Source organism: Streptomyces africanus (assembly GCF_002150735.1).
Lineage (GTDB): Bacteria > Actinomycetota > Actinomycetes > Streptomycetales > Streptomycetaceae > Streptomyces > Streptomyces africanus.
This window is the reverse complement of the sequence record NZ_MUKA01000247.1, coordinates 1-41,488: the sequence shown is the minus strand read 5'-3', so window position 1 is coordinate 41,488 and position 41,488 is coordinate 1. Positions and strand designations below refer to the sequence as shown.

Annotated in this window: 41 protein-coding genes and 1 riboswitch; of the genes, 22 read left to right on the top strand and 19 right to left on the bottom strand. The window is 70.6% G+C overall.

What is annotated here, in order from left to right:
- Window positions 1-659: 659 nt before the first annotated feature.
- Window positions 660-1,268 carry a TetR/AcrR family transcriptional regulator gene (locus CCL05_RS28730; protein WP_086563511.1) on the top strand — a complete coding sequence of 203 codons (609 nt, stop codon included), beginning with the start codon at window positions 660-662 and terminating at the stop codon, window positions 1,266-1,268.
- A gap of 7 nt (window positions 1,269-1,275) precedes the next feature.
- Here CCL05_RS28730 and CCL05_RS28725 read toward each other — a convergent pair whose 3' ends face one another.
- The 4 genes from CCL05_RS28725 to CCL05_RS28710 form a co-directional block, all read right to left on the bottom strand.
- On the bottom strand, window positions 1,276-1,599 hold the full coding sequence (locus CCL05_RS28725; RefSeq protein WP_086563510.1) for a DMT family transporter: 324 nt from the start codon (window positions 1,597-1,599) through the stop codon (window positions 1,276-1,278).
- Between the two features lie 97 nt (window positions 1,600-1,696).
- A complete protein-coding gene (rsgA, locus tag CCL05_RS28720; protein WP_086563509.1) occupies window positions 1,697-2,707 on the bottom strand; it encodes a ribosome small subunit-dependent GTPase A in 1,011 nt (336 codons plus the stop codon).
- Window positions 2,708-2,724: 17 nt separating this feature from the next.
- A complete protein-coding gene (aroA, locus tag CCL05_RS28715) occupies window positions 2,725-4,041 on the bottom strand; it encodes a 3-phosphoshikimate 1-carboxyvinyltransferase (RefSeq protein WP_086563507.1) in 1,317 nt (438 codons plus the stop codon).
- A 110-nt stretch (window positions 4,042-4,151) separates the two neighbouring features.
- Window positions 4,152-4,874 (bottom strand): M50 family metallopeptidase, encoded by a 723-nt coding sequence (locus CCL05_RS28710; protein ID WP_086563506.1) that lies wholly within the window; start codon window positions 4,872-4,874, stop codon window positions 4,152-4,154.
- Window positions 4,875-4,977: 103 nt separating this feature from the next.
- On the opposite strand from CCL05_RS28710, the gene CCL05_RS28705 reads away from it, so the two are divergent.
- From CCL05_RS28705 to CCL05_RS28660, 10 genes are all read left to right on the top strand, one after another.
- Window positions 4,978-5,793 carry an SOS response-associated peptidase gene (locus tag CCL05_RS28705; protein WP_086563504.1) on the top strand — a complete coding sequence of 272 codons (816 nt, stop codon included), beginning with the start codon at window positions 4,978-4,980 and terminating at the stop codon, window positions 5,791-5,793.
- 10 nt (window positions 5,794-5,803) lie between these two features.
- Complete coding sequence (locus CCL05_RS28700; RefSeq protein ID WP_208641641.1) at window positions 5,804-6,460, top strand: alpha/beta hydrolase family protein; 657 nt, start codon at window positions 5,804-5,806, stop codon at window positions 6,458-6,460.
- Window positions 6,461-6,716: 256 nt separating this feature from the next.
- A complete protein-coding gene (sigR, locus tag CCL05_RS28695; RefSeq protein ID WP_086563501.1) occupies window positions 6,717-7,403 on the top strand; it encodes an RNA polymerase sigma factor SigR in 687 nt (228 codons plus the stop codon).
- Complete coding sequence (rsrA, locus tag CCL05_RS28690) at window positions 7,400-7,711, top strand: mycothiol system anti-sigma-R factor (RefSeq protein WP_033314427.1); 312 nt, start codon at window positions 7,400-7,402, stop codon at window positions 7,709-7,711. The genes sigR and rsrA overlap by 4 nt, the downstream gene beginning before the upstream one ends.
- Before the next feature lie 153 nt (window positions 7,712-7,864).
- A complete protein-coding gene (locus tag CCL05_RS28685; protein WP_086563499.1) occupies window positions 7,865-9,196 on the top strand; it encodes an HD-GYP domain-containing protein in 1,332 nt (443 codons plus the stop codon).
- Complete coding sequence (locus CCL05_RS28680; RefSeq protein WP_208641640.1) at window positions 9,193-10,440, top strand: HD-GYP domain-containing protein; 1,248 nt, start codon at window positions 9,193-9,195, stop codon at window positions 10,438-10,440. The genes CCL05_RS28685 and CCL05_RS28680 overlap by 4 nt, the downstream gene beginning before the upstream one ends.
- Before the next feature lie 117 nt (window positions 10,441-10,557).
- Window positions 10,558-11,538, top strand: a complete 981-nt coding sequence (locus CCL05_RS28675; RefSeq protein ID WP_086563513.1) for a tetratricopeptide repeat protein — start codon at window positions 10,558-10,560, stop codon at window positions 11,536-11,538.
- A gap of 156 nt (window positions 11,539-11,694) precedes the next feature.
- The gene (def, locus tag CCL05_RS28670; protein ID WP_086563496.1) at window positions 11,695-12,345 is read left to right on the top strand and encodes a peptide deformylase; all 651 of its coding nucleotides are present in this window, start codon (window positions 11,695-11,697) and stop codon (window positions 12,343-12,345) included.
- Window positions 12,346-12,640: 295 nt separating this feature from the next.
- Complete coding sequence (cyc1, locus tag CCL05_RS28665; protein ID WP_086563495.1) at window positions 12,641-13,726, top strand: epi-isozizaene synthase; 1,086 nt, start codon at window positions 12,641-12,643, stop codon at window positions 13,724-13,726.
- Window positions 13,723-15,093 carry a bifunctional albaflavenone monooxygenase/terpene synthase gene (locus tag CCL05_RS28660; protein ID WP_086563493.1) on the top strand — a complete coding sequence of 457 codons (1,371 nt, stop codon included), beginning with the start codon at window positions 13,723-13,725 and terminating at the stop codon, window positions 15,091-15,093. Before cyc1 ends, CCL05_RS28660 begins: the two co-directional genes overlap by 4 nt.
- Window positions 15,094-15,106: 13 nt before the next feature.
- Here CCL05_RS28660 and CCL05_RS28655 read toward each other — a convergent pair whose 3' ends face one another.
- From CCL05_RS28655 to CCL05_RS28620, 7 genes are all read right to left on the bottom strand, one after another.
- Window positions 15,107-16,069, bottom strand: a complete 963-nt coding sequence (locus CCL05_RS28655) for a GlxA family transcriptional regulator (RefSeq protein WP_086563492.1) — start codon at window positions 16,067-16,069, stop codon at window positions 15,107-15,109.
- 248 nt (window positions 16,070-16,317) lie between these two features.
- Window positions 16,318-17,325, bottom strand: a complete 1,008-nt coding sequence (locus tag CCL05_RS28645) for a ribonucleotide-diphosphate reductase subunit beta (protein WP_086563489.1) — start codon at window positions 17,323-17,325, stop codon at window positions 16,318-16,320.
- On the bottom strand, window positions 17,325-19,682 hold the full coding sequence (locus CCL05_RS28640) for a ribonucleoside-diphosphate reductase subunit alpha (protein WP_086563488.1): 2,358 nt from the start codon (window positions 19,680-19,682) through the stop codon (window positions 17,325-17,327). Before CCL05_RS28640 ends, CCL05_RS28645 begins: the two co-directional genes overlap by 1 nt.
- 123 nt (window positions 19,683-19,805) lie before the next feature.
- A riboswitch (cobalamin riboswitch) is annotated at window positions 19,806-19,930 on the bottom strand.
- A gap of 52 nt (window positions 19,931-19,982) precedes the next feature.
- Complete coding sequence (locus tag CCL05_RS28635) at window positions 19,983-20,489, bottom strand: GNAT family N-acetyltransferase (protein ID WP_086563486.1); 507 nt, start codon at window positions 20,487-20,489, stop codon at window positions 19,983-19,985.
- Between the two features lie 72 nt (window positions 20,490-20,561).
- Window positions 20,562-22,190, bottom strand: a complete 1,629-nt coding sequence (gene mctP, locus CCL05_RS28630; RefSeq protein WP_086563484.1) for a monocarboxylate uptake permease MctP — start codon at window positions 22,188-22,190, stop codon at window positions 20,562-20,564.
- Complete coding sequence (locus CCL05_RS28625; protein ID WP_208641639.1) at window positions 22,187-22,453, bottom strand: DUF3311 domain-containing protein; 267 nt, start codon at window positions 22,451-22,453, stop codon at window positions 22,187-22,189. Before CCL05_RS28625 ends, mctP begins: the two co-directional genes overlap by 4 nt.
- 144 nt (window positions 22,454-22,597) lie before the next feature.
- Window positions 22,598-23,362 (bottom strand): GntR family transcriptional regulator, encoded by a 765-nt coding sequence (locus CCL05_RS28620; protein ID WP_086563481.1) that lies wholly within the window; start codon window positions 23,360-23,362, stop codon window positions 22,598-22,600.
- A 310-nt stretch (window positions 23,363-23,672) separates the two neighbouring features.
- Between CCL05_RS28620 and CCL05_RS28615 the strand changes: the two genes are divergently transcribed.
- The 6 genes from CCL05_RS28615 to CCL05_RS28590 all read left to right on the top strand — a co-directional run bounded on the left by CCL05_RS28615 (window position 23,673) and on the right by CCL05_RS28590 (window position 29,197).
- Window positions 23,673-24,956, top strand: coding sequence for an extracellular solute-binding protein (locus tag CCL05_RS28615; RefSeq protein ID WP_086563479.1), 1,284 nt, complete (start codon window positions 23,673-23,675; stop codon window positions 24,954-24,956).
- Between the two features lie 73 nt (window positions 24,957-25,029).
- Window positions 25,030-26,016: a carbohydrate ABC transporter permease gene (locus tag CCL05_RS28610; RefSeq protein ID WP_086563477.1), complete on the top strand. Its 987-nt coding sequence runs from the start codon at window positions 25,030-25,032 to the stop codon at window positions 26,014-26,016.
- A complete protein-coding gene (locus CCL05_RS28605) occupies window positions 26,013-26,852 on the top strand; it encodes a carbohydrate ABC transporter permease (protein WP_086563476.1) in 840 nt (279 codons plus the stop codon). The genes CCL05_RS28610 and CCL05_RS28605 overlap by 4 nt, the downstream gene beginning before the upstream one ends.
- Window positions 26,853-26,861: 9 nt before the next feature.
- Entirely contained in the window at window positions 26,862-28,397 is a 1,536-nt protein-coding gene (locus CCL05_RS28600) for a glycoside hydrolase family 3 protein (RefSeq protein WP_086563474.1), read from the top strand.
- A gap of 30 nt (window positions 28,398-28,427) precedes the next feature.
- Entirely contained in the window at window positions 28,428-28,676 is a 249-nt protein-coding gene (locus tag CCL05_RS28595) for a helix-turn-helix transcriptional regulator (protein WP_010047561.1), read from the top strand.
- Window positions 28,673-29,197 (top strand): hypothetical protein, encoded by a 525-nt coding sequence (locus tag CCL05_RS28590; protein WP_086563473.1) that lies wholly within the window; start codon window positions 28,673-28,675, stop codon window positions 29,195-29,197. The genes CCL05_RS28595 and CCL05_RS28590 overlap by 4 nt, the downstream gene beginning before the upstream one ends.
- A gap of 9 nt (window positions 29,198-29,206) precedes the next feature.
- Here the strand turns inward: CCL05_RS28590 and nagB are convergent, their stop codons facing one another.
- Window positions 29,207-29,992 carry a glucosamine-6-phosphate deaminase gene (gene nagB, locus CCL05_RS28585; protein WP_086563471.1) on the bottom strand — a complete coding sequence of 262 codons (786 nt, stop codon included), beginning with the start codon at window positions 29,990-29,992 and terminating at the stop codon, window positions 29,207-29,209.
- Between the two features lie 249 nt (window positions 29,993-30,241).
- On the opposite strand from nagB, the gene CCL05_RS28580 reads away from it, so the two are divergent.
- Complete coding sequence (locus CCL05_RS28580) at window positions 30,242-31,315, top strand: SIS domain-containing protein (protein WP_086563470.1); 1,074 nt, start codon at window positions 30,242-30,244, stop codon at window positions 31,313-31,315.
- A gap of 40 nt (window positions 31,316-31,355) precedes the next feature.
- Here CCL05_RS28580 and CCL05_RS28575 read toward each other — a convergent pair whose 3' ends face one another.
- Window positions 31,356-32,108 carry an SDR family oxidoreductase gene (locus CCL05_RS28575; RefSeq protein ID WP_086563469.1) on the bottom strand — a complete coding sequence of 251 codons (753 nt, stop codon included), beginning with the start codon at window positions 32,106-32,108 and terminating at the stop codon, window positions 31,356-31,358.
- A gap of 97 nt (window positions 32,109-32,205) precedes the next feature.
- Here CCL05_RS28575 and CCL05_RS28570 point away from each other — a divergent pair, with 97 nt between their 5' ends.
- Both CCL05_RS28570 and CCL05_RS28565 read left to right on the top strand, forming a co-directional pair.
- Window positions 32,206-32,922: a TetR/AcrR family transcriptional regulator gene (locus CCL05_RS28570; RefSeq protein WP_086563512.1), complete on the top strand. Its 717-nt coding sequence runs from the start codon at window positions 32,206-32,208 to the stop codon at window positions 32,920-32,922.
- A gap of 384 nt (window positions 32,923-33,306) precedes the next feature.
- Window positions 33,307-34,773 carry a sensor histidine kinase gene (locus CCL05_RS28565; RefSeq protein WP_086563468.1) on the top strand — a complete coding sequence of 489 codons (1,467 nt, stop codon included), beginning with the start codon at window positions 33,307-33,309 and terminating at the stop codon, window positions 34,771-34,773.
- A gap of 204 nt (window positions 34,774-34,977) precedes the next feature.
- Here the strand turns inward: CCL05_RS28565 and CCL05_RS28560 are convergent, their stop codons facing one another.
- Window positions 34,978-35,235, bottom strand: coding sequence for a WhiB family transcriptional regulator (locus CCL05_RS28560; protein ID WP_003992873.1), 258 nt, complete (start codon window positions 35,233-35,235; stop codon window positions 34,978-34,980).
- A 322-nt stretch (window positions 35,236-35,557) separates the two neighbouring features.
- Complete coding sequence (locus tag CCL05_RS28555) at window positions 35,558-36,526, bottom strand: diacylglycerol/lipid kinase family protein (protein ID WP_086563467.1); 969 nt, start codon at window positions 36,524-36,526, stop codon at window positions 35,558-35,560.
- 116 nt (window positions 36,527-36,642) lie between these two features.
- Between CCL05_RS28555 and CCL05_RS28550 the strand changes: the two genes are divergently transcribed.
- Window positions 36,643-37,092 (top strand): hypothetical protein, encoded by a 450-nt coding sequence (locus CCL05_RS28550; protein ID WP_086563466.1) that lies wholly within the window; start codon window positions 36,643-36,645, stop codon window positions 37,090-37,092.
- A gap of 3 nt (window positions 37,093-37,095) precedes the next feature.
- Here CCL05_RS28550 and CCL05_RS28545 read toward each other — a convergent pair whose 3' ends face one another.
- The 3 genes from CCL05_RS28545 to CCL05_RS28535 all read right to left on the bottom strand — a co-directional run bounded on the left by CCL05_RS28545 (window position 37,096) and on the right by CCL05_RS28535 (window position 39,192).
- On the bottom strand, window positions 37,096-38,241 hold the full coding sequence (locus CCL05_RS28545; protein ID WP_167409629.1) for an RNA polymerase sigma factor SigF: 1,146 nt from the start codon (window positions 38,239-38,241) through the stop codon (window positions 37,096-37,098).
- Window positions 38,242-38,258: 17 nt separating this feature from the next.
- The gene (locus CCL05_RS28540; RefSeq protein ID WP_003992877.1) at window positions 38,259-38,672 is read right to left on the bottom strand and encodes an ATP-binding protein; all 414 of its coding nucleotides are present in this window, start codon (window positions 38,670-38,672) and stop codon (window positions 38,259-38,261) included.
- A gap of 259 nt (window positions 38,673-38,931) precedes the next feature.
- A complete protein-coding gene (locus CCL05_RS28535) occupies window positions 38,932-39,192 on the bottom strand; it encodes a UBP-type zinc finger domain-containing protein (RefSeq protein ID WP_086563463.1) in 261 nt (86 codons plus the stop codon).
- Between the two features lie 62 nt (window positions 39,193-39,254).
- Between CCL05_RS28535 and CCL05_RS28530 the strand changes: the two genes are divergently transcribed.
- Window positions 39,255-40,853: a Na+/H+ antiporter gene (locus tag CCL05_RS28530; protein WP_086563462.1), complete on the top strand. Its 1,599-nt coding sequence runs from the start codon at window positions 39,255-39,257 to the stop codon at window positions 40,851-40,853.
- A 16-nt stretch (window positions 40,854-40,869) separates the two neighbouring features.
- Here the strand turns inward: CCL05_RS28530 and CCL05_RS28525 are convergent.
- On the bottom strand, window positions 40,870-41,488 hold a 619-nt coding region (locus CCL05_RS28525; protein ID WP_107400525.1), incomplete at its 5' end, for a 1-aminocyclopropane-1-carboxylate deaminase/D-cysteine desulfhydrase.

Genomic DNA, 41,488 nt, shown 5'->3' with positions numbered 1-41,488 from the left:
GGGGCGGGTCGGCAGCCGGCGTTGCGAGTGCCTCCGGCAACTGCTGAGGCCGGGGCCTCGCTGAGGGGGCGGCGTGTGACCGCCGCTCGCAGTGACTGCCTGCGGCGTCGGTGCTGGGGCCGGGGCGTTGCGCAGCCCGGCGGAGCGGGGTGCCGCCGCGCCCACCCGTGCCGCCCCAAGCGGCACGACTGCCCGCAGCGGCGGCAGGTTGCCCGCAGCGGTGGCCGGTTGCCCGCGGCGGTGGCCGGTGGTCCCGGCGCGACGGGTGTCGCTGCGCCCGCCGTGTCGGCCTGAGCGGTGGTGGGCCCGAGGGGTACGGCTGCCCGCGGCGGCGGCGGGTTGCCCGCGGCGGTGGCCGGTGGTCTCGGCGCGGCGGGTGTCGCTGCGCCCGCCGCGTCGGCCCGAGCGGCGCGGCCGCCCGCAGCGGCAGCAGGTTGCCCCCAGCGGTGGCCGGTGGCCCCGGCGCGACGCGGTGCCGCTGCGCCCGCCCGTGCCGCCCCAAGCGGCATGCGCCGGTGGCGGTGCGGTTGTCCGCAGCTGGGCCGATCGCGCCCGCGCAGGTCGGCTCAAAGGCGACCCCGCGTGCTCTCGTGAACCCTTGACAGGGGTGTGGTGCGCGTCAAATCTGGGCGCAGAGCCGCTCGCCCCAAGGGGAGGCGATGATGCCTGCAGCGCGGGAATCTCTACTGGACGCCGCTTACACGGCGCTGGCGCGCCGGCCGTGGTCCGCCGTGCGGATGGTGGACGTGGCCGCGGCGGCAGGAGTGTCCCGGCAGACGCTGTACAACGAGTTCGGCAGCAAGGACGGGCTCGCCCGGGCGCTCGTGAGGCGAGAGGCCGACGGGTATCTCGCCGGGGTCGACCGCGCGCTCACCGGGCAGAGCGACCCGCGCGAGCGGCTCACCGCCACCGCCGAGTGGACCACCTCGGCGGCCCGGGAGAACGCCCTCGTCCATGCCATGCTCACCGGCTGCTGGAGCGAACGGCTGCCGTCCCCGGCCCTGTCGGCCGTGCGCTCCACCTCCGCCGTACCGGCCCAGCGCCGCGCCGACGGCCCGCTGCCCTCGCCCGGCGAGTTCGTCACCCTCGTCCGCGACCGTGCCGTCATCGCCCTGGCAGGACCCGGCACCCCCAAGTCCGACACCGCCGACCTTGCCCGCTCCTGCGAACTCGCCGTCCGGCTCGCCCTGTCCTGCGTCGCCGCGCCTCCCGGCGAGGGCGGCGTCGCCGAACTGGTCCGCAGCGCCCTTCACCGGCAGGCGGGCTGACGGGACGTCAGTGCGACGAACCCGACAACTGGAGCCCGATCACACCGATGATGACGAGGCTGATCGACACGATCTTCAGCGTCGACACCAGGTCGCCCAGGAACACCATGCCGTAGATCGCCGTGCCCGCCGCGCCGATGCCGGTCCACACGGCGTAGGCCGGACCCACGTCGAGTTTCTTCAGCGACAGGGTCAGCAGACCGAAGCTGCCGAGGGCGAAGATGCAGAACGCGACCGTCGGCCAGAGCCGGGTGAAACCGTGCGACAGCTTCAGGCACACGGCGAAGCCGGTCTCGAGCACCCCCGCCACTATGACCAGCAGCCACGCCATGAGTCGTTCCTCCCGTATCCCACGTTCAGCGACCGCTGAGTCAGCTTGGTGCGATTATGCACTTACCGTCCGCACGCCATGACAAACAACGCGGAGGTCAGTCGCCTTCCTTGCGCTCCCGCGTGGCCAGCAGCCGCCGCAGCGAGTACAGCCGCGCCGGATCCGCGTGCCCCTCGGCCACCCACGCGTCCAGCGCACAGTCGGGCTCGTCGTGGCTGCACGCGCGCGGGCACCCCTCGGTGCCCGGCTCCAGGTCGGGGAAGGCATGGATGACCCGGGACGGGTCGACGTGGTGCAGGCCGAAGGACCGCAGGCCCGGTGTGTCGATCACCCAGCCGTCGCTGCCCGCCAGGGGCAGTGCCAGTGCCGAGGTGGTGGTGTGCCGGCCACGGCCCGTCACCGCGTTCACATGCCCGGTCGTACGGCGCTGCTCCTGGGGCACCAGCGAGTTGACCAGCGTCGTCTTGCCGACGCCGGAGTGGCCGACGAACGCGGTGATCTTGCCGTCGAGCTGCTCCCGTACGCGGGCGATGGCGGTGCCGTTCTGGAGTTCCTCGCGGCTGGTGACGACGTAGGGGATGTCGAGGTGGCCGTACAGCTCCAGCAGTGTGTCGGGCGGGGCGAGGTCCGACTTGGTCAGGACCAGCAGCGGGTCCAGGCCGCCGGCGTAGGCCGCGACCAGGCAGCGGTCGATCAGCCGCGGGCGGGGCTCCGGGTCGGCCAGGGCGGTGACGACGGCCAGCTGGTCGGCGTTGGCGACGATCACGCGCTCGTAGGGGTCGTCGTCGTCCGCCGTGCGGCGCAGCACGGATGTGCGCTCCTCGATGCGGACGATCCTCGCGAGCGAGTCCTTCTTGCCGGACAGGTCGCCGACGATCGCCACGCGGTCGCCGACCACCGCCGCCTTGCGGCCCAGCTCCCGGGCCTTCATCGCCATGACCACACGGTCCTCGACGAGGCAGGTCAGCCGGCCCCGGTCGACGGTGAGGACGAGGCCCTCGGCGGCGTCCTCGTGCTTGGGCCGGATGTTCGTCCGGGGCCGGGTGTTCCGGCGGCCGGGACGGGTGCGGATGTCGTCCTCGTCGGTGTGCTTGCCGTAGCGGCGCATGACTTGATCCCCGCGTCCTACGCCCCGAGCATCCCGGTCCACAGGTCGGGGAAGTCGGGCAGGGTCTTGGCCGTCGTCGCCACGTTCTCGATCTGCACGCCCTCCACGGCGAGACCGATGATCGAGCCGGCCGTGGCCATGCGGTGGTCGTCGTAGGTGTGGAAGATCCCGCCGTGCAGCCGGCGCGGGCGGATGTGCAGGCCGTCGGCGGTCTCCGTGACGTCACCGCCGAGTTCGTTGATCTCCTTGGTCAGCGCGGCCAGGCGGTCCGTCTCGTGCAGCCGCAGGTGCGCCACGCCGCGCAGGGTCGACGGGGAGTCCGCGAGGGCCGCGACCGCCGCGACGCCCGGCGTCAGCTCGCCGACCTCGCTCAGGTCGACGTCGATGCCGTGGACCGAGCCGGAGCCGGTGAACACGAGCCCGAACTCGGTCAGTTCGCAGGAGCCGCCCATCTCGGTGAAGATCTCGCGCAGCCGGTCACCGGGCTGGGTGGTGCGGGCCGGCCAGTCCGGGATGACGACCTTGCCGCCGGTCACCAGCGCCGCCGCCAGGAACGGCTGGGCGTTGGACAGGTCCGGCTCGATGACCAGGTCCCGGCCGAGCAGGGCACCCGGCGTGACCCGCCAGACGTTCGGCTCGCCGCCCGACTCGGGTGTGTCCACCTGGGCGCCGACCGCGCGCAGCATGTCGACGGTCATGCGGATGTGCGGCATGGAGGGCAGCGTGGCACCGGTGTGGCGGACCTCGACGCCCTGGTTGAAGCGCGGGCCGGACAGCAGCAGGGCGCTCACGAACTGCGACGAGGAGGACGCGTCGATCTCCACCGGGCCGCCGTCCAGGGCGCCGCTGCCGTGCACGGTCAACGGCAGCGCGCCACGGCCGTCGTCGTCGATCCGGGCGCCGAGCAGCCGCAGCGCGTCGATGACGCCGTTCAGGGGACGCTCGTACGAGCGGGGATCGCCGTCGAAGCGGACGGGGCCGTCGGCGAGCGCGGCGACCGGGGGCAGGAACCGCATCACCGTGCCGGCGTTGCCGACGTCGACGGTGGCCGGGCCGCGCAGGCTCGTGGGGAGCACCCGCCAGGCCTCACCGGTGCCGTCCGGGCCCACGCCCTCCTCGATCTCGATGCCCATGGCGCGCAGCGCGCCGGCCATCAGCAGGGTGTCGCGGGAGCGCAGGGGGCGGCGCAGCCAGCCCGGTTCGGACGCGAGGGAGGCGAGGACCAGGGCGCGGTTGGTGACCGACTTGGACCCGGGCACGTGGACCGTCGCGTCGACGGCTCCGCTCGCGTGCGGGGCGGGCCAAAGGGCGGTGTCTGCGGTGTTCGGGGCCATGGCTTCACTTTATAAGGAGCGGTGGTCCGGGTGCGGCGCCGCGGGGGCCGGTCGGGCCCACGCGGTTCAGCCGCACATCGGCACAGCGCCGCGTCCCTCGGGCCGGCCGGTCACAGCTCCAGCAGCCAGCGCCCCCCGCCGATCAGCGAGCACAGCGACACCGCGTGGAAGAGAAACAGCCACAGCGCCGCCGGCACATGCGTCAGCCGCGACAGCTGGTCCGCGTCCGAGTCCCCCGCCCCGCCGCGCGACCGCTTGGCCTGGAGCTCGAACGCCGGACGGACCCCGCCGACCAGCAGGAACCACACCACCACGTACGCGAACGCCGCCTGGACCTGAGGGCCGGCCAGCCACGACACCAGGACGAACAGGCCGCCGGTGACGATCACGGTGAGGGCGCCGTACGCGTTGCGGATCATCACGAGCATGGCCAGCAGCAGGGCCGTGGCCAGCCACAGCAGCAGCGTGATGCGGCCGGAACCCAGCAGGGCCGCGCCGCCGAGGCCCAGCAGGGGCGGGGCGGTGTAGCCGGAGGCCGCGGTGAGGATCATGCCGATGCCGTACGGCTTGCCGCGGCTGACGGTCAGGCCGCTGGTGTCCGAGTGCAGCCGTATGCCGGTGAGGGTGCGGCCGCTGAGCAGCGCCACGAGCCCGTGGCCGCCTTCGTGGGCGATGGTGATGGCGTTGCGGGAGATGCGCCACAGGCCGTGCGGGACCACCACGGCGAGCGCGGCCACCAGGGCAGCGATTACGACCCACAGGTCGGGGTCGGGCTGGGTACCGGAGACCTCGTCCCAGAGGGAGGCGAGCGAGGCGGTTGCGGTGCTGTCCATGTGCGGCGTTGGCTCCCTGTGGGCGGACTCGGAAGGGGTGGCGCGAAGCGCCTCGTTGAGGGGTGGTGGTCGGGAGACGGGTGGGCCTGGCAGTGTGGCACGTATGTGCGGACGGTATGCGGCCAGTCGTAGGCCAGAGGATCTCGCAGGAATCTTTGAGATCGAGAAGTGGGAGCCCGAGGAGACTCTGGAGCCCGACTACAACGTGGCGCCCACCAAAGAGGTCTACGCCGTCCTCGACCGCCCTGTGAAAGACGCCGACGACCCGCGCCCGGTTCGGCAGCTGCGCACGCTGAAGTGGGGGCTCGTCCCCTCCTGGTCGAAGACCCCCGAGGGTGGCGCCCGGATGATCAACGCCCGCGCGGAGACCGTCCACGAGAAGCCGTCCTACCGCCGCGCCTTCACCTCCCGGCGCTGCATCCTGCCCGCCGACGGCTACTACGAGTGGGTCACCGGCACGCAGGAGCGCGAGCTGGAGGTCGAGGGCAAGAAGAAGCGGCCCCGCAAGCAGCCCTACTTCGTGACCCCGGCGGACGGGTCGGTCTTCGCGATGGCCGGCCTGTACGAGTTCTGGCGGGACAGGACGCTGCCGGACGACCACCCGCAGGCCTGGTGGGTCACGTGCTCCGTCATCACCACCGAGGCCGAGACGAGCCCGCTGGCGGTGTCCCCGGCGGACGGTCCGCGGGCCCTGGCCGAGATCCACCCCCGGATGCCGCTGATGCTGACGCCCGACCGCTGGGACGCCTGGCTGGACCCGTCCCGCACGGACGCCGGCGAACTGCGCGAGCTGCTCGCCCCGCCGCCCGCCGGACTGATGCGCGCCTACCCCGTCACCACCGCCGTCAGCAACGTCCGCAACAACGGCCCGGAGCTGCTGAAGGAGCTGGAAGGGCCCGAAGAGGGCACACTCTTCTGACGTGACCAACGTGACGAAAGGGTCCGACGCGACCACAGAGACCGTCGAGACCGTAGAGACCGAAGCCGGCCCGGCCAGTATCACCTGGCACACGGCGAAGAAGGCCCGGCTCGTCCTCGCCGTCAGCCACGGCGCCGGCGGCGGCATCGAGGCTCGCGACCTGAGGGCCCTGGCCGCCGTCCTGCCCGCCCACGGCGTCACCGTGGCCCGGGTGGAGCAGCCCTGGCGCGTGGCCGGGAAGAAGCTCGCGCCCGCGCCCAGGACCCTGGACCTCGGCTGGCGGGGCATCTGGCCCGCCCTCGCCGAGTCCGGACTGCCGGTGGTGTCCGGGGGCCGCAGCGCCGGGGCCCGGGTCGCCTGCCGCACCGCCGCGGAAGTCGGCGCCCACGCGGTGCTCGCCCTCAGCTTCCCCCTCCACCCGCCCGGCAAGCCCGAGAAGTCCCGCGCCGCCGAACTGCTGGGATCCGGGGTGCCCACCCTGGTCGTCCAGGGCGGGAACGACCCCTTCGGCAGGCCCGGGGAGTTCCCCGAGGGGCCGTACGAGCTCGTCGAGGTGCCGTACGGCGATCACGGCTTCGCCGTGCCCAAGCGCGCGGAGATCACGCAGGAGGAGGCAGTGGCGGTCATCACGGACGCGGTCGTGGAGTGGACCGGGTCACTGGGGTGAAGCCCCGGGAATGCAGGGGCGGCGAGCACTGTTGTGCGGGACATACGTGCTGGAGACCAGCACCGACGCCGTAGGAGAGGGAGTCCGCCGCATGGGTTCGATCTACTGCCCGAGCCGCACCGGCCGCGCCGACCTGGACTGGACGGTGCTGCACGCGGCCAAGACCGCGCCTATTCGGGCGGCGGGCGGACCGGATCGTCGTCTATCCTCCGATTCTGGTGAGACCGGTCTCGGTCTCGCGAGAACACTGGAGGAGGTGGGTCCGGTCACAGGGACCGACGCAGGGACCGAACACGGCCACGCGGAGCAGCCCGAGGGCCAGGGCGGCACGGGCGCGGAGACGGCCGCGGAGCGCAACGCGCGCTTCGAGCGGGACGCGCTCGAGTTCCTCGACCAGATGTACTCGGCCGCGCTGCGCATGACGCGCAATCCGGCCGACGCCGAGGACCTGGTGCAGGAGACGTACGCGAAGGCGTACGCGTCCTTCCACCAGTTCCGCGAGGGCACCAATCTCAAGGCGTGGCTGTACAGGATCCTCACGAACACCTTCATCAACTCGTACCGCAAGAAGCAGCGGGAACCGCAGCGCTCGGCGGCCGAGGAGATCGAGGACTGGCAGCTCGCCCGCGCCGAGTCGCACATGTCGACGGGTCTGCGCTCCGCGGAGTCGCAGGCGCTCGACCACCTGCCCGACTCGGACGTGAAGCAAGCGCTCCAGGCGATCCCCGAGGAGTTCCGCATCGCCGTCTATCTGGCGGACGTCGAGGGCTTTGCCTACAAGGAGATCGCCGACATCATGGGGACACCCATCGGTACGGTGATGTCCCGGCTGCACCGGGGCCGCCGTCAGCTGCGCGGCATGCTGGAGGACTACGCCCGTGACCGCGGGATGGTCCCGGCCGGCGCCGGAGAGTCGAACGAAGCGAAAGGCTCGGGGTCATGAGCTGCGGAGAGCCGCACGAGACGGATTGCAGCGAAATCCTCGATCATCTCTACGAGTTCCTCGACCGTGAGATGCCGGACTCGGACTGCGTGAAGTTCGAGCACCACTTCGAGGAGTGCTCGCCCTGCCTCGAGAAGTACGGGCTCGAGCAGGCCGTGAAGAAGCTGGTCAAGCGCTGCTGCGGGCATGACGACGTGCCGGGCGATCTGCGCGACAAGGTCATGGGGCGGATCGAGCTGATCCGCTCCGGCCAGGCCGTCCCCGAGCAGGACGTCACGGCCTCGCCGGCCACGCCGCAGGAATCCTGACACTTCCGCGCTTTTCAACTACCCCGCCTTCGAGGGGGGTAGTCATCCTCGAACGCATCACTCGAACGTGCGAATCCGCGGGTTATCGGCCCGCGGAGCCCCCCACCGCCGTCCTAGGCTCCGGGCCTGATGGACATGGCCGGGGGAGGGCTCATGGAAGCGGTACCGGTGCGGGCACGTGCGTATGTCGCCTGTGTCGTCCTCGCCGCCCTTCTCTGTCTGCTGCCGCCGCCGGGCGTCCGTACGCCCTGGGGGGCCGTGCTGCTGCTCGCCGTGCTGTACGCGGGCTGTGAGCGCGTCGCCCGGTCCCGGTTCGTCGGGATCTCCCATCCGGCCGGGACCTTCTATCCCGTGCTGCTCGCCGGTGCCTTCCTGCTGCCCGCGACCGCCGCCGCCCTGGTGGCGGTGCCCGGTGCGCTGCTCTCGCACGTGGAACAGCGGCCCGTGGCGCTGCGGCGGGTGTGGCGGGCCGCCCAGCACGTCCTCGGCGTGTGGGCCGCGGCCCGGGTGCACTGGGCGCTCGGCGGGCGGGACGCGGTCGTCGCGGGCGACGTGCCCTACGCGCTCGGGCCGGCCGGGGCGGCCGTGCTGGCGTTCTGCCTGGTGCTCGCGCTGCTGGACGGCGGGATCCTGGCCGTGGCCGAGCGGGTGCCCGTGCGGCGGGCCTGGCGGGGGCTGGTGGCGCGCTCCCTCGCGCCCATCGCCGTGCACGGGCTGGCCGGGCTGATGATGGCCGTGCTGTGGCGCAGCCCGTACGGTCCCGTGGCCGCGCTGCTCGTGCTGCTGCCGATGTGTGTCTCCTGGTGGGCCTTCGCGCAGTACCACCGGGAACGGGCCGCCCACCAGGCGACCATCCGGGCGCTGGTCCAGGCCGTCGACATCAAGGACGGGTACACGCGCGGGCACAGCGAGCGCGTCGGACAGGCCTCCATGATGATCGCACGCGAGCTGGGCATGGACGACGAGCGCGTCGAGGTGCTCCGGTTCGCCGGGATCCTGCACGACGTCGGCAAGCTCGGCGTCCCCACCCGGCTGCTCAGGAAGGACGGGCCGCTGACGCCCGAGGAGCGGCGGGTGATCGAGCTGCACCCCGAGTACGGGCACGAGATGGTGCGCGGCATCGGCTTCCTCGGGGAGGCCCGCGCCGCCGTACTGCACCACCACGAACGGCTGGACGGCACCGGGTACCCCTATGGTCTGGTGGGCGGTCAGATCCCGGAATCCGCACGGGTCGTGGCCGTCGCGGACGCCTTCGACGCCATGACCTCCACCCGCAGTTACAGCAGGGCCCGGCCCGTCGAGGTCGCCCTGGCGGAGCTGAAGCGGTGCTCCGGCAGCCAGTTCGACCCGGTGATGGTCGCGGCCCTCGTGGAGGCCGTCGGCCGGGCGGGATGGCGCCCCGCCGTGACCGCCGACGACGTCCGCCCGCCCCGGACTCCGCCGCCCGGCGCACCCGTCTCCAGCCCGCCGGGGGCACACCGGTGAGCGCGTACCGCCCGCCGCCGCTCTTCACCCTCGTCCACGCCTGTGCCGCCCTCCTCGCCACCGGCTCCCTCGCCGTCACCCTGTACGGCGGGCTGGAGGAACGCCGGGTCGCCCTCGCCTTCGGCGTCCTCGTCACCGTCGGGGAGCTCGCCCGGCGCAACGGGGCGCAGGTCAGGGAGCCGGCGCCGCTCGGAGCCGCCGCGGCCCTGTCGTACGCGCTGCTCGGCGAGGCCGGTGGGCGGGCCACGCACCACGGCCTGGCCCAGGTCGTCGCCGTCGTGCTGGCCGGCTCGCTGCTCGGCAGCGTCCCGCACGTGGCACGCGGGCAGGGGCCCACGCTCGACCATCTGGCGCGCCGGGTGCTCACCGTCGGGTTCGTCGCCGTCTGCTTCCAGCCCCCGTACAACCGGGGCATGTTCGACGACTGGGGCGGTCCCGCCTACGCGCTGCTGCTGCTCGCGCTGCTGTCCCTGACCGCGCTGTGCGACGCGGTGCTCGCCGCCGCGCTGGCCCATTCCCGCACCGGCTGGCCCTTCGGGCCGGTGCTGCGGGACGAGCTGCGGGCCGTGTGCGGCATCGGCTCCGCCGTCATCGCGACCGGGGCGGTGATGGCCCTGGCGGTCGCCGTCGTGGGGCTGTGGGCGCTGCCCGTCTTCTCCGTGCCGCTGCTGCTCGCCCAGATGTCGTTCCGCCGGTACGCCGCCGTCCGGGCGACCTACCGGCAGACCATCGCCTCCCTCGCCCGGGCCACCGAGGTCGCCGGGTACACCCCGGCCGGGCACGCCCGCCGCGTCGCCGCGCTCAGTCAGGCGGTGGGGCGTGACCTGGGTCTCACCGAGCCCGAGCTGGCCGTGCTGGAGTACGCCGCCCTCATGCACGACATCGGCCAGCTGAGCCTCGTCGACCCGGTGCCGGCGGGCGCCACCGCCGGCCTGCCCGCCGCGGAACAGCGGCGGATCGCACTGCTCGGCGGGGCCGTCGTACGGCAGACGGGTGTCGACGAGGCGGTCGCCGTGGTCGTGGAACGGCAGGCCGACCCCGCTGCTGAGCAGCCGCTCGCCGCGCGGATCGTCCGGGCCGTGAACGCGTACGAGGAGAAGTCCCGGGAAGGTGGCCTGGGCGGACCGCTGACGGCGCTGGAGGAACTCCGGCTCGCCACCGCCGGGGAGTACGCCCCGGAGGTGGTGGAATCGCTGGCCCGGGTACTGGCAAGGAGCAGTCTGACCTTGCCCGTGACGGGGTAACCCATGGGTAATGAGCGCCCCGGAGGCCGTACGTGGTTGGATGCGAAGAAGAAGGTGTCCGGGGGCTCGAAACACAGCTACGGCCAGCCCACCGCACGGAACTGGCAGGCGGGAATCGTGAGGATCTTCGGCAAGGGACGGCACCGGCCCTCCGCCTCCTGGCGGCAGGCCACAGACCGGGCGTTCACTCTCATCGGCGATGGCCGGTACGAGGACGCGGGCGCACTGTTGACACGTGCCGCCGATCTGGAGCCCTGGCTGTCCGAGTCCTGGTTCAACCTCGCCCTGCTGCACAAGTTCCGGCACGACTGGGAGCAGGCGCGGGCGGCGGGCCTCAGGGCCGTGGCGCTGCTCGACCGGGACACCGGCGCGCCCGACTGGTGGAACGTCGGCATCGCCGCGACCGCCCTGCAGGACTGGCCGCTGGCCCGGCGCGCCTGGCAGGCCTACGGGCTGCGGGTGCCGGGAGCGGCCAACGACCCCGGTGAGCCCGTCGGCATGGACCTCGGCAGCGCGGCCGTACGGCTGTCCCCGGAGGGGGAGGCCGAGGTCGTGTGGGGGCGGCGGCTGGATCCCGCGCGGATCGAGGTGCTGTCCATTCCGCTGCCGTCGTCGGGGCGGCGCTGGGGTGAGGTCGTCCTGCACGACGGTGTGCCGCACGGGGAGCGGACCACGGCCGCGGGACACACGTACCCGGTGTTCGACGAGATCGAGCTGTGGGCGCCGTCGCCGGTGCCGACGTGGGTGGTGCTGCTGGAGGCGGCGACCGAGGCGGACCGGGACGCGCTGGAGCAGCTTGCGGCGGACGCGGGGTTCGCCGCGGAGGACTGGTCCTCTTCGGTGCGGTTGCTGTGCCGGATGTGTTCCGAGTCACGGATGCCGTCCGACGAGGGCGACGGGGAGCATCTCGACCCGCATGATCACAGTGAGCCGGGGCATCCCGGGCCGCTGGGGCATCGGACGGACGGGCAGCTGTGGGTTCCCGAGCGGGAGTGCGGGCTGGCCGCGCCGGCTTCGCTGGTCCGGGGGTTGCTGGACGGGTGGGTCGCTGACAGTCCGGATTCTCGGGATTGGCGGGATTTGGAAGAGGTGTGCTAGGTCCTTTGCCGGGTGCGGCGCCGTCGTGGTTTCTCGCGCCCACGCGGCGGAGCCGGACATCGATACAGCCCCGCGCCCCTGAAGCGGCGTCCGACACCCGCGTAACCTGTATCAGCATCTCAGCCCGGTTTGGTTCAGGAAGGCGTACGTAACGTCATGGCTCAGCAGGACACCGATCAGCAGCGCGCGGGCGTGCTCCCCGTCGATGACGAGGGGTACGTGATCGACACGGAGGACTGCGAGGAGCGCGAGGCGGCCTGGCGGGAGCGGGGTACCTCACGGCCGATCACGGTGGTCGGGAACCCGGTGCTGCACAAGGAGTGCAAGGACGTCACCGACTTCGGCGACGAGCTCCAGCAACTGGTGGCGGACATGTTCGCCTCGCAGCGCACCGCCGAGGGTGTGGGCCTGGCCGCCAACCAGATCGGCGTCGACCTGAAGGTCTTCGTCTACGACTGCCCGGACGACGAGGGAGTCCGGCACACCGGCGTCGTCTGCAACCCCAAGCTCGTCGAACTGCCCGCCGAGAAGCGCCGGCTGGACGACAGCAACGAGGGCTGCCTGTCGGTGCCGACCGCGTACGCGCCGCTCGCCCGGCCCGACTACGCCGAGGTGACCGGGCAGGACGAGAAGGGCAACCCGATCCGGGTGCGCGGCACCGGATACTTCGCTCGGTGTTTGCAGCACGAGACCGACCACCTCTACGGCTACCTGTACATCGACCGCCTCTCGAAGCGCGAACGCAAGGACGCGCTGCGGCAGATGGCCGAGAACGAGCCCCGCTACCCGGTCGTGGCGAACGACTGAGACCTCACGGACACCAGGCGCACGGCGCCTGTTCGGGATTCCCGCCCTGAACAGGCGCCGTTCGTCTGTGCCGTTCGCCTGTCCGTCGCACGTTCGATCGCTTCTGCTCTCCTGGTGATCCGGCGCCGGCCACACAACGGGAGGTTCCCGGCACTGTGGGGTAGTGAATGAAGCAAATGCGTTCCCAGAACGGTCAGTTGTAGGGCTGCATGGAGGGAGCGGGTTATGCAACGGCGCACGCCCGGCACGGAAGGAGGGGCGCCCGCGCCATCTGGCGGCTGAGAGGGGTTAGTTCGTGCATGCTTTGTCACACGGCACCACATCGACACCGACCACCATCGCAGTTCCACCGTCGCTCTCCCTTCCGGTGATCGAGGCGGCGTTTCCCCGGCAACTCCACCCGTATTGGCCGAAGTGCCAGGAGAAGACCCGGGCCTGGCTGCTCGAAAAGCGGCTCATGCCTGCGGACAAGGTGGAGGAATATGCCGACGGCCTGTGCTACACGGACCTCATGGCCGGGTACTACATCGGCGCCTCGGACGAGGTGATGCAGGCGATCGCGGACTACAGCGCCTGGTTCTTCGTCTGGGACGACCGCCATGACCGCGACATCGTGCACGGCCGCGCGATCGCCTGGCAGCGGCTGCGGGACCGGCTGCACGCGGCCCTCGACTCCCCCGGGGAACACCTGCACCACGAGGACCCACTGGTCGCCGGGTTCGCGGACAGTGTGCTGCGGCTGTACGCCTTCCTGCCGACGACCTGGAACCTCCGGTTCGCCCGGCACTTCCACGCGGTGATCGACGCGTACGACCGGGAGTTCCACAATCGCACGCACGGCATCGTGCCCACGGTCGAGGAGTATCTCCGGCTGCGCCGGCTCACCTTCGCCCACTGGATATGGACGGACCTGCTGGAGCCGACCGCGGGATACGAACTCCCCGACGCCGTACGGAAACACCCGGCCTATCGGCGGGCCGCGTTGCTGAGTCAGGAGTTCGCCGCCTGGTACAACGACCTCTGCTCGCTTCCGAAGGAAATAGCGGGCGACGAGGTGCACAATCTCGGAATAAGCCTCATCACCCATGAGGGGCTGACCCTGGAACAGGCGGTCGTGGAAGTCAGACGCCGCATCGAGATATGCATCAGGGAATTCCTCGACGTCGAACAGGAAGCATTACGGTTCGCCGACTCCCTCGCCGACGGCACCGTGCGGGGAAAGGAACTCGGCGCCGCCGTGCGGGCCTGTCTGGGAAATATGCGGAACTGGTTCAGCTCCGTCTACTGGTTCCACCACGAGTCCGGCCGGTACAGGGTCGACAGCTGGGACGACCGGTCCACGCCCCCGTACGTCAACAACGAAGCGGCAGGTGAGAAATGACCGTCGAGTCTGTGAAGCCTGAAGCCCCTCTGGCTGCGGAGCTGCGGGAACCGCCCCGGGCGGGCGGCGGTGTCCCCGTCCTGGGGCACGGCTGGAAGCTGGTGCGCGACCCGCTGGCGTTCATGTCCCGGCTGCGCGACCACGGCGACGTGGTCCGGCTGAAGCTCGGGCCGAAGACGGTGTACGCCGTCACCACCCCGGAGCTCACCGGCGCGCTGGCGCTGAGCAACGACTTCATCATCGCCGGGCCGCTGTGGGAGTCCCTGGAGGGGCTGCTCGGCAAGGAGGGCGTGGCCACGGCGAACGGCCCCCGCCACCGCCGTCAGCGGCGCACCATCCAGCCCGCCTTCCGGCTCGACGCCATCCCCGCCTACGGGCCGATCATGGAGGAGGAGGCACACGCGCTCACCGAGCGCTGGAAGCCCGGCGAGACCATCGACTGCACCTCCGAGTCCTTCCGCGTGGCCGTGCGCATCGCGGCCCGCTGCCTGCTGCGCGGCGACTATATGGACGAGCGGGCGGAGCGGCTGTGCGTCGCGCTCGCCACCGTCTTCCGCGGGATGTACCGGCGGATGGTGGTGCCGCTCGGACCGCTCTACAAGCTGCCGCTCCCGGCCAACCGCGAATTCAACCGGGCCTTGGCCGATTTGCATCTCCTGGTGGACGAGATCGTCGCCGAGCGCCGCGCATCCGGTCAAAAGCCGGACGATTTGCTGACGGCATTGCTGGAGGCGACGGATGAGAATGGCGATCCCATCGGGGAACAGGAGATCCACGATCAGGTCGTCGCGATCCTCACTCCCGGCAGCGAAACCGTCGCCTCCACGATCATGTGGCTGTTGCATATGCTCGCGGAACACCCTGAACACGCCGACCGGGTGCGCGACGAAGTAGAAGCCGTCACCGGTGGGAGGCCGGTGGCATTCGAGGACGTCCGAGAGCTCAGGCACACCAACAATGTCGTGGTCGAGTCCATGCGTTTGCGCCCCGCGGTGTGGATTCTGACGCGCCGGGCAGTGCGGGACACGGAACTCGGCGGATACCGGATTCCGGCCGGTGCGGACATCGTCTACAGCCCGTACGCGATCCAGCGCGACGCGAAGTCGTACGCGCGGCACCTGGAGTTCGACCCCGACCGCTGGCTGCCGGACCGCGTCAAGGACATCCCGAAGCACGCCATGAGCCCGTTCAGCACGGGCAACCGCAAGTGCCCGAGCGACCACTTCTCGATGGCCCAGCTGACCCTGATCACGGCGGCGCTGGCCGGCACGTACCGCTTCGAGCAGGTGGCCGGCTCGAACGACGGCACGCGCGTCGGCATCACGCTGCGGCCGCACGAGCTGCTGCTGCGGCCGGTGCCGAGGTGAGCGTGGGGGAGGATCAGGCTGCCTCGGGGCCCCGGAAGGTCCGCCGGTAGGCGTTCGGCGTCGTGCCCACGGCCCGGACGAAGTGGTGGCGCAGCGTGGCCGCGTTGCCGAACCCCGTTCGACCGGCGATCGCGTCCATGGTCTCGTCCGTCGCCTCCAGCAGCCGCTGGGCCAGCAGGACGCGCTGGCGCAGGATCCAGCGGTAGGGAGTCGTCCCCGTCTCCTGCTGGAAGCGACGGGCGAAGGTGCGCGGGGACATGTGGGCGCGGGCGGCCAGCTGCTCGACGGTGACCTCCTCGTCGAGGTGCCGCTCCATCCACGCCAGCAGCTCGCCGATCGTGTCGGCCTCGGGGTGCGGCAGCGGGCGCTCGATGTACTGGGCCTGGCCGCCGTCGCGGTGCGGCGGCACCACCATCCGCCGGGCGATCTTGTTGGCGACCTCGGAGCCCTGCTCCTTGCGCACCAGGTGGAGGCAGGCGTCGATCCCGGCGGCCGTGCCGGCGGAGGTGATCACCGGGTCCTCGTCGACGTAGAGCACGTCCGGCTCCACGACGGCCCTTGGGTACTGCCGGGCCAGGGCGTCCGCGTGCTTCCAGTGCACGGCGCAGCGGCGGTCGTCCAGCAGCCCGGCAGCGGCCAGCACGAAGGCGCCGGAGCAGACGCTGAGCACCCGGGCACCGCGGGCGACCCCACGCCGCAGGGCGTCCAGGAGCTCCGGCGGGAACTCACGGGACGCGTAGCTGTGCCCGGCCGGCACCGCGATCAGATCGGCCGTCTCCAGCCGCTCCAAGCCGTGCTCCACCTGGAGTGAGACGCCCGAGTTCATGCGCAGGGCCGGGCCCTCGGCCGAGGCCACCGCGAAGTCGTAGACCGGCAGGCCGTCGTCGCTGCGGTCCGTGCCGAAGACCTCGCACACCACACCGAGTTCGAAGGGGTTCACGCCGTCGAGGAGGACGACCGCCACGTTCTGGAGCATGTCTCCAGTGTGCCTCGTCAGTGGCAGTAATTCGAGGGTCTCCGGCAGTACTGCCACTGACGGTAAGGAGTCATCGGCGCGACAGTGGTGTCCATGGACACGAACCAGACGCAGACACTCATCGCAATGATCTTCGTACTCGGGACGCTGGTCCTCCTGGTCCTCCCGTCAGTGATCGGTATCGTCCGCGACCGGCGCGTCGACCGTCAGATCAGGGAGGCCCAGGAGGCCCGCGAGGACGAGCGGGCTCAGAAGTCCTCGTCCAGGTCGACGGTGCCCTCCACCGCCACCTGGTACGCGGAGGGCCGCCGCTCGAAGAAGTTGGTCAGCTCCTGAACCCCCTGGAGCTCCATGAAGGAGAAGGGGTTCTCGGAGCCGTACACCGGAGTGAAGCCCAGGCGGGTGAGCCGCTGGTCGGCGACGCACTCCAGGTACTGCCGCATCGACTGGGTGTTCATGCCCGGGAGGCCGTCACCGCACAGGTCGCGCGCGAACTGCAGCTCGGCCTCGACGGCCTCGCGGAGCATGTCCGTCACCTCCTGCTGGAGCCGGTCGTCGAACAGCTCCGGCTCCTCCTTGCGGACGGTGTCGACCACGTCGAAGGCGAACGACATGTGCATCGTCTCGTCGCGGAACACCCAGTTGGTGCCGGTGGCCAGGCCGTGCAGCAGGCCACGGCTGCGGAACCAGTAGACGTAGGCGAAGGCACCGTAGAAGAACAGGCCCTCGATGCACGCGGCGAAGCAGATCAGGTTCAGCAGGAAGCGGCGGCGGTCGGCCTGCGTCTGAAGCCGGTCGAGCTGGTCGACCGAGTCCATCCACTTGAAGCAGAACGCCGCCTTCTCGCGGATGGAGGGGATGTTCTCGACGGCCGCGAAGGCCGCCGCCCGGTCGTCGTGGTCGGGGAGGTAGGTGTCCAGGAGCGTCAGATAGAACTGGACGTGCACGGCCTCCTCGAAGAGCTGCCGGCTCAGGTAGAGCCGCGCCTCGGGGGAGTTGATGTGCTTGTACAGCGTCAGCACCAGGTTGTTCGCGACGATCGAGTCGCCCGTGGCGAAGAAGGCGACCAGTCGGCCGATCAGGTGCTGCTCCGCCGGTGACAGCTTGGCGAGGTCGGCTACGTCCGAGTGGAGGTCGACCTCCTCCACGGTCCAGGTGTTCTTGATGGCGTCCCGGTAGCGCTCGTAGAAGTCCGGGTAGCGCATGGGGCGCAGGGTGAGCTCGAAGCCGGGGTCGAGAAGGTTCTGGGTGGTCATTATTGGCAGGCCTCGCAGGACTCGGGGTTTTCCAGGGAGCAGGCGACCGCTTCGGGGTCCGGGGTGGCCTGCACGGGGACGGTGGCCTGGGCCGCGCGGGCGATGCGGGTCGCCGGGCGCGAACGCAGGTAGTAGGTGGTCTTCAGCCCGGACTTCCAGGCGTAGGCGTACATCGAGGAGAGCTTGCCGATGGTCGGCGTCTCCATGAAGAGGTTCAGGGACTGGGACTGGTCCAGGAACGGGGTCCTGGCCGCCGCCATGTCGATCAGGCCGCGCTGCGGGATCTCCCACGCCGTGCGGTAGAGGGCGCGTACGTCCTCGGGGATCCAGGCGAAGTCCTGTACCGAGCCATTGGCCTCGCGCAGCGCCTCCCGGCTGCGGGCGTCCCACACGCCGAGCCGCTTCAGCTCCTGCACCAGGTAGGAGTTGACCTGGAGGAACTCACCGGACAGCGTCTCGCGCTTGAACAGGTTGGACACCTGCGGCTCGACGCACTCGTACACGCCCGCGATGGAGGCGATCGTGGCCGTCGGCGCGATGGCGAGGAGCAGCGAGTTGCGCATGCCCGTCGCGGCGACGCGCTCGCGCAGGGCCGCCCAGCGCTCCGGCCAGGTCAGCTCCACGTCGTAGTGGTCGGGGTGCAGCACGCCCCTCGCCGTACGGGTCTTCTCCCAGGCCGGCAGCGGGCCGTTGCGCTCGGCGAGATCGGCCGAGGCCTCGTAGGCGGCGAGCATGATCCGCTCGGCGATGCGGGTGGAGAGCCGCCTGGCCTCCGGCGAGTCGAAGGGCAGGCGCAGCTTGAAGAAGACGTCCTGCAGGCCCATGACCCCGAGGCCCACCGGACGCCACCTGGCGTTGGAACGGCCCGCCTGCTCGGTCGGGTAGAAGTTGATGTCCACGACCCGGTCGAGGAACGTGACGGCCGTACGGACGGTCTCGTCCAGCCGCTCCCAGTCGATGTCCCCGCCGGACCGGTCGACGAGCGCGCCGAGGTTGACCGACCCCAGGTTGCAGACCGCCGTCTCGCCGTCGCTGGTGACCTCCAGGATCTCCGTGCAGAGGTTGGAGGAGTGGACGACGTGGCCCGGCTCGGCCGTCTGGTTGGCGGTGCGGTTGGCAGCGTCCTTGAAGGTCATCCAGCCGTTGCCGGTCTGCGCGAGGGTGCGCATCATGCGGCCGTACAGCTCGCGCGCGGGCAGGGTCTTCTTCGCCAGGCCCTTCGCCTCGGCCGCCCGGTACGCGGCGTCGAACTCCTCGCCCCACAGGTCGACCAGCTCGGGCACGTCCGAGGGGGAGAACAGCGACCACGGCGCGTCGGCGTTCACGCGCCGCATGAACTCGTCGGGCACCCAGTGCGCGAGGTTCAGGTTGTGCGTACGGCGGGCGTCCTCGCCGGTGTTGTCGCGCAGCTCCAGGAACTCCTCGATGTCGGAGTGCCAGGTCTCCAGGTAGACCGCGGCGGCACCCTTGCGGCGGCCGCCCTGGTTCACCGCGGCGACCGAGGCGTCGAGGGTCTTCAGGAACGGGACGATGCCGTTGGAGTGGCCGTTGGTGCCGCGGATCAGCGAACCGCGCGCACGGATGCGGGAGTACGCGATGCCGATGCCGCCGGCGTGCTTCGACAGCCGGGCCACCTGGTGGTAGCGGTCGTAGATGGAGTCCAGCTCGTCCTTGGGGGAGTCGAGGAGGTAGCAGGACGACATCTGGGGGTGCCGCGTGCCGGAGTTGAAGAGGGTGGGGGAGGAGGGGAGGTAGTCGAGCCGGCTCATCAGCCGGTAGAGAGCCGCCACTTCGTCCAGGGCGCGGGTGGTGTCGTCCTCGGCGAGGCCGCTCGCCACGCGCAGCATGAAGTGCTGGGGCGTCTCGATCACCTTGCGGGTGATCGGGTGCCGGAGCAGGTAGCGGCTGTGCAGCGTGCGCAGGCCGAAGTAGCCGAAGCGGTCGTCGGCGGCCGTGTCGATCAGGGCGTCGAGACGGGCGGCGTGCAGGCGCACGAACTCGGCGGTCCGGTCGGCGATGAGGCCCTCCCGGTGCCCGACCGCCACCGACTCGGTGAAGCAGGTGACGCCCTGCGAGGCGGCCTCGGCGCGGATCCCGATCGTCAGCAGGCGCGCGGCCAGCCGGGAGTAGGCGGGATCCTCGGAGATCAGGCCGGCGGCCGCCTCCGTCGCCAGTTCGCGCAACTCCGACTCGTCGGCCCGCGCGGACCGGCCGCGCAGCGCGGCGGCGGCGACCCGGCCGGGGTCGGCGTCGGGCAGGTCGGCGGTCAGCTCGGTCAGGGTCCGCAGCAGCGCGGCACCGGGACCGTCGTGCTCTTTTTCCGCGGCTGAGACCGGATCGGCTGGCGCGATGGTCACGTGGGGCTCTCCCTCGCTCGGCACGGGGCCTCACACAGGGCAGGGGGCAGCACGCGAGCGCAGGCGGCGTCGCGTCCACCGGCCCACTCCGCGAGGCCCGGACGTCAGGGCGCACCGGCCGGGCGGCCGGGCGCGCTGTCGGCAGGTCCTCGGACTTAAGCCTGTGCGCGAAAACGCACAAGTACACCGTTGCGGGACAGTTCCGGATTCGCACCGGATTCCCCTGCGGCGACAGCGAGCATGAGCATACATCTTGTGCCGAGTGGCGGAAGCACCCCTAGATGTAGTGTCGCGACGGTTTCACAGCGTCAACTCGTAGGTGAGGAGAGTGATGTCGGGAAGCTCCGGAATCGGGTTCCAGTCGCGCTCCGGGACACGGACGAAGCCGAGGCGTTCGTAGATGCGGTGGGCGGAGTGCATGGTGCGCTGCGTCGACAGGACGACGCGGACGCAGCCGTCCGTCGCACGGGCGCGGTCGACGCAGGCGCGGACGAGGGCCTCTCCGGCGCCGCGGCCGCGGGCCTCATGGGCGACGGCGAGCATCCGTATCTCGGCCTCCCCGGGCCGGGCGAGGTCGGCCATGGGGCCGCCGACGGGGACGAACGTGACGCCGCCGAGGAGGTGTTCGCCCCGGGTGGCCACCAGGACGTCCGCGGCGGCGGCCCGCTTGGCCACGTCCCTGAGTTCGCCGAGGTACCAGTCGCTCTCGCCGAAGTCGAGGAGGCCGTCCTTCAGGTAGGCCTGGGCGGTGATCTCGCCGAGGGCGTCGTATTCGGTGGGCTCCACCCGCCGGATGAGGATGTCCATGGTCCGAGTGTGGCGGACGGGTATGACAACGGGCCGCCGGTTTCTCACCGACGGCCCGCTGTCACCTGCGGCTCAGTGCGAGGTGCCCGCCGTCGCCGGCGGCAGCTCCACCTGGACGCCCGGGTCGCCCGCGTCCGCCGTGTAGTCCTCCGGCTTGGTCTCGTCGATGCCGTCGGGGGCCTTCAGGGCCTTCAGGACGAAGGTCAGGACGACGGTGACGACGACGTTCAGGACGAACGCCGTGAGGCCGATGTAGCCGATCTCGCCGATGCCCGGGATCTCCTTCGAGGAGCCGCCGAAGTGCTTCTGGGTCGGAGAGGCGACACCGTACGCGGCGACCGTGCCGTAGACCATGCCGACCGCCCAGCCCGCGAGCAGCGCCCAGCGGTGGAACCAGCGGGTGAACAGGCCGCCGACCAGGGCCGGGAAGGTCTGCAGGATCCAGATGCCGCCCAGGAGCTGGAAGTTGATGGCGACCGTCTTGTCCATCGTGAGGACGAAGGCCAGCGCGCCCACCTTCACCAGCAGCGAGACCAGCTTGGAGACCTTGGTCTCCTGCGCGGGCGTCGCGTCGGGCTTGATGAAGTCCTTGTAGATGTTGCGGGTGAAGAGGTTCGCGGCCGCGATGGACATGATGGCCGCCGGGACCAGGGCGCCGATGCCGATCGCCGCGAAGGCCACGCCCGCGAACCAGTCCGGGAACATGGTCTCGAACAGCTGCGGGATCGCCAGCTGCCCGTTCTGCACCTTGATCCCGGCCGCGATCGCCATGAAGCCGAGCAGCGCGAGCAGGCCCAGCATCAGCGAGTACAGCGGCAGGATCGTGGTGTTGCGGCGGATCACGTCACGGCTCTTCGAGGACAGGGTCGCCGTGATCGAGTGCGGGTACATGAAGAGCGCCAGCGCGGAGCCCAGCGCCAGCGTGGCGTACGTCCACTGCCCCGCCTCCGGCGGCGCGAGCGCCCCGCGCGGAGCGCCCGTCGCCGGGTTGGTCTGGCTGAACGCGTCGCCCGCCTTGGCGAAGATGTCGTCGAAGCCGCCCAGCTTGATCGGGATGTAGATGATCGCCACCGCGATGACGATGTAGATCAGGGTGTCCTTCACGAACGCGATCAGCGCAGGCGCCCGCAGACCCGACGAGTACGTGTACGCCGCCAGCACGCCGAAGGCGATCAGCAGGGGCAGGTCCTTGATGAACCAGTTGGTGTTCTCGCCGCCTCCGATGCCCATGACGTCCAGCACGGCCTGGATGCCGACCAGTTGGAGCGCGATGTACGGCATCGTGGCCAGGATGCCGGTCACGGCCACGGCCAGCGACAGGCCCTTGGAGCCGAACCGGCCGCGCACGAAGTCGGACGTCGTCACGTACCCGTGCTTGTGCGAGACCGACCACAGGCGGGGCAGGAACGTGAAGATGAGCGGGTAGACGAGGATCGTGTAGGGCACCGCGAAGAAGCCGGCCGCGCCCGCCGCGTAGATCGCCGCCGGTACGGCCACGAAGGTGTACGCCGTGTACAGGTCGCCGCCGAGCAGGAACCAGGTGATCCAGGTGCCGAACGAGCGGCCGCCCAGGCCCCATTCGTCCAGGCTGTGCTCGTTCTCGGCCTTGCGCCAGCGCGCGGCCAGGAAGCCCATGACCGTGACGGCCAGGAAGAAGAAGATGAAGACGGCGAGTGCGACGCCGTTCACGCCGTCGTTCACTGTGACGCACCGCCCTTCGCGGCAGAGCGGGCGCGCTGGTCACGCTGCCACAGCTTGTAGGCGATCATCGTCAGCGCGGTGGAGATCAGCACCCACGCCATCTGGTACCAGTAGAAGAACGGGATGCCGATGAAGGCCGGGTCGGTCTTGGCGTACGAGCCGACCCAGAGCATGGCCACGAAGGGCGCTATGAGGCAGAGGCCGATGACGACGCGCATCGGCGTCACCATCGCCCCTCTGCTGGCTTCTGGGGCTTGCGACATCAGGCGGCTCCATCCCCTCAGTGATCACCTGTGTAATGCGCAGGCAATCTAGGTCAGGGTGCGGCGGGAACGGAACCCCTCGTCCGCAATGCGGTACCCAAAAGAAACCGAGCTCAGCAGCCCTCGCACCGTCCCGCGCGGGAACTACTCCTGGGGCCGCTTCAGACGCGCCACGAACTTGTACCGGTCCCCCCGGTACACCGACCGCACCCACTCCACCGGCTGCCCGTCCCGGTCCAGCGAGTGACGGGAGAGCATCAGCATCGGCAGGCCGACGTCCGTGCCGAGCAGGCCGGCCTCGCGCGGGGTGGCCAGCGAGGTCTCGATGGTCTCCTCGGCCTCGGCGAGGTGGACGTCGTAGACCTCGGCGAGCGCGGTGTAGAGCGAGGTGTACTTCACCAGGGACCGGCGCAGGGCCGGGAAGCGCTTCGCGCTCAGGTGGGTCGTCTCGATGGCCATGGGCTCGCCGTTGGCCATGCGCAGCCGCTCGATGCGCAGGACCCGTCCGCCGGTCGTGATGTCGAGCAGCCCGGCGAGGCGGTCGTCGGCGGTGATGTAGCCGATGTCCAGGAGCTGCGAGGTGGGTTCGAGGCCCTGGGCGCGCATGTCCTCGGTGTACGAGGTCAGTTGCAGCGCCTGCGAGACCTTCGGCTTGGCGACGAACGTGCCCTTGCCCTGGATGCGCTCCAGCCGGCCCTCGACGACCAGCTCCTGGAGCGCCTGGCGCACGGTCGTGCGCGAGGTGTCGAACTCGGCCGCCAGGGTGCGCTCGGGCGGGACCGGCGTGCCGGGCGCCTGGGTCTCGGTCATGTCGAGCAGGTGCTTCTTCAGGCGGTAGTACTTGGGCACGCGTGCGGTGCGGACGGGCGCCCCGCTGTCGTTCTCCGCACTGCTGATGTCGGTGCTCATGCTCCGCCTTCCCGGCTCCTGGGCCGACACGATCTCACTTGTATACCGTCGGCGCCGCTTTTGGTCTAGTCCACGACTCCAAGTGGTCTACCTGGAGTATGCCGCGCCCGGCGGGGTTTTCGCCGGGTTCTTACTTAAAGGTTCCTGCATATGTAGGTCGCATAACGGCTGGTCAGAGCTTATTCCGGACCCTTGACAGCCCTGCTGGTCTGGTCCAAGCTCCCCGTACTGGTCTACACCATTGGTCCAGGGTCCTGGCCCCACGAACGCGGGGAGCAGGGGGGTCGGTGGCATCCCTGAGGAGGGTGGCGTGAAGCGCAAGCTGATATCCGCGATCGGTATCGCGGGCATGGTGGTCTCCATCGCGGCGTGCGGGGGCGAGGGCGGCAGCGGGGGTTCGGACAAGGGCGCGGACGCCAAGGAGCTGACCGTCTGGCTCACCGTCGACGCGCAGAACAACTGGCCGCAGCTGGTGAAGGCCGCCGACGCGGCGGTGCAGAAGAAGCACCCCGGCCTGAAGATCAACCACGAGTACTACGGCTGGCCCGACAAGAACGCCAAGCTCGACGCCGTCCTCGCCACCGACAAGGCCCCCGATGTGGTCGAGATGGGCAACACCGAGATGCTCGGCTACATGGTCAAGGGCGCCTTCGCCCCCCTCGACGCGGGCGAGTTCGACAGCTCGGACGCCTGGCTGGACGGCCTCAAGGCCTCGGTGACCTACGAGGGCAAGACCTACGGCGTCCCGTACTACGCCGGCGGCCGCGTCGCCAACTGGCGTAAGGACGTGGCGGCTTCGGTCGGTGTGAAGACGCCCCCGAAGACGTACAAGGAGCTGGCCGCCGCCCTGGACAAGATCCAGAAGAAGCAGGGCAACAAGTTCAGCGCCTGGTACCAGCCGACCCGCGACTGGTACGCGGCCATGTCCTTCGTCTACGACGCCGGCGGCGCCATCGCCACCGAGTCCGGCGGCCAGTGGAAGGCCTCCCTGTCCTCGCCCGAGTCCCTCAAGGGCCTCAAGGAGTTCAAGAACGTCGTCGACTCCTACATGCACGGCGACAAGACCAAGGACGAGTCGGACCGCTACATCGTCTACGGCCAGGGCAAGTCCGCCATGATCTTCGCCGCCGCCTGGGAGGGCGCGACCGCCGAGGACCCGAAGAACGACAAGACCGGCAAGCTCAAGGGCAACCTCGAGAACTTCGTGATGCCCGGCCCGTCCGGCAAGAACATGCCCGTCTTCCTGGGCGGCTCCGACCTCGCCGTGCCGGTGAAGTCCGACGCGCAGGCCCTGGCCGCCGAGTGGATCAACGCGTTCACCGGTTCCTCCGGCCAGCAGGGCCTGATGGCCAAGGGCAATCTGCCCAACAACAAGACCGACCTCGCGACGCTGAAGAAGGACCCGAAGACGGCGGTCCCGGCGACCGCGGCCGAGTCCAACTGGTTCGTCCCGATGGCCCCCGGCTGGGGCCAGGTCGAGAAGGCGCAGATCCTCCAGACCATGCTCCAGAGCATCGGCACCGGCAAGAAGTCGGTCGAGGCCGCCGCCAAGGAGGCGGACGCCGCGATCGACAAGGTCATCAACACCAAGTGACCTGTGAGCGGGGCTCCTGGTCGGGGAGCCCCGCCGTCGTCAAGACCTGAGGGACCCCGCCGAGGAGCGCGCGATGAGTGCCGCAGACACCACCACCCCTGCCAAGGTGCCGCCATCGCGGCAGGCACCGCCACCTCCCCCCGCCGAACTGCCACGGGCGAACCGGCCGTCGGGCGGCACCGCGGTCCCCTGGCTGCTGCTCGCGCCCTGCCTGCTGATCCTCACCCTGGTCATGGGCTATCCGCTGGCCCGCCTGGTCACCCTGTCCTTCCAGAAGTTCGGGCAGTCCCAGCTGTGGGGCTTCCAGCCGGCCGAGTCGGTCGGGTTCGACAACTTCGCGAAGGTGCTGGGCGACGGCGAGTTCTGGACCGTCGTGCTCCGCACGATCGTCTTCGCCGCCGGGGCCGTCGTCTTCACGATGGTGATCGGCATGGCGATCGCCCTGCTGCTCCAGCGGGTCTCCGGCTGGCTGAAGGTGCTCATCAACATCGTGCTGGTGGCCAGCTGGGGCATGCCCGTGATCGTGGCGACCACGGTCTTCAAGTGGCTTTTCGACTCCGACTACGGCGTCTTCAACGCGTTGCTGAGCAAGCTGCCCGGCGTCGAGATGATCGGCCACAACTGGTTCGCGAGCGGACCCGAGGGCCTGGCCGTGATCATGCTGCTGGTGGTGTGGGGAGCCGTGCCGTTCGTCGTCATCACGCTCAGCGCGGGTCTCACCCAGGTCCCGAAGGAACTGGAGGAGGCGGCCCGGCTGGACGGAGCCGGCGCCCGGGGCGTCTTCCGTTATGTCACCCTGCCCGTCCTCAAGCCGATCATCGTGATGCTCACGACCCTGTCGGTCATCTGGGACATGGGCGTCTTCCCCCAGGTGTTCGTCATGCGGGGCGGCCACCCCGAGCCGGAGTTCCAGGTCCTCAACACCTACTCCTACGACCGGGCGTTCGTGGTCAACGACTACGCCCAGGGCTCGGCCATCGCACTGGTCACCGTCCTGCTGCTGCTCGGCGTGGTCGCCGTCTACATGCGGCAGATGCTGAAGATCGGAGAGGTCGAATGAGCAGCACCCTGACCGGCCGCCGGGCGCCGAAGCTCTGGTGGAACGTCCTCGGCCTCCTGGTCTTCGTCACCGCGGGCTTCCCGCTCTACTGGATGCTCAACACGGCGTTCAAGCCCGCCAAGGACGCCATCGACCCGGACCCCAGCCTGCTGCCGACCGGCATCACCTTCGCCAACTTCGGCCGGGCGCTGGACATCGCCGACTTCTGGGGCCCGGTGGGCCGCAGCATGGTGGTGTCGCTGGCGGTGGTCGTCATCGGCATGGTCGTCGGGCTGCTGGCCGCGCTCGCCATCTCGCGCTTCGCGTTCCGCGGCCGCAAGATCGTGATCGTGGGCATCCTCGCCGTCCAGATGGTCCCGCTGGTCGCCATGATCATCCCGGTCTTCCTGCTGCTCAACGACCTGGGCCAGTACGACCGGCTGACCGGCCTCATCATCACGTACCTGACCTTCATCCTCCCGTTCACCGTGTGGACGCTGCGGGGCTTCATCGTCAACATCCCGAAGGAACTGGAGGAGGCGGCCATGGTCGACGGCTGCTCCCGCACGGGCGCCTTCCTCCGGGTGGTCTTCCCGCTGCTGGCGCCCGGCATGGTCGCCACCTCGGTCTACGGCTTCATCCAGGCCTGGAACGAGTACCTGTACGCCCTGATGCTGCTGAGCCAGAAGAACCAGACGGCGACCGTCTGGCTCGGCAACTTCACCACCAAACACGGCACCGAATACGCCCCGATGATGGCCGGCGCCACGATGATGGCCGTGCCCATCGTCGCCCTCTTCCTCCTCGTCCAGCGCAAGATGGCCGCGGGCCTGACCGCGGGCGCCGTGAAGGGATGACCCCACCCGATGACGACACTCGCCGGCGGTACCGACACGCTCACGCGTGACGCCCTGACGGTCCTCCAGCCCGGCTTCACCGGAACCACCGCCCCCGACTGGCTGCTGCGCCGGCTCGGCGAGGGCCTCGCCTCCGTCGGCCTGTTCGGCCGCAACATCGCCTCGCCCGGCCAACTGGCCGAACTGACCGCCCAACTGCGGGCCGAGCGCGACGACGTCCTGGTCGCGATCGACGAGGAAGGCGGTGACGTCACGCGCCTGGAGGTGCGGACCGGCTCCTCCTTCCCGGGCAACCACGCCCTCGGCGCGGTGGACGACGTGGAGCTGACGCGAGAGGTCGCCCACGAACTGGGCCGCCGTCTCGCGTCCTGCGGCGTGAACCTCAACTGGGCCCCGTCCGCCGACGTGAACTCCGACCCGCGCAACCCGGTGATCGGTGTCCGCTCCTTCGGCGCCGACACCGACCTGGCCGCACGGCACACCGCCGCGTACGTGACGGGCCTGCAGTCGGCCGGAGTCGCCGCCTGCACCAAGCACTTCCCGGGCCACGGCGACACGGCCGTCGACTCCCACCACGCCCTCCCGCGCATCGACGTCCCCGCGGACGTGCTGGCCGACCGCGAACTCACCCCGTTCCGCGCGGCCATCGCCGCCGGCAGCCGGGCCGTGATGAGCGCCCACATCCTGGTCCCGGCCCTGGACCCCGACCGCCCGGCCACCCTCTCCCACCGCATCCTGACCGGGCTGCTGCGCGGCGAACTCGGCTACGACGGGCTCATCGTCACCGACGGCATGGAGATGCGGGCCATCGCGGGCACCTACGGCATCGAACGCGGCAGCGTCCTCGCCGTCGCCGCCGGCGCCGACGCGATCTGCGTGGGCGGCGGCCTGGCCGACGACGCGACCGTACGGCGCCTGCGCGACGCCCTGGTCGCGGCGGTACGCGCGGGCGAACTGCCCGAGGAACGCCTGGCCGAGGCCGCGGACCGGGTCCGGTGGCTGGCCCGCTGGGCGAGCACGGCCGGCCGCGCTCCCGAGGAGATCCCCGGCAGCGAGATCGGCCTGCACGCCGCCCGCCGCGCCCTCACGGTCACCGTCGCCCCGGGCCTGGGCAGCCCGGATACCTTCAAGCCCCTCACCGAACCCCCCTACGTCGCCGCCCTCACACCCGTCGCCAACATCGCGGTGGGCGACGAGACCCCCTGGGGCATCGCCGCCGAGCTCGTCCACCTCCTGCCCGGCACGGTGACGGGCAGCTTCTCGGCGGGGGACGGCAACGAGACCGCGGCCGCAGCCGGTGAGAGCGCCGGACGGGCGGCACTCGAGGCCGCCGGTCCGCGCCGCATCGTCGCCGTCGTCCGCGACGAACACCGCCACCCCTGGATGGCCTCGGCCCTCGGCACCCTGCTGGCTGCCCGACCCGACACCATCGTGGTCGAGATGGGCGTCCCCCAGGCCGCACCCCGCGGCGCCCTCCACATCGCCACCCACGGCGCGGCCCGCGTCTGCGGCCGGGCGGCGGCCGAGGTGATCGCCGGGTTGTAGAGCTGCCTCCGAATGTAGTACTTCTTATACATGAGCGAGCAGGTGCACAACAGGTTGGCCGTGGTGCGCGCCGAACGGAAGGTGTCGCGCCAGAGCCTGGCCGAGGCAGTGGGAGCCCACTACCAGACCATCGGCTACATCGAGCGAGGGCAGTACAACCCGAGCCTCGACCTGGCCTTGAGGATCTCGAAGTTCTTCGATCTGCCGGTCGAGGCCCTGTTCTCCCTCGAACCGTTCCGGCCGCTCACGGACGAGGTCTACGGGAGGAACCAGCCATGACGACGACACGCTTGACCCGCTACGACCGGAGCATGCTGCGGCTCATGAACGACCGCCGCGGCCAGGTCTGGTACGCCACGGCGGCTCGCCGGCGCCTGGCCGTCGCCGCGCACATCACCCTCACCGTGGCCATCGGCGCACTGATGACCCACTTCCTCCTCGCCAAGGGCGAGCCGCTGTGGCCCGTCGCCGCGACGGCGGTGCTGCTGCTTCCCTGGATGGTCGCGACCGGCGTCATCAACGGCGCCACCCGGGGTCTGCTGGAGCTGCGCGAACATGTACTGGACGAGCGGCAGTCAGCGGAACGCAGCCGCGTCCTGGCCCGGGCCCACCGCATGACGACCCTGCTCCTGGCCGCGGCGGCGATCGCCCTGCTGATCACGGGCGGCGCCGACGGCGACGCCCCGAAGGCCTACGCCGCACCCCTCCTCCTCGCCGTCCTCGTCGTCCACTGGATCATGCCGCTGTGGGTGGCCGGCCTGCGAGCCCAGGACGAGCCGGCCGACGACGAGGCCTTGTAAGCAGAAGCCCTAGATCCCCTGCCACTCCGGCTTGTTGGCGTAGGTGTACCGGAAGTAGTCCGCCAGCTTCAGCTTCGACGCGGCGGCCTCGTCGACCACGACGGTCGCATGCGGGTGGAGCTGGAGCGCGGACGCGGGGCACACCGCGGCGACCGGTCCCTCCACCGTCGCCGCGACCGCGTCCGCCTTGCCCTCGCCCGTGGCGAGCAGCACCAGGTGCCGGGCCTCCAGGATGGTGCCGATGCCCTGTGTGATCACGTGGTGCGGCACCTGGTCGATGTCGCCGTCGAAGAAGCGCGCGTTGTCGATCCGGGTCTGCTCGGTCAGCGTCTTGATCCGCGTCCGCGACGCCAGCGAGGAGCATGGCTCGTTGAACCCTATGTGCCCGTCGGTCCCGATCCCGAGCAGCTGAAGGTCCACGCCCCCGGCGTCCACGAGCGCCTGGTCGTAGGCCTCGCACGCGCCCTGGACGTCCTCGGCCGTGCCGTCCGGCCCCGTGAACTGGTCCATCCCGATGCCGAGCGGCTCCAGCACCTCACGCCGCAGCACCGAGCGGTACGACTCCGGATGGTCGGCGGGCAGCCCCACGTACTCGTCGAGCTGGGCTATCCGCGCCCGCGTGACGTCCACGGCACCGGAGCGCACCTTGGCCGCCAGCGCCTCGTACACGGGCAGCGGCGTCGAGCCGGTCGCCACGCCGAGCAGGGCGCCGGGCTTGCGCCGGAGCAGCTGGGCCATGGCCTCGGCGATGAGCTCGCCGCCGGCCTTGGCGTCCGGAACGATGACAACTTCCACGCTGGGCCTGCCGATCTGAGAGGGATGCTCAACTGGGACCGGACCCGGGAGGGGTCGTGTGGTTTAGACCAATCTAACAGAGCGGGGGCGCCGCTCCCAGGGTGAAGGCCGCCGGTCCCACGGGGGGCAGCCACCCGGTGCCGGGCAGGTCTCCGGCAGGTGAACAGCACCGGTCCCGCGTGGCCGTTCCGCGGGGCGGGGGAGTGGAATGGGAGCTGCATCTGCCCGCGCCCCGGAAGGAACCGCGCCATGAACGCCGCCGCCACACCGGACACCCTCAGCGAGCGCCCGGGCCGGATCATGGCCCGGGAGATGGCGGAGCAACCCGCCGTCCTGCGCCGGATCCTGGTCGACGGCGCCCCCGCCATCCGGGACGTGGCACAGCGGGTCGCCGCCCGCGCTCCCCGCTTCGTCCTGCTGACCGCCCGCGGCACCTCCGACAACGCCGCCCTCTACGCCAAGTACCTCCTGGAGATCCGGCTCGGCCTGCCCTGCGGACTCACCTCGATGTCCACGACCACGGCCTACGGCGCCCGGCCCGACCTCACGGACGTCCTCGTCGTCACCGTCAGCCAGTCCGGCGGCTCTCCGGACCTGGTCGCCTCGACGCGGGCCGCCCGCGAGGCCGGTGCGATCACGCTCGCCGTCACCAACAACCCGGACTCACCGCTCGCCGGCGTCTCCGAGTACCACATCGACATCATGGCCGGACCGGAGCAGGCACTCCCCGCGACCAAGACGTACACCGCCTCCCTTCTCGCGCTCTACCTGTTCGTCGAGGGCCTGCGCGGCGGCGACGGCGCGCCCGCGCACGTCCTGCCGGATCTCGCCGGGCACCTGCTCGCCCGGCAGGACGAGGTGCGCACTCTCGCCGCCCGCTACCGCTTCGCCGAGCGCATGGTGATCACCTCGCGCGGCTACGGCTATCCCACGGCCAAGGAGGCCGCCCTCAAGCTGATGGAGACCAGCTACATCCCCGCCCTCTCCTACTCCGGCGCCGACCTGCTGCACGGGCCGCTCGCCATGGTCGACAACGTCTCCCCGGTCATCGCCGTGGTCACCGACGGCAAGGGCGGCGAAGCGCTCCAGCCGGTCCTCGACCGGCTGCGCGGACGCGGTGCCGACCTGGTCGTCATCGGCCCCAGGCATCAGGTCGAGCGGGCATCGGCCGGCTTCGTCCTGCCGACGGAGGACGTCGCCGAGGAGATTCAGCCCGTCCTGGAGATCATTCCCCTCCAGCTCCTGGCCTACGAGGTCACCATCGCCCGCGGCCAGGACCCGGACGCGCCCCGGGCGCTGGCGAAGGTGACGGAGACTCGTTGACTACATGAGCGACTCGTTGACCAGGCGAGCGCCCCGTTGACTAGGTGAGCGAACCGCCCGTCACATCCACCCAGCTCCCCGTTATCCACCGCCCCCCGTCCGAGACCAGGAACGCCACCACGTCGGCGACTTCGGCCGGCTCTCCCACCCCGCCCAGCGCCGAATACGCCGCGGCCTTCGCCCAGCCGTCGGCGCTGCCGTGCAGCAGCGGGTCCGTGTTGTCCGTGTCGATGATCCCCGGCGCCACCGAGTTCACCGTGATGCCCCGAGGGCCCAGCACCTTGGACAGGTCCCGCGAGAAGACGTCCAGCGCGCCCTTCGTCATCGCGTACGCCATGTTGTCCGGCATCGCCGCCGTCCGGGCCAGCCCCGAGGAGATGTTGACGACCCGGCCGCCGTCCCGCAGCCGGCTCATGCCCTGCTTGAGTATGAAGAACGGCGCCTTCACGTTCACCGCGAAGACCTTGTCGTACTCCGGCTCGTCCAGCTCCTGGATGGGGCGCGTGGTGCCGATCCCCGCGTTGTTCACCAGGATGTCCAGCCCGTCCGCGTGCCGGTCGAACTCCGCCCACAGGGCCTCGGCATCGCCCGGCAGGCCCAGCTCCATGCCCACCGTGAACGCCGATCCGCCCGCCGCCTCGATCGCCGCGACCGTCTCCTTCGCCGCCGCCTCGTTCCTGCCGTAGTGCACCCCGACCCGCGCGCCGTCGCGTCCCAGCCGCTCGGCGATTCCTCGCCCGATGCCCCTGCTCGCCCCCGTGACGAGTGCCGTCCTGCCCGTGAGCACGCCCATGTCGGCGCCCCCTTCTCATTTCCCTAGCGGTCGCTACAGAAATGACCGTACAGCAGCTCGCCGACATTTTTCTAGTGGCCGCTATAAAATGCACTCCATGGTGAACGACGACGGGACCGCGAGGGCCGAGAGACACGGAACCGCGACGAGCAAGAGCGACGGAACCGCGGCGGGCAAGAGCGACGGAACCCCGGCGGGCAAGGTCAAGGGAAGGCCGCGCGGGCGCCCCCGCTCCTTCGACCGCGAGACCGCCCTGGAGAAGGCACTCCTTGCCTTCTGGGAGCACGGCTACGAGGCCACGTCCGTCTCCGACCTCACCCGCGTCATGGACATAGGTGCCCCCAGCCTCTACGCGGCTTTCGGCGACAAGCAGTCCCTCTTCGAGGAGGTCGTGCAGGTCTACGGCACGAGGTACGGCTCGTTCACGGACCGGGCCCTCGCCGAGGAACCCACCGCCCGGGACGCCGTCGAGCGCACGCTGCGCGAGGCCGCCACCGCGTACACCGAACCCGGCCACCCGCACGGCTGCCTCGTCGTCCACGCCGCCGCGAACTGCTCGACCCCCGAGGTCGAACAGTCGCTGCGGGACCGCCGCAATGCCAACATCGCCGCGTTCGAGAGCCGTATCCGGGCCGATGCCGCCGCCGGCGTGCTGCCCCCGGGCGCCGACGCCGCGGCCCTGGCCCGGTACACCGGAGCGATGATCCAGGGCATGTCGCAACAGGCGCGGGACGGGGCGAGCCGGGAGGAACTGGAGAGGGTCGCGGAAATTGCCATGTCCATCTGGCCCCGCACAGGAACCCACACGGGTTAGGGTGCGGGGAGGACGCTGGCGCGTCCGAGCCGTCGGATAAATAACAACAACGAACAGCCTCCAACGCATGGACACCCACGAGTGGTCTAGTCCACAATGCGTGATGAGAGCGCGTGTGCAGCGCGCACCAGCCTCCGCCTTCCCCGCACAGGAAGGCGGACCGAGGAACCGAGGCTCTCTGCCCTGACTGCCCGGCTCCTCGTCCTTCGGCCGACCGGGACCGCACACCCCACGGCCGATGCTGCTCCGGGCTGCGGTGCCGAGAGGGTTGAGGGTCCCTCTCAGGCGCCGCGGCCCGCGGGTGTTCCAGGAGCCCGTACTTGTCCGGGCCGGTACATTTCAGAGCCGTACAAACCCCCGGGTACGCTCGCTCACGTGCCCTCCATGAACGAACTCGTACGCCAGCACACCACCCTCGACGACACCGATCTCGAGTGGCTCCACCTGCTGGTCTCGGAGTGGCAACTGCTCTCCGACCTCTCCTTCGCCGACCTGGTGCTGTGGGTCCCCACCAGCGACGGCACGCGGTACGTGTCCGTCGCGCAGATGCGGCCCAACACCGGTCCGACGTCCTACCAGGACGACATGGTGGGCCACCTCGTCCCGCGTGGCCGCCGCCCGATGCTGGACGCCGCCCTCGACGAGGGTCGCATCGTGCGCGAGGGGGACCCGGAGTGGCGCGAGGAGGTGCCCGTCCGGGTCGAGTCGATCCCCGTACGGCGCGAGGGCCGCGTCCTCGGTGTCATCGCGCGCAACACCAACCTCCTCACCGTGCGCACCCCGAGCCGCCTGGAGCTCACCTATCTCCAGAGCGCCTCCGACCTCGCGCAGATGATCGCGGCCGGCTCCTTCCCGTTCGCGAACCAGCAGCTCGACATGGACGCCTCCCCCCGGGTGGGCGACGGCCTGATCCGGCTCGACGCCGAGGGCCTCGTCCAGTACGCCTCCCCGAACGCGCTGTCCGCCTACCACCGCCTCGGCCTCGCCTCCGACCTCGTCGGCCAGCACCTGGGCAGGACCACCGCCGAACTCGCCCCGACCAGGGGGCCGGTGGACGAGGCGCTCGCCAAGGTCGCCAGCGGCTGGGCGCCGCGCGAGTTCGAGATCGAGGCCACCGACGGCGTCATCCAGTTCCGCGCGATCCCGCTCAGTCCCAAGGGCACCCGCATCGGTTCCCTCGTCCTGCTCCGCGACGTCACCGAACTGCGCCGCCGCGAACGCGAGTTGATCACCAAGGACGCGACGATCCGGGAGATCCACCACCGCGTCAAGAACAACCTCCAGACGGTGGCGGCCCTGCTCCGCCTCCAGGCGCGGCGCATCGAGTCCGACCGTGGCCGCGAGGCCCTGGAGGAGGCGGTGCGACGCGTTGGATCGATTGCGATCGTGCACGAGACGCTCTCCCAGAACCTGGACGAGCGCGTGGAGTTCGACGAGATCGCCGACCGCGTCCTGGCCATGGTCGCGGAGATCTCCCCGGGCAAGGTCGCCGGCCGGCGCACCGGCCGCTTCGGCATCCTCGACGCCGAGGTCGCCACGCCGCTGTCGATGGTGCTGACCGAGGTGCTGCAGAACGCGTTGGAGCACGGCTTCCGCGAGGGCGACACCGGCACGGTCGAGGTGTCGGCGGTCCGTGGCGGTACGTCCAAGGAGGCCCGCCTGCTGGTCACCGTCCAGGACGACGGCGTCGGCCTTCCGGAAGGCTTCGATCCGCAGACCGCGGGCAATCTCGGTCTCCAGATCGTGCGCACCCTGGTGGAGGGCGAGTTGGGGGGAACCTTCGACATGGTCCCGGCCCCTGAGCGCGGCACCCGGGTGATCCTGGACATCCCGATGCCGGCGCGGAAGTAGAAGCAGCAGCATCCCAGGACCGGTGCGCTCCCTCGGAAGCGGCCCACGAAAGCATTGAGCCCCGGGCCATCAAATGGCCCGGGGCTAAAGCTCGTTGCTGCTTAACTAAGCGCATCGGGGGAACTGCGCGCTGCGGCTCGGGGGCGGGAGATGCGTACTCGCTGTACGCGCCGCCAAGCTCAGGCTGTCAGCAGGGGTGGGTTGTCAGGCGGAGGCCTGACGGGCCCGGTTGCGGGCGGCGCGGCGCTTCATGGCGCGGCGCTCGTCCTCGCTGAGACCACCCCAGACGCCGGAGTCCTGGCCGGACTCGAGCGCCCACTGCAGACACTGCTCGATCACCGGGCAGCGACGGCAGACGGCCTTGGCTTCCTCGATCTGCAGCAGCGCAGGACCGGTGTTGCCGATGGGGAAGAAGAGCTCGGGGTCTTCCTCGCGGCAAACGGCGTTGTGACGCCAGTCCATGGCTGCTACCTCTCCTTGGTATTACGTGCAGGGCTTGCTTGTGAATGTGAACGCTTTCACGAATCCCTCAACAAGTGAAGGGCCGACTGCCAGGTTCCCCGGCGAAGGTCCTGTGAGTTGAAGAGGGGTTCTGGTGATCAGTGGAGGCCGGTGTTGCGGGCCGTCTCGATCGCCACGTAGAGACTCGCAAACCTCAGCGGCGGATACAACCCCTTCTGGAAAGTTTTTTTTGATTCTTCGGTGTCGACTAGGTCACAGCCGTACTTCCATGGGGTGGATCCTGGCCTAAACGTTCGAGTGAAAGGACTTTAGCCAGTTCTGCTCACACAATCACACGCAGTGCACGACGAACGCCTGTGAACGTCACGCTTGTGCGCAGCCCCAGGTGGTCACCGTCCATCTGGAGGGGGAGTGGCACCTTCGAATGCAAGGTGAACGCGGTCAAATCGTGCAGAGAGGTGGCGTGTTTGCCACGGGGTCCGCGCTCGGGGGACGAAGTGAGCAACTGGGTGCCATACCGGGCAACCGCCGCCGTGGAGAGCCGGCTGAGACCGAAGAGATCCAGTCCGGTATCGAACGAGGCCTTAGGTGCCGCGTAGATCGGGCGATTCCCCAGAAACGTCCACGGGGAGGTGTTCGAGACTATGGACAGCACCAGATCGGTGACCGGATCCTCGCCGGCCCGCTCCAGCGTGATCGTCCCGTGCCGGCGGTGCGGCTCGCCGAGGAGCTGGCGCACGACCTGGCGGACGTAAAGAGCGTGTGTGGATTTCCGGCCGCGCTCGCGGTGCTGCTCCACCCGGCCGACCACACCGGCGTCGAAGCCGAGCCCCGCGTTGAAGGTGAACCAGCGGGAGGGCACTGCCTCGTCCTCCGTGCCCGGAGTGCCGGAGGTGAGGCCCAGCCCGACGGTGCGTTCGCTGCCGTCGCGCAGGGCGTCCAGCAGGGCGCCGGTGGCCTCCACCGCGTCGTTGGGCAGGCCCAGGGCGCGGGCGAAGACGTTGGTGGAGCCGCCCGGGACCACCGCGAGGCCGGGCAGCCGCCCCGGATCGGGACCGGCGTGCAGGAGGCCGTTGACCACCTCGTTGACCGTGCCGTCGCCGCCGAGGGCCACCACCAGGTCTATGTCTTCGCTCTCCGCCGCATGCCGGCCCAGGTCACGCGCATGGCCGCGGTACTCGGTGGTGACCGCTTCCAGCTTCATCTCGCTGGCGAGCGCATGGATCAGTACGTCGCGGGTGCGCGCGCTTGTGGTGGTTGCCGCCGGATTGACCACGAGAAGTGCACGCATGACTGGCAGCGTACCTACTGGGTGGTACCGGGCCCAGACCGAGGTAGGGATCAGGTAAGAGAGCGGGGGTGAACCTCACCACGAGGGGCGCGTACGACCAGGGCTACTCTGCAGGGGTGAGCAGTGAGCAGACCCCCACCTGCTCACTGCTCACCCCTGCCCGCCCGCGGCGGCTGACGTACGCCGCGCTGCTGGCCGCCCTGGAAGGACTCGCGCTGGTCGTCGGCGGCGTCTGGATCCTCGTCCTCGGCCTCACGGGGCATCCGGACGACCGGCAGCAAGCCGTCACCGGAGGCATCACGCTGGTCGTGCTCGCACTGCTTCCGCTGCTCGCCGCGCGCGGACTGCTCGGCCGCCGCAGCTGGAGTCGCGGCCCGGCCGTCATCACCCAGCTCATGGCGCTGCCGGTGGCCTACAACCTGCTGCAGGCCGACAGCATGGCCATTCCGGCCGGGATCGCCCTCGCGGTCGTGGCCGTCGCCTCGCTCGTACTGCTGGTGAACCCGGAGACGACCCGGGCCCTCGGGATCCGCGGGCCCGGTAACCCCGGCAACGTGGAGAAGTAGCCGTCACTCCTCGACGAGGAGCTTCTCCCGGAGCTGCGCCAGTGTGCGCGCCAGCAGCCGCGAGACGTGCATCTGCGAGATGCCGACCTCCTGCGCGATCTGCGACTGGGTCATGTTGCCGAAGAACCGCAGCAGCAGGATCCGCTTCTCGCGCGGCGGGAGGTCCTCCAGCAGCGGCTTGAGGGACTCCCGGTACTCCACGCCCTCCAGCGCCTCGTCCTCCGCGCCGAGGGTGTCCGCGACCGCCGGGGACTCGTCGTCGGTGTCGGGGACGTCCAGGGACAGCGTGGAGTACGCGTTGGCGGACTCCAGGCCCTCCAGGACCTCCTCCTCCGAGATCGCGAGCTTCTCGGCGAGTTCGTGGACCGTGGGGGAGCGGCCGTGCAGTTGCGAGAGCTCGGCCGTGGCCGTGGTCAGCGACAGGCGCAGCTCCTGGAGGCGGCGCGGGACGCGCACCGCCCAGCCCTTGTCGCGGAAGTGCCGCTTGATCTCGCCGACGACCGTCGGGGTCGCGTACGTGGAGAACTCCACGCCGCGGTCCGGGTCGAAGCGGTCGACCGACTTGATCAGCCCGATCGTGGCGACCTGGGTGAGGTCGTCCAGCGGCTCGCCGCGGTTGCGGAAGCGCCGCGCGAGATGCTCGACGAGCGGCAGGTGCATGCGGACCAGCTGGTTGCGCAGCTCCGCGTACTCGGGGCTGCCGGGGCTCAGGGTGCGCAGTTTGAGGAACATGTCGCGCGCCCCGCTGCGGTCCGGGGAGCCGTGCTGCGCACCCTGTGCGTGGTGCGCGCGCGGCGCTGCGTCCTCGGAGTGTCGCTCGTGCTCGCTCATCGTCCCGCCCGTCGCCCTTCCCCGAGCCCTCGCCTCCTCCTCCACTCCCGGCTTCGCGCGAGTGGGGGGACCCCCCTGGGCGGGAGATGCCGCGATCCCGCCGCCCGGAGGCGCGCTCCGCACGGCACCGTCCCGCTCCCGCCGCTCGCCTCCCGGGAGGACGACCCCCGCGGAGTCGTCCTCGGGATGCGGGCGGGCCTGCTCGGGGATGCCGTCGATGCCGTCCGCCATGCGCCGGGTGCCGTTGGGCGCCGTGCCCGCGCCCGGGGCCGTGTCCTCGGCCGGCAGCTCTCGTGTGCCGCGCTCTTCGTCCCGCACCGGCCCGTCCTCGTTCCTCACGCCGGCCCGGGTCCCGCGCCGCGCTGTTTGTAGAGGCTGATCGAAACGGTTTTGTCCTTGTCCACGGCGGAGGAGACCTTGCCCGCCAGAGCGGACAGGACCGTCCAGGCGAAGGTGTCCCGCGAGGGGGCATGACCATCCGTGGTCGGCGCCGAGACGGTGACCTCGAGCGAGTCGTCGACGAGGCGGAAGACACAGCTGAGCACCGAGCCGGGCACGGCCTGCTGAAGCAGGATCGCGCAGGCCTCGTCCACCGCGATGCGCAGGTCCTCGATCTCGTCGAGGGTGAAGTCCAAACGGGCCGCGAGACCGGCCGTGGCCGTACGCAGCACCGACAGGTAGGCACCCGCGGCCGGCAGCCGGACTTCTACGAAGTCCTGAGTCGCGGGCTCGCCTGCGATCTGGGACACCCTCACCTCCATGGTGGTACAAGCGTTTCAGGGCCGGGGGTCGCCCCCGGGGTAACGCGATACGTGGTTCAGCGGTGACGCTACCGCGCTCTCAACGATCCTGTCCCCGGGACCCCAACCCCGTGCCGTCACTCACAGTAAACCTGTGGATACGCTCCGTGTCTAGGGGGTTGGCGGGCCCAAATGGGAAGAGCGCGCGCCGGGTTGACGTACCCAGACGTCAGACGGTCGAACCGTCCGGCGCCGGGGTCCTGTCGAGTCACACCAGGACATGATCGACGAAGCACCAGCGCCAGGTCTCCCCGGGTTCATGGGTCCGCATCACGGGATGCCCGGACTCCTTGTGGTGCTCCGCCGCGTGCCGCCCCGGAGAGGAGTCGCAGCAGCCGACATGACCGCAGCTCAGGCACAGCCGCAGTTGCACCGGATCCATGCCCTCCGCCAGGCACACCGGACACGTCTCGCTGAGCGGGACGGGTTCGGGGTGCGGCAGCGCTTCGGCATGCGTGCACTGTTTCATGATTGCCAGGTTACGACGGTCGGGCGGAAGACCGCGTGGAAAAACGAGGGCGGGCGAGAACGATGGACGTGATGCCACTGCTGTTGCTGGTGGCGGGCAGCGCCGGGATCGCCGCGGTGGCCAGGCGCACACCGATTCCCGCGCCGCTGCTGCTGGTGGCGGTCGGGCTCGCGGTCAGTTCCGTCCCGGGCGTGCCGGACTACACCCTCGACCCGCATGTCGTCCTGCCGCTCCTCCTGCCCCCGCTGCTGCACACGGCCGCCACCGACAGCTCGTACCTCGACCTGAGGGCCCAGCTGCGGCCGGTCGCGCTGCTGTCCGTCGGGTACGTGCTGTTCGCGACCTTCGCCGTCGGCTGGGCCCTGTACATGCTCGTGCCGGAGCTGCCGCTGACCGCGGCCCTGGTCTTCGGCGCGGTGGTGGCGCCGCCGGACGCGGTCGCGGCGACGGCCGTGGCCCGCCGGGTCGGGCTCCCGTCACGGATCACCACGATCCTCCAGGGCGAGTCCCTGCTCAACGACGCCACCGCGATCACCGCCTACCGAGTGGCCCTGGCCGCCGCCGTCGGCGAGGGCGCGACCTGGGCCGGCGGCATCGGCGAGTTCCTGCTCGCGGCGGTCGGCGGAGTCGTGGCCGGGCTTGTGCTGATGGCGCCGATCCACTGGATTCGCACGCACGTGAAGGAGGCGCTGTTCCAGAACACGCTCTCCCTGCTGACCCCGTTCGTCGCGTACGCCGCCGCCGAGCAGGTGCACGCCTCCGGCGTCCTCGCGGTCGTCGTCGTCGCGCTCTACCTGGGACACCGCGCGTGGGAGGTCGACTTCGCCACGCGGCTCCAGGAGGAGGCGGTGTGGAAGATGGTCGCCTTCGTCCTGGAGTCGGCGGTGTTCGCGCTGATCGGACTCCAGCTGCCGGTGGTGCTGAGGGGGCTCGGGGAGTACGAGGGGGCCCTGGCCGCCTGGTACGCGGTCGCCGTCTTCCTGGTGGTCGTCGCGACCCGGTTCGTGTGGGTGTACCCGGCGACCTTCCTGCCGCGGCTGCTGTCGGCCCGGATCCGGGAGCGGGAGGCGAGTCCGACCTGGAGGGGGCCGTTCGTGATCGCGTGGGCCGGTATGCGGGGCGTGGTCTCGCTGGCCATCGCCTTCTCGATCCCGCTCACCCTGCACGACGGCGAGGAGCCCTTCCCGCACCGCAACCTCATCCTCTTCCTGACCTTCACCACGGTCATCGGGACGCTGGTCGTGCAGGGCCTCACCCTGCCCCCGCTGATCCGTCTGCTGAAGTTCCCCGGGCGGGACACGCAGGCCGAGACACTGGCCGAGGCCAACGCCCAGGCGCAGGCCTCACGGGCCGCCGAGCGGCTTCTGGACGAGCTTCTCAGCGACGAACGCAACGCCCTGCCCGCCCCGCTCGCCGACCGCCTCCGCATCGTCCTGGAGCGCCGTCGCAACGCCGTCTGGGAACGCCTCGGGCAGGCCAACCCGGTCACCGGGGAGTCCGTAGACGACACCTACCGGCGGCTGTCGCGGGAGATGATCAGCGCCGAGCGCGAGGTGTTCGTCAAGCTCCGGGACGCCCGGTACATCGACGACGAGATGCTGCGGACGCTGCTGCGCAGGCTGGACCTGGAGGAGGCGGCGGCCTTCCGGGAGACGGCGTAGGACGGCGTAGCGGGCGTCACGGGAAAGGGCGGCCGGTGATCACAGCCGCCACCGTCGTCCCGCGCGGGAAGGCGCCTTCGCCGGCCAGGGCGACGAGTCCGTACAGCAGCTTGGCGACATACAGGCGTTCGACGGGTAGTCCATGACGCTGCTCGAAGTCCGCGGCGAAGGTGTCGAGCTCGTCGGGCACGCGCGCGTAGCCGCCGAAGTGGAAGCGGTCGTCGAGGCTCCAGGTGCCGCGCGGGCCTCCGAAGGCCTGTTGCTGCAGGGACCTGACCTCGGCGGTCAGGAAACCGCCCTTGAGGACCGGGACACCGAGGGCGCGCTGCCCAGGGGTGAGTCCGGCCGCCAGCCCCGCCAGCGTGCCTCCGGTGCCGCAGGCCACGGCGACGACATCGGCCCGGCCGTGCAGTTCGGCGCCGAGCGCCCGGCAGCCGCGTACGGCCTGCGCGTTGCTGCCGCCCTCGGGGACGACGTACGCCTCCTCCGCGTCCGCCGCGCGCAGGATCGCCGCCAGGGTCGGCGGCTCGGACGTGCGGCGGTACGTCGTCCTGTCGACGAAGTGCAGCCGCATGCCGTCGGCCGTACAGCGGGTCAGCGAGGGGTTGAGGGGCCGGCCGGCCAGCTCGTCGCCG

Coding starts and splice junctions, on each gene's coding strand:
- CCL05_RS28575 (WP_086563469.1), bottom strand. CDS start 32,108: ATGGGCGTGCTCACGGGCAGGACGGCACTCGTCACGGGGGCGAGCAGG.
- rsrA (WP_033314427.1), top strand. CDS start 7,400: ATGAGCTGCGGAGAGCCGCACGAGACGGATTGCAGCGAAATCCTCGAT.
- CCL05_RS28635 (WP_086563486.1), bottom strand. CDS start 20,489: ATGGACATCCTCATCCGGCGGGTGGAGCCCACCGAATACGACGCCCTC.
- CCL05_RS28530 (WP_086563462.1), top strand. CDS start 39,255: ATGGACGTGATGCCACTGCTGTTGCTGGTGGCGGGCAGCGCCGGGATC.
- CCL05_RS28595 (WP_010047561.1), top strand. CDS start 28,428: ATGAGCGAGCAGGTGCACAACAGGTTGGCCGTGGTGCGCGCCGAACGG.
- CCL05_RS28655 (WP_086563492.1), bottom strand. CDS start 16,069: ATGCTCCAGAACGTGGCGGTCGTCCTCCTCGACGGCGTGAACCCCTTC.
- CCL05_RS28710 (WP_086563506.1), bottom strand. CDS start 4,874: ATGGACAGCACCGCAACCGCCTCGCTCGCCTCCCTCTGGGACGAGGTC.
- CCL05_RS28730 (WP_086563511.1), top strand. CDS start 660: ATGATGCCTGCAGCGCGGGAATCTCTACTGGACGCCGCTTACACGGCG.
- CCL05_RS28600 (WP_086563474.1), top strand. CDS start 26,862: ATGACGACACTCGCCGGCGGTACCGACACGCTCACGCGTGACGCCCTG.
- aroA (WP_086563507.1), bottom strand. CDS start 4,041: ATGGCCCCGAACACCGCAGACACCGCCCTTTGGCCCGCCCCGCACGCG.
- CCL05_RS28625 (WP_208641639.1), bottom strand. CDS start 22,453: ATGTCGCAAGCCCCAGAAGCCAGCAGAGGGGCGATGGTGACGCCGATG.
- CCL05_RS28705 (WP_086563504.1), top strand. CDS start 4,978: ATGTGCGGACGGTATGCGGCCAGTCGTAGGCCAGAGGATCTCGCAGGA.
- CCL05_RS28590 (WP_086563473.1), top strand. CDS start 28,673: ATGACGACGACACGCTTGACCCGCTACGACCGGAGCATGCTGCGGCTC.
- CCL05_RS28555 (WP_086563467.1), bottom strand. CDS start 36,526: ATGCGTGCACTTCTCGTGGTCAATCCGGCGGCAACCACCACAAGCGCG.
- CCL05_RS28560 (WP_003992873.1), bottom strand. CDS start 35,235: ATGGACTGGCGTCACAACGCCGTTTGCCGCGAGGAAGACCCCGAGCTC.
- CCL05_RS28620 (WP_086563481.1), bottom strand. CDS start 23,362: ATGAGCACCGACATCAGCAGTGCGGAGAACGACAGCGGGGCGCCCGTC.
- rsgA (WP_086563509.1), bottom strand. CDS start 2,707: ATGCGCCGCTACGGCAAGCACACCGACGAGGACGACATCCGCACCCGT.
- CCL05_RS28580 (WP_086563470.1), top strand. CDS start 30,242: ATGAACGCCGCCGCCACACCGGACACCCTCAGCGAGCGCCCGGGCCGG.
- CCL05_RS28565 (WP_086563468.1), top strand. CDS start 33,307: ATGAACGAACTCGTACGCCAGCACACCACCCTCGACGACACCGATCTC.
- CCL05_RS28610 (WP_086563477.1), top strand. CDS start 25,030: ATGAGTGCCGCAGACACCACCACCCCTGCCAAGGTGCCGCCATCGCGG.
- CCL05_RS28535 (WP_086563463.1), bottom strand. CDS start 39,192: ATGAAACAGTGCACGCATGCCGAAGCGCTGCCGCACCCCGAACCCGTC.
- CCL05_RS28660 (WP_086563493.1), top strand. CDS start 13,723: ATGACCGTCGAGTCTGTGAAGCCTGAAGCCCCTCTGGCTGCGGAGCTG.
- CCL05_RS28645 (WP_086563489.1), bottom strand. CDS start 17,325: ATGACCACCCAGAACCTTCTCGACCCCGGCTTCGAGCTCACCCTGCGC.
- CCL05_RS28570 (WP_086563512.1), top strand. CDS start 32,206: ATGGTGAACGACGACGGGACCGCGAGGGCCGAGAGACACGGAACCGCG.
- CCL05_RS28605 (WP_086563476.1), top strand. CDS start 26,013: ATGAGCAGCACCCTGACCGGCCGCCGGGCGCCGAAGCTCTGGTGGAAC.
- CCL05_RS28725 (WP_086563510.1), bottom strand. CDS start 1,599: ATGGCGTGGCTGCTGGTCATAGTGGCGGGGGTGCTCGAGACCGGCTTC.
- def (WP_086563496.1), top strand. CDS start 11,695: ATGGCTCAGCAGGACACCGATCAGCAGCGCGCGGGCGTGCTCCCCGTC.
- CCL05_RS28685 (WP_086563499.1), top strand. CDS start 7,865: ATGGAAGCGGTACCGGTGCGGGCACGTGCGTATGTCGCCTGTGTCGTC.